Below are 57,671 nucleotides of genomic sequence, written 5' to 3' on the forward strand. Positions count from 1 at the left end.
AAATCAGATTTGGGATCGCTACGAATATTTGCAACTCCAAGCGGGGATTCACTTAGAGTCAGCAGAAAAGCAAGTGTTGTTAAATGTGCTTTCTGGCTCATTTATCGAGCCGTCTTTTATCGAGCATTTGGCGCATGAGATCATAGATTCTGATGATTACATCGAGGGAATAGATGCTGCCAAGACGCTCTACGAAAAAGTTAAAAACGCCACTTATGCTGAATTGTTAGCTACCGTAGAGCGGCTTGGGTTCTGAACAAGTCCTCCAAAACTAGCGCCCTTCGGGGCGCTTTTGCTTTCCGTGAAAGGCTTACGCAATACCGTGTTAAACTGATTAGGCAGTGAAAAAATCCTATTGTCTGCATATCCCCAAATAAAGAGGAAATACAGACAATGAGCCGCGCTGACGCACTAACACCCTCCCAAATAAATCGAGTTCTGAAAACATGCCTATTGATGCAGCATGGACAAGCTAAAGTGGGGGCAATAGCCCTTAGCCATGCTGCAATGCGAGTGAGTGAGATTGCTCGACTTGATGTAAAAACCGTTCTATTCCCCAATGGTTTACTTCGACAAGAAATAAACCTGCCGAGCCTGATCTGTAAAAATACCAAGCCCCGCACGATATGGTTAACCAATCTAACTGCCAGAACAGCTATCCAAGACTGGATTGACTACCGTATACAACACAAGTGGGGGTTAGGTACTTCACCTGATTACCAAGGGCTTAATCCAGACTCAAAGCTGATCTTAACGAACCGTGGATCAAGTTATTCATTGCAGCCGAAACCAAGACGCCTTGATGATGGAACTATCAAAGAATACTGGTGCTGTGACGCTCTAGAGCAAGCTATACGTAATGTTTACAAACGTTGCGGATTACCGCAGTGTTCGTCACATACAGGGCGTAAAAGCCTAGTGACCAACTCTGTATTGTCTGGAGTTAGTTTAGAGACAATGGCGCGAGTTCTAGGCCATTCAGAAGCATCAACAACGTTGGGGTATGTCGTGATTCAGCAACATGTGATTCGCGATATGTGCAGCATCGAATGGATTTGATGGTAAAAATCAAAAAATTAATATATTTTCCCAAAAAGGGAAATTAATTATTGACTATCGTTTATACGTTTCCCATAATGGGAAATATAGACAAGGGGATTGCATGAGAGTTGTTTCAAGAGCCGCCTTGCGGGAGTTTTGGGAGCAGCCCATTTATCAAGATAGTGAGCAACCGCTCAAGTCATGGTACGAGGAAGCTAAAAACGCGAACTGGCAAAATCCGCAAGACATAAAAGCGTTGTACCGCAACGCGAGTTTTGTTGGCAATAACAGGGTGGTATTCAACATCCACGGCAATAAGTACCGTCTTATTGTGGCCGTGAATTACAAGTTTGCAATGGTCTATGTTCGCTTTGTTGGTTCTCATGCTGAGTATGACAAAGTTGATGCAACCACAATTTAGGAGGTTTGCAATGCAAATTAAACCGATCAGAACCGTGGCTGATAATGAAGCCGCCTTAAAGCGCATTGAGCAGCTTTTTGATGCTGAACCTAACACGCCAGAGGGTGACGAGCTGGAAGTGTTGATAACGCTGGTGAGCGCGTTTGAGGACGCTCATTTTCCGATTGAAGCGCCAGATCCAATCGCGGCGATTCAGTTTCGGATGGAGCAGCAAGAGCTTGAGGATGTCGATATGGTGCAGTTTTTTGGGCAACGTAGCAGAGTGTCAGAGGTGTTAAACCGCCAACGCAAGCTAAGCCTTAACATGATCCGTAAGCTGAATGAGGGGCTTAAAATCCCGCTTCCTTGCTTGATCAAAGATTATCAATTAGCCAAATAACAGTAATTAGACAATTGCCACTATTTTTATCTTTGATAGGTATAGGCGCACTTGTTCAGGCATCTGCATTATTTGTATGTAAATAATAACGGAAAATTGTAGGAGTATTTTTAATGGCTGATTTAAAGAAAGGACAAAGAGTAACCCATCCAAGTGTGAATGCCGTATTGATAGTTAATAGTCCTGCTTCAATAGGGGGGATGCGAACCAGCAACGGTGTATATAAAACAGCGACTAGAAAAGGTCACACAAATTGTAAATATCAAGCTAATGGTCGGATGTCTCAAGCTGATTTTCCCACTAATGAGTTAGTGCCAGTTGCAGATGTTTAGATTCGTTCGCTTATTTATGCATGTCCACAACGTTTTAGAACAAGCAGTTTTAAGAGGTATAGAGCAGGATAAATCCATTGAAAGGGTTAGGCATAATTTTCGCGTTTAAATAGCTCTAACTTATTAGTTACTTTAGAGAGCTCTTTGCTCTGAGAACCCATTTGATCAAGATTGGAATTGAGCTAGTAAAGGCTGTCACTCAACGGATCGGAAATTAAGAATGCAAAAATATCACTACCATGTTGTCTTTAGAGCCACAAATGATCAGGGTGTGGTATCAGTTCACTCTACAACTATTAACGCAGCGGAACCAATAGAGTACGCGAGTGACATAAATTTAATTCAAGAATGGGCGGCTAAAAAAGTCAATACAAAAGAAGCCATGCTAATTTCTTGGACAATGCTAAAAGGTTCGGTTCGTCCTGAAAATGATGATCCTTCTTCTAGTGTTGAACATACAGAATTACTCGTTAAAGAGGCTGAGTCATTGATATATGCAATTGACTATACCCTGTTGGTAAAAGGGTGTGGTTCCGAACATCACGACTACAAAACATTAGAGTGTGCAAAGACTGAGTGCTTGCAAGAAGCTCGGCAAAAGTTGATTGCTCAGTTGGGTGAGGAAATTTCTTTGAGGCCTCAGAAGTAACGGTGTGTCATACAAAACGTATTATACGATACATGGTAGACGTTCCAGTAAGCAACGGAAACCCTCCCCCTTAAGACAGCCGCTTAAGGTTTGGCGGTGTCGGAGTGACACGGTAAGTACTTAGGCAAACATACGTTAAAGACGTTTAAATTAAGGAAGATATAATGCAAGTATCTAAAATCGAAGAATTAAGGGTTAATGAAATCGAACAAGTAAATGGCGGTCTTGATGGTGCAGCTTGTGCGGTATTGACTTTTAGTGGCGGTGTGATGGGTGGGACTATCGGGGCTATTGGCGGAGGAATGTTTGGTCCTGCAGGAATGGCTGGCGGTGGAATGTGGGGTGCTGGTTTTGGTTCTTCATTGGCACGTAGTTTTTGTTCATAATAAAAGGATTTTGGAATGGAAGAGTTAAAAGCAAATGAGTTGGAATTAGTGAGTGCGGGAATGAGTTCAGGTACTTGCTCAGCTTTGGTTATAGGAGGTAGTGGTCTCGCAGGGGGGCTTGCTGCTGGGTACTTTTCTGGAGGTACTATGTTTGGTGCCGGAGCTTCAGCAGGTGGACTTTGGGGTGGTGTATTAGCCGCCTACATTTGTTATTAAGCCTAGAATAAATTGATCAACAAACCCTTGAATTATTAACGCAAGGGTTTTTTGGAGTATTTGTGAATAAAACGTATATATATTTTTGTATCGCGCTTCTTTTATCCGCATTAGTAAGTGTAATGTTTGAAAACATGTTAAGCATGAAAATATTATCTATAGTAATCATCTTTCTCATTGCTGGCTGGCTGGCTTTTAGAAGCTATAAAGAGTAATTAGAAAAATATAATCAAAAAATATGACCGCCAACGTTAAATAGAGAAAGCCACTGGGCCTGTTTAACTTTGCTGTGTGAAAATCTGGCGTTGCTATCTCAAGCACAGCACAAATGGGACACTGGTGTAACTGCGACGATGGTACAGGCCAATTATGATTATATTGATAGCTTAACTGGCGTATTGGTTACTCTTTCAAACTACTATTCTCCAGAACAATTCGGTGAGTTATCACCGCAACAATACTTTTCTGAGATCATTTCCTCAAGGTTTCAGTGGCATAGGACTATTGCAGAACCTCATGGCCCAGGAACTGGCGGAACAATAGTTAATGTGACGGTCGGCGGCAGTGTAATGAGTGATATTGAAAAAATGATTGAGGATATGGTTATGGCGTTGGTTGGCTACGATGATTCATTTGATTGGAGAGGCTGGCCAAAGCGATGGCAGGGTCAAAAAGTTTAACAAGCGCATGTTGTTGTACTGGTTTTCCGCTGTGCTTCAAACCAGTCGTAAATGCTAGCGTTAATTAGCTATGGAAGGTTCTATGCAGGATTCGATTAAAGAAATTAAAGACTCGATCAAATACCATCAAAAAAGAGTTAGCCAAATCAATTGGGCTATGTGGTTATTGATTATGCTTGCTGCAATTTTGTTTCTGTTCATCTACTCAATGCTTGATACGCAAGTTAAAAACCTTGCAGACATAATGAAGTACGCTGCTAGCGCTGGAATTAAAACGATGGACTCCGCTCCTACCTCAATGTCGTCTCCTGCCAATAACAGTAACTTAGGGTTTATGGTCATTGCGATGTGTGTCGCGAGGCTTCTTGTTTATTTTGGGCAGTTAAGATTTCACTTGAAAGAAATTTCTTTGCATCAGCAAGAGCTTATATCTCTAACTAAAATTCGTGCTGCACAAAACTCAGAACTGCAAGAGACTGTTAGAGGTACTTTATTGAGAAGTGCTACAGCAACAGAGTCCAGTGAAGATCCAGCTCTTCATATACCGTCTGAAGCTATAGCTAAAATTAGCGAGGCCGTTACAGACAGGTTAAGCCGACTCATTTCGGGTAAGGGTCATTAACAAACACATTTAATAATCCAACACGTTGGGCTTGGATTCCATAGTCTTTTCTTCATATGGCTAGATTCAACGAAATACCACCATATATTTAGAAGGTAAGAATGAAAAAAGTAATATTGGTTGTGGGGTTGTCTTTTAGTCAGTTAACATTTGCTAATGATGTCGAAAACCTGTTTAAAGAATCTATCTCGTATTATCGAAATGCTACTTTTTGCATGTTTTATGATAAATCTAATATGGATGATGATTCGTACATGGCTTCCTATTATTCATTATCCAAATCTGTACAGGAATTAGAAGAAAGCATGTCTTGGTCAAAATGGGGAGCTAAGAAGGTATTGGACTATATCATCATTCAAGAAGTTGTAGAGCAGTCATCCGAAAGTGAGGCTGCTCAATTGAAGAATCGATGCGCAAATATTTCCAAACACGCAATTCATTTGTCAGCAAAGAGCTTGCGAGACGGCATAGAAAAATTAAAAGAATCAGATGAATTGTAGCTCACGTGAGTACAAGGTTAACAAGACGTTTAAGTGGGAACCTCAACGCTTGGTATTTAGGATTTGATTCAGTTTTAGTGTATGTGGCGCAATGGGTTAGGTTGGATGGTTGCGTTATTCCCCACCCTTAAAACGACGTTACCCCATAGAAATTTTTATCCGAAACTGACGAGTTAGAGTTAATGCTTTAACTCGAAAATGTCCCAAAGAAGGTTAGGGCGCTTCACTCGATATCTATAAAAACTCCTGAAAATGACATATTTATGTCCATAGCGGCTCAAAATCGGCAACATCTTAGTATTTTATTGTGACTTTTGGGACAAGCATAAGCGCGTTGCTAGGTGTTTCTGGCTAGTTTGCGAGTCCAATATACCAAAGCATTCACGTAGCGACGATTAAATTGTTTAAGATACAGTCAAGTGGAACTGGTGATGTGTTCGAATGACTCCGATGTTGATAAATCACGTCATCAACATTAAAACAAATTAGTCGGTAAGATTAAGCAGTGGAAATATAGCTACGAACCAATATGATTTGATTGGGGCATTGTTTCATAAAATTCATTTCAACACGTCATCTATACTTCAAAAGTGTTCGCATAGCTGCGTGTGAGATGCGCTTTGTCAAAAAGCAGCAAACACAAAGTTTAATGCGGTCTGGATGAACAGTTTTGCACTATAATGGAGCAAGCTTTTTGGTAGAATAACTTATGGTATTGATATCTATAAACAAAAATCAGAATCACGAAATGACACAAAATTCATTTGGAATGACAAGCCACAAACAGAGCGGCGATGGGAACCATATAGATAGAACATATTTAACATAATATACATTGTGCGCATCTTTGTGTCGAATCACTCTATACCTTTCAAATGATCGATTGGTTTGTTGAACGCACTCTCATGACGTTCAATTTGGCTTGTGTGCAAATATTGCGATGTAGTGTCGATACTTTCGTGGCCAGCGTCGGCTTGTACATGGGATAACGGTCTGCGGTTGATATTGATATCGTGCGTAATGCCAGTGTGGCGAATATTGTGGGCAGTTAGTTTGCGCATCTGCGCCGCATCTTGTGTAAAGCCATCGATTTCTATACGTTCTGCAGCCAAATTAATTATTTTTTGAATTTCGTCGCGAACATGACGAATGCCTAGATTAGCATTGAGGATACCAACATCTCGGCCGCGTCCAGCAGCTTTGTGCCGTACAAACAAAGGATGATTTTCGTTTGGTCCTGGATAATCCGTTAATCCTAAAAACTGACGATATTTGACTAACGCATCGAGCAAAGCTTTTGAAATCGCAACGCTGCGTCTTTTACCACCTTTACTCAACGGAATATGAAAACTCCAGATGCCCGTTTGCTGATTACGTTTAAACTGGTTCATCACCGGCGAATAACCCGCACGTGCAGACACATCTGAAATGCGTAAATAACAGCAATAAATCAATGTAACGAGGAATAAACTTCTTTGATGTAACTCAGGAAATTCTTCTGCAAGTTCAGTAACGGTCGTCATAATATATGACCACTGTAATTCAGTGAATGCGAGACTATTTTCATCTTCATGACTTTGACGCTGATATTGCCTGTTTGCTGCAAATCGACTGTGATTAAGCCAGATTTGAGCAGGATTCCGCTCACAATATTCTTCACTTGTCAGATACGAATAAAACGAAGACAAAATGGCCATTTTTGTTTTTAACGCATTATCGCTTAACACATAAGGCTGGATTTGCCCGAGTTGTTTTTTGCCGACAAATGGTCGCCATTGCGAGTTTGGAACCCGTTCATCATGCAGTTTATCGTACTTAAACTGTGGCACATTAAAATAACCGATCAGTGCTATCGGCGGTGCTTGGCAATAATCAACGTAACGACTCATGTCTTTGCGCGTAACTTGAATGGGAGACATTGAAACCACATCAAAACACCAATGCAGAAACGTAGTGAGTTCGCTGCGATAAGCTTTATAGTTGTTTTCGTTATGCTTTTGCTCAAATAGCCAATCACTGGCATGCTCGATGACTAAGCCCGCATCAACCACCTTTTTCATGCTAATTTGGGTGATATATTGGTTAACAATACTATTGCCAACTTGTATGAATTCAAATGAGTCAAATAACGGGATTACTGGAGGAAGTTGCATATTACATCTGAATTATAAGAGTTTCTTGTATGATAATACTTAAACGCAAATGCCGATAATGTTATTTATCGGCATCAAGATATGTCAGATTTTTAGTGCAACTTGAAAATGAACATTGCTGACAAGTAATACGCTTTTTGCAACAGATCAAGCATAGCTGCCACACTTGCTGTTTCGATTGGCTATCTAAGCACGTGAAGTCAGATGCGCAGATGTGTCCATCATGTATCAGCTGTGCCAATTTATGCGCTGAAATTGATAAGTTAATTCGATTAGTCATGCCCTTTCCCTCCCTATCATTGTTTGATAGTAATAGAATACACAAATGAGAATCGTTATCAACAATGTAATTTAAAGATTGCCACTCACCTCGCTATTTTATGCAAGATTTTGCACCGCTTTGAAATGTGTCTACTACACTGATTATGTGATCATTATTTTTACTTGAATGAGGTATCGGATGCTGATTGATCTTGCAAAGAAAAACCCTCTTTTTTCCGGTAAAAAGTCTACCGAGACAACAGAGTCTGGTATTCCTTGGAAGGTATTAGTGGTTGATGATGAACCTGATGTTCATACCGTCACTAAGCTTGCCCTCTCCCGCTTTAAACTTGATGGCCGTGCCCTCACCTTTATTAATGCTTATAGTGCCGAACAAGCAAAAGAATTACTCAATCAAGAACATGACATCGCCATTGCCTTTATTGATGTTGTCATGGAAAGTGACCATGCAGGGTTAGAACTAGTAAAGTGGATCCGTGAAGAATTACTGAATAAAACCACTCGATTGATCTTACGTACAGGCCAGCCAGGGCAAGCACCTGAAGAAGACGTTATCGTCAATTACGATATTAATGATTACAAAGCAAAAGCTGAACTCGATTCCCGTAAGCTGATGACCAGCGTCTACTCAGCCCTTCGCTCTTATCGCGATATAATGGAAATCGAGCAAGCAAGGCGCACGCAAATAAATCACCGTAAGGGCTTAGAAAGAGTACTAGAAGCCACCTCAGGATTATTTGAACTGCGCACCCTACATAAATTCGCCGATGGGCTACTGACTCAAGTGGCCACTCTACTTAATCTCGATTCAGAAACGCTACTGCTGACTTGTAATGCAATTGATGCGATTAGTGGTCATGTTGAACCTGTCAATATAGAAATCCTTGCTGGTACTGGCCAATTTGCTAATAAATCCCACATTACGCAACTACCTGAACATATTGATCGTCTACTGCGCAGTGCGCTCACCCAACAGCGGTGCCTTTATGAAGATAATTGTTTTATCGGTTACTTTCCCACCAAAGGCGGTTTAATCAATCTACTTTATATGGATGGTATTGATAGAATTGATGATCTTGATAAGAAACTCATTGATATTTTTGCCATCAACGTGGGCATAGCCTTTGAAAATTTGCTGCTCAATCAGGAGGTGGAAGATACACAATCAGAGCTTATTTTACGTTTAGGTGATGTTGTTGAAAGCCGCTCGAAAGAAGCAGCCAATCATGTGAAACGTATGGCGGAGTATTGTTCTCAATTAGCATTACTCGCCGGTTTAAGTGAATACGAAGCCGATTTACTGCGCCGTGCCTCACCAATGCATGACATAGGCAAAATTGCGATCCCCGATGCTGTCCTACTTAAACCCGGCAAATTAGATGACGAAGAATGGAAAGTTATGCGTCAGCACCCTATGATTGGCCATCAAATTCTTGCAAATTCTGAGCGACCAATACTAAAGGCCGCATCAATTATTGCACTGCAACATCATGAAAAATATGATGGTTCTGGTTATCCTGCAAATCTAAAACAAGACGAAATTCACATTTTCTCGCGGATTGTAGCAATCGCAGATGTGTTTGATGCCCTTTCCCATGCCCGCTGCTATAAAACAGCTTGGCCTTTAGAAGAGGTTTTAGCTGAAATGCGTAAAGGGGCGGCAACACACTTTGATCCTCACTTATTACAGCTCTTTATTGAAAATGTAGATATTTTTGTCAAAGTAAAAGAAAACTGGAAGGATCACTAATCTGTATAGTTGATTGTCTTGATGTTTAGAAATCCATATCAGGCACTTTCAAAGATATATCTAACCATTGTCATCTGCGAGAAAATCGAAAACAGCCGTTTTAGTTTCACCATTAACGCTAAAACTCACAAAGCCACGCCAAACCATGTAGCCACTACTACAAGAACCATAGACTAACTGACCGATATAAGTCATTTCGTCAGTTTGCTTCACATTTACAGGAATAACGCCCATAAACATGTCTCTTCCTTCTAAGCGGATTTGCACATTAGAAATTGCCATGGAAGATAACAACTGTAATGTCAATGGCTTTTCGCTTGGTGCACTCCCTGGTGACAAGCGAAAAGTGAGCTCAACATCCCCAACTTTTTTAACACAATCCCCCTTAGAAAATTGGCAAAGTGAAGGATCAAGACTGCTTTTAAGTGTGACTTGCTTTGCATCTTCCTTACAAGCTGTGAGATTGAAGCTAAATAATGCAATAAATAAATAGGGACTCAGACGAGTTAGCACAAAGATTAACCTTATGATGCAATATGTTAACATTCTATGGCGTAGGTTGATCTAGATCAACTTTCCACACCCCTTCTTTGGTATCTTTTTTGATATGGCTCAAGTATCATTGCGAAACCTCATATTTGAGCAAAAATATGCAGGGTAACGCATTGACATCACTCAGCAACCTTAATAGGGAAGCTGAGTTTTATGTCATTTATAACAGGTAAAGCTTGTCTTTACTAAAAGTAAAAGTAATAAGCAGTGGAAGCATTATGATGAACCATTCCCAGCCAACAGGCGCTGATTACAATTACGCCATTGTCCGCCAATTTGCCTTAACCACAGTTTTGTGGGGTATTGTTGGTATGTCAGTCGGCGTATTAATTGCGGCTCAGTTAATCTGGCCTCAGCTGAACTTTGACACTCCTTGGTTAACGTATAGTCGCTTGCGACCATTACACACCAATGCGGTGATCTTCGCGTTCGGTACATCAGCCCTTTTTGCAACATCCTATTATGTCGTACAACGCACCTGTCAAACCCGACTATTTGCACCTAAGTTAGCCGCATTTACGTTTTGGGGATGGCAAGCCATCATTCTGTCAGCAGCTATCTCTTTACCAATGGGTTTCACCCAAGGAAAAGAATACGCTGAATTAGAATGGCCTATCGATATCGCAATTACTATCGTTTGGGTGTCCTACGCTATCGTGTTCTTCGGTACTATTATCAAACGAACAACTTCGCATATTTATGTGGCGAACTGGTTCTTTGGTGCCTTTATTATTACCGTTGCCGTACTACACATAGTTAACTCTATGGCAGTACCAGTCAGTCTGTTCAAGTCATACTCTCTGTATAGCGGCGCTGTCGATGCTATGGTGCAGTGGTGGTATGGTCACAACGCCGTAGGTTTCTTATTAACCGCAGGCTTCTTGGGGATGATGTATTACTTCGTACCTAAGCAAGCAGGTCGTCCTGTGTACTCTTACCGTCTTTCTATTGTCCACTTTTGGGCACTGATCGCACTGTATATCTGGGCTGGTCCTCACCACTTACATTACACAGCGTTACCTGACTGGACTCAGTCTTTAGGTATGGTGATGTCACTTATCCTATTCGCACCTTCTTGGGGCGGTATGATTAACGGTATCATGACCTTGTCTGGTGCCTGGCATAAACTGCGTACTGACCCTGTGTTACGTTTCTTAGTTGTTTCTCTGTCTTTCTACGGTATGTCTACCTTCGAAGGCCCTATGATGGCAATTAAGACCGTTAATGCATTATCACACTATACAGACTGGACTATCGGTCACGTTCACTCCGGCGCGCTAGGCTGGGTTGCAATGGTGTCAATCGGTTCTCTGTATCACTTGATCCCTGTATTGTTCGGTCACGGCCGTATGTACAGTATCAAGTTAATTAACGTCCATTTCTGGTTAGCGACTATTGGTACTGTACTTTACATCGTCTCTATGTGGATTTCAGGTGTAATGCAAGGTCTGATGTGGCGCGCAGTGAATGCTGACGGTACTTTGACTTATAGCTTTGTTGAAAGTCTGGAAGCTTCTTATCCTTTCTACTTCGTACGTTTCCTTGGCGGTTGTTTCTTCCTGACCGGTATGCTGATCATGGCATATAACGTGATCCGTACTGTGAAAGCCTCTAAAGATTCATTGCCAGCATTGGCTGAACCAACAGCGGCTTAAAGGAGCAAACTCGATGAAATTTAATCATGAGATAGTTGAAAAAAACATCGGTTTGTTAGCGATTTTTACCGTTATCGCTATCAGCTTCGGTAGTCTCGTTGAAATCACACCGTTGATTTTTCAAAAAGATACGACTGAGCCAGTTGAAGGTTTAAAGCCATACACTGCCCTGCAAATTGAAGGTCGTGACATTTATGTTCGTGAAGGTTGTTATAACTGTCACAGCCAGATGATCCGTCCTTTACGTGCAGAAACTGAACGTTATGGTCACTACTCTGTCGCGGGCGAATCAGTTTGGGATCATCCATTCCAATGGGGTTCTAAGCGTACGGGTCCTGATCTTGCACGTGTTGGCGGTCGTTATAGCGATAAATGGCATGAAGTTCACTTAATCGATCCTCGTGCTGTAGTTCCTCAATCGAATATGCCAGGGTTCCCATGGTTAGCCGAAAACAAGTTAGACGGCAAACTAACGGGTGACAAGATGACTATCCTACGTAACCTGCATAAAGGTGGTTACAAAGGTAATGATCTTTATACCGATGAAGAAATCGCAGGCGCACAGCAAGCTGTTGCAGGTAAGACAGAAATGGACGCCTTGATTGCATATCTTCAGTCTTTGGGTCACGCACTCAAATAAGGAGGCAATATATGGATTACGGCACATTACAAGGCATTTTGACCATCATTGTGATGCTGACCTTCGTCGGTATATTTGCTTGGGCATATAGCTCGCGTCGTCAAAAATCATTTGATGAAGCAGCTAACCTTGTGTTTTCCGATGAGGAAGTCAACAAGGTATCGAAGGACTCAGGAGAGAATAAGTGATGAGTAGCTTCTGGAGTGTTTGGATTACTGTACTCTCGTTAGTCGTGATCGCGGGTTGTTTTCTATTACTGCGTGTGTGTTCTAAGAACACCACTGACGTAAAAGAAGGCGAATCCATGGGTCACAGTTTCGACGGTATTGAAGAACTCAATAACCCACTGCCAAAATGGTGGAGTTATATGTTCTATATCACTATCGTGTTTGGTTTGATCTATTTGGCCCTATTTCCTGGTTTAGGTAACTATAAAGGCCTATTAGGCTGGACCAGTTCTAACCAGAGTATCGGTACAGAGCGTGGCATTAAAGCCGATTCTGCTGCAGCGATTGAGCTAGCAGCAAAAGAAGGTCTTTATGTTCAGTATGATCAAGAAGTAAAACACGCTGATGAAAAATATGGCCCAATCTTCGCCGCTTACTTGGCAACACCACTAGAAGAATTAGTGAAAAACCAAGAAGCGTTGAAAGTGGGTGGCCGTTTGTTCCTGCAAAACTGTGCTCAGTGCCATGGTTCTGATGCACGTGGTAGCAAAGGCTTCCCTAATCTTACCGATGGTGACTGGTTATATGGTGGTGAATTAGCCACGATTAAGACCACTATCATGGCTGGTCGTCATGGCATGATGCCACCCAAAGGCGGTTTGCCAATCGAAGATAGCGAGATTGCTGGTTTAGCTGAATACGTTGTTAAATTGTCTGGTCGTGAGCATGACGAGAAACTCGCTGCCCAAGGTCAAGGCTCATTCATGAAAGGTTGTTTCGCGTGTCATGGTATGGACGCTAAAGGCAACAAGTTTATGGGTGCTCCTAACTTAACTGACGATGTTTGGTTATATGGCGGTAGCCGTGGCATGATCGAAGAGACCATTAAACATGGTCGCGCAGGTGTGATGCCAGCGTGGAAAGACGTTCTCGGTGAAGAGAAAGTTCACGTCATTACAGCTTATGTTTATAGCTTGTCAAACAAGTAATTAGGTATAAGTAACACTAAGGCCTCGAAGACTTCGAGGCCTTTTTTTTAAAGTGCTAAAACCGGCTTTTAACGGTAAAATGGCGCAAATTTTTTGAATGGGTATCTGACATGAGCGAACAACAAGCCTGGTATAAGCAGTTCTGGCCTTGGTTTTTAATTATTCTTCCTTTATGTGCCGTCGTCGCAAGTTTTACCACGCTAAAAATTGCCCTTACGAACTCGGACTCTTTAGTCGCCGAGGATTACTACAAAGATGGCAAAGCCATTAATATGGACTTAAGTAAAGTGAAGTATGCCAAACAAATAGGCATGAATTTTTCACTCGATCAAGCTAATAATGAGATTTTACTGACGCAGCAAGGGGGACCTACATATCAAGCCGCCTTGAAAGTTGAGTTCTATCATCCAACCATTGCCGACAGAGATATGAAACTCACTGCGACGGCCGATGCCAGCAATGTGTATCGCATTACCATCCCTACTACCCTAACCGGCCCTTGGGAAGTTCGCCTCGAAAGTTACGACGGTAAATGGCGAATTCACCAACGCGTTGAATTAAAAGATCACGCCCAACTTTGGCTGAATTGATTGTGGTTAAATAAGTAGCGCTATGACGTATCCAAGTTGTTTTCACTGCCAAGAGCCCGTTCTGACGGGCCAGCAGTTTGTGACTCGCATTAATGACCGTGATGAACTGATGTGTTGCCCTGGCTGCCAGGCGGTTTCTCAAGCGATTGTCGATGCGGGATTACTCAGTTATTACAAGTTCCGCACTGAGCCTGGCAGTAAACAGAATGCCCTGGTCCCCGAAGCATTAACGCAATTTAGCGCCTATGACTTGCCCGAAGTGCAGCAAGACTTTGTGCATTCTGAGGACAATGTCGAATCCGTGTCACTCTCCATCGATGGTATCACCTGTGCCGCCTGTGCTTGGTTAATTGAACACAAAGTCAAACAACTTGCGGGCGTGAGCCAAGTGCTAGTCAACTCAACCACCCAACGCGCCATGATCAGTTGGGATAAACGCAAGGTAAAACTTAGCGATATTCTCGGACAAATTAGTCGTATCGGCTATCAAGCCGCGCCCTACCAAGTTGACGAACAAGAGCTCAACAATAAACTCAATAGTCGCAAATTTTTACTGCGTTTAGGCTTAGCTGGCTTTGCGACTATGCAAGTTATGATGTTCGCCCTCGCCCTTTATACTGGCTACTTCACCGATTTAGACGTGCAGTATCGGGACTATTTCCGCTGGGTTAGCATGATTTTTGCCACGCCTGTGGTGCTTTATTCGGCGCAACCCTTCTATTTTAGCGCCATTCGTACCCTGCTCAGCGGCAAACTCAATATGGATGTGTCAGTTTCGATTGCCATTGGAGGTGCCTATACCGCAAGCTGTTTTGCCACAGTGAATGGCACAGGCGAAGTGTATTTTGAATCCGTATCCATGTTTACTTTCTTTTTGTTACTTGGGCGTTACTTCGAGCAAAAGGCAAGACAAAAGGCCTCGGTCAGCTCCAGTAATTTACATAAATTGGTGCCGCTCACTGCACACTTAGTCACCGAAAATGGTCAAGAAGAAATTCCGGCCAAAAAGTTACGCCTCAATGATGTGATCCTTGTGAAACCAGGGGAAATGGTTGCGGCCGATGGTGTGGTGATTGAAGGCCACACAAATATCAATGAAGCTATGCTCACAGGTGAGCAAATGCCCATTGAAAAACAGCAAGATCAGCAAGTGTACGCTGGTACTATCAACGTCGACCAACCGATAAAAGTTAAAGTTACCGCATTGGGGCAAGACCAACTCGTGGCTGAAATTATTCGACTGCAGGAACTGGCATCCAATACAAAACCTGCGATAGCCCTATTAGCCGATAAATTATCCCGCTATTTCTCGGGTACGATTCTAACAATCGCGACGATCACCTATTTGGTTTGGCAACAGATTTCCCCAGAGGATGCCTTTTGGGTAACGCTATCGGTTCTGGTCGCGACTTGTCCTTGTGCCTTAGCGCTAGCGACACCGACCGCCGTCACCTGTGCAACCGCCATTTTTACCCGTCTTGGGATCATTACCCGCAAAGCCGGCGTATTTGAAAAACTGCCGCAGATTAAGCATGTGGTCTTTGATAAAACTGGCACCCTCACCTGTGGTACCCTCTCTATCGGGCAAACGCAGTGCATGGCCGATTTAACAAAGACGCAGGCCTTAGCTATTGCCGCAGCGCTGGAAACGGGCTCTCGTCATCCGATTGCGGCTGCATTTGCCCTATTTGCCGATAATACCTTGGTCGCAGAACAAGTTCACCATGAAGTCGGCTTTGGTGTTCGAGGCCGTATCGAGGGGACTGAATATTTAATTGGTAATGCTGTATTTACTGGTGCACGTGTCGATACTCAGGACCCAACCCAAAAGATTTGGTTAGCACGCTCAGCCAATGAGCAGCTTGAAGTGCTTGCAAGTTTTGAGATCCAAGACAATATTCGTCAAGACAGTAAGGCCACGATTGAAATATTAAAGCAACAAGGTTGTCGTATTAGTATCGCCAGCGGCGATAGCTCGGGACATGTGCATCAACTGGCCAAAGAGCTGGGAATTGAAGATGTGCACAGCGGATTAACGCCCGCGGGTAAACTTGCCCTAGTAACGAAATTACAACAGCATACTCGCGTGGCGATGTTTGGCGATGGCATCAATGATGCGCCTGTACTTGCGGGGGCTGATTTGTCGGTCGCCATGGGCAGTGGCAGTGCGATTGCCAAAAACAGTGCCGATTTGATTTTACTGGGCGATCATCTATCCCGTTTCACCCAAGCTGTCGCGGTCGCTAAACTGACCACGCAAATTATTAAACAAAATTTAGCGTGGGCGCTGGGTTACAACGCCCTTATCTTGCCTTTAGCTGTCACTGGTCATGTGGCACCTTATATTGCCGCGATTGGCATGTCGGCGAGTTCTTTGATTGTGGTCGGTAATAGCCTGAGATTATTACGGGTAAAAGTGTGATCATAATAAAACGTTTAACCAGATACTAAGAGGTCATTATGGAAATTATTTATGTGCTTATCCCCATTGCCATGATCTTCGTCGCCATTGCGGTAATGGTATTTTTCTGGGCAGTGAAATCTGAGCAATTTGACGATCTTGACCGTCAAAGTGTTTCTATATTGTTTGATGAAAATACTGATAAACCAGGCCATCTACCCACCCCCGCCATTCAGTCAACAGCAGAACATGATGATATTGCAGCGCAGCAAGCGATTAAAAATCAGCAAAAAGGCATGCCTTTGTGATTGAGTACAATGTCACCGGTGCCTTTCTCGTCGGCTTGATGGGAGCGGCACATTGTTTTGGTATGTGTGGCGGTTTAGTGGGCGCGTTTTCCGCCCAAATCCCTCATCCTAAAATAGGTAACCAGCTGGCCCATCAGCTTAAATATTTACTGAGTTACAATTTAGGCCGTATTTTAAGTTACACCTTAGCGGGCGGCTTAGTAGGCGCATCGTCGGCAGGTCTTGGTCACTTATTTGAACTGGATATTTATCTGATTGTCCTGCGCATGATTGCCGGACTGACGATGATCGCAACAGGACTTTACATCGCTAAAATTTGGGTTGGAATAGTGCAAATTGAGCGTGTAGGTCAATGGCTATGGCAATATTTAAAACCGCTAGCGCAGCGCCTTGTTCCAATCAAGAATCCGAGCCAAGCAGTCATGGCGGGATTCATTTGGGGCTGGCTCCCCTGCGGCCTCGTCTATAGCACCTTAACTTGGTCGGTTGCATCTGGCTCTGCCAGCCAAGGCGCCTTAATTATGTTAGCCTTTGGCTTGGGTACTTTACCCGCCCTATTAAGCGCTGGCGTGGCGGCAAAACGCCTTGCTGCATGGGTACAAAAGAAAACCGTTAGACTATTGAGCGGCTTACTGTTAATTGCCTTTGGTGGTCAAACTTTATATATCGCACTCGCGCAGCTAAACTAGCCCAAGTGAGTGAATTGGTTTAACATGGTTACAGTGGATAAACTTGAGAATCAACATGACAATTGAACAAAATAAGAATCGTCGTCCTGCCGCTAGCGGATGCACAATCCATTGTCACGATTGCAGTATGGGTACCCTTTGTATTCCTTTTACCCTCAATGCAAGTGAGCTAGATCAGCTCGATGATATTATTGAGCGTAAAAAGCCAATCCAGAAAGGCGAGCAAATTTTTAAGTCAGGTGACGCGTTGAAATCCCTGTTTGCGATCCGCTCTGGCACCATCAAAAGTTACACTATTACCGAGCAAGGTGATGAGCAGATAACGGGCTTCCATCTCGCGGGTGATGTGATTGGTTTTGATGGTATTCACGCTCAGTTGCACCAGAGTTTTGCACAGGCCCTCGAAACCTCTATGGTTTGTGAAATCCCCTTTAATATCCTCGATGAACTTTCGGGCACTATGCCTAAGTTACGTCAGCAGATCATGCGTCTAATGAGTAATGAGATCATGAGCGATCAAGAAATGATCCTGCTGCTCAGTAAGAAAAATGCCGAAGAACGTCTAGCAGCGTTTATCAGCAATTTAGCAAATCGTTTCGGCAGCCGTGGCTTCTCACCCAAAGAATTCCGCTTAACCATGACCCGCGGTGACATTGGTAATTATCTCGGTTTAACCGTTGAGACCATCAGCCGCTTACTTGGACGCTTCCAAAAGTCAGGCTTGATTGAGGTTAAGGGTAAGTACATCACTATCCTCGACTCGCAAGAGCTAAATCTGTTAGCGGGTAATTCTCGCATCGCGAGATAGTCAATCGCAAGAGCATTAACCGTGAGAGGTCAAGCCTAAATAATTGTCGCCAATAGCATAACAGTTTAATGGTAAAAGCTGTGCTTGCTAGACATGTCATGCAGATTAAGGCATGATTTTTAAGCGAGTTTTAATCAATTTCAAATGAGTTTGATCTAGAACAATACAGCTCACTGCCAAAGGCTCATGATGATATTGAGCCTATGACTAAAGGAACCAAACATGAAGGATTATCAAAAAATACTGGTTGTGGTTGACCCTACCACTGAGAATCAAGTTGCCCTTGCACGAGCGGTCGCCTTGGCCAGTAAATGCAACGCTCAAGTCACTGTGTTTCTTTCTATCTTCGACTTCTCTTACGAAATGACTTCGATTCTGTCGAATCAAGAACGCGAAGCCATGCGTCAAGGTGTCATAGATCAACGGCTCGCCTGGATCCAAGACTTACTCGCCGCTTATACTCATCTGCAACTCAATATCGATACTCAAGTCATTTGGCATAATCGCCCCTTTGAAAGCATTATTAATCATGCTATTTCAGGGCAATATGATTTGATTGTTAAAGGCACCCATGCCCACGACAAACTCAAGGCGGTGATCTTCACTCCAACTGATTGGCATTTAATGCGTAAAGCCCCTGTGCCAGTGTTGATGGTGAAAGCCCATGACTGGCCAGCCGCGGGCAAAATCCTCTGTGCTGTGAATGTGGCAACCGAAGATACCGATCATCAAATGCTTAACGGTAAAATTATTGAGCATGCAAAAGATTTGGCGAAAAAGTTCTCTGCTGAAGTACATTTAGTTAATGGTTATCCCGGCACGCCAGTTAACTTAGCCATCGAGCTTCCTGACTTTGATGCCCAGTCATACAACGAAACCATTCGCATGCAGCATGAGCAGCGCGTGAGTTATCTTGCGGGCGCTTATGATATTAATCCAAGTCATTGCCATGTAAAAGAAGGTTTACCAGAGGATGTGATCCCTGAGCTGGCTGAAAAACTTGATGCTGAATTGGTGATCCTAGGGACTGTTGGTCGTACCGGATTTTCAGCAGCACTGATAGGCAATACCGCTGAACATGTTATCGATAGCATCAACTGCGATTTATTGGCTATAAAGCCCGACGGTTATAAATCACCGTTAGAAGAAGCCTAAGCAATACGCGGCTCTTTACCCCGCCAAAGATAGCTGGAATAATACGCGCCCTGAAACTGTGTTACTGGGCGCTTTTTTATGCTTGAAGCTATATCTGAAGTTACGGTAAATCCTATGCCGGAAGAATTATCAAAAAAACAAACTACCCGTCTGAATAAATTACAGAAGCGGCTTCGTCGTGAAGTGGGCAGCGCGATTGCCGATTACAATATGATTGAAGATGGCGATAAGATCATGTGCTGCCTCAGTGGCGGTAAAGACAGCTACGCCATGCTCGATATTTTGATGAATCTGCAGCAACGCGCGCCCATTCAGTTTGAAATCATTGCGGTTAATTTAGATCAGAAGCAACCGGGCTTCCCTGAACATGTATTGCCTGCCTATCTCGATAAGCTCAATGTGCCTTATCACATCCTCGAGAAAGATACTTACTCGATAGTGAAAGACAAAATCCCTGAAGGTAAAACCACCTGCTCCTTGTGCTCTCGCCTGCGCCGCGGCACGCTTTATGGCTTTGCTCAGCGTATCGGCGCCACTAAAATCGCCCTAGGCCATCACAGGGATGACATTATCGAGACCTTGTTCTTAAATATGTTCTTTGGCGGTAAGATGAAAGCAATGCCGCCAAAGCTGCTGTCGGATGATGGCGCTAATATCGTCATACGTCCCCTAGCCTATTGTCGCGAGAAAGATCTCGAAGAATATGCCAGTTTAAAAGAATTTCCAATCATTCCATGCAACTTGTGTGGCTCACAGGAAAACTTAAAGCGCGCCGCAATCAAAGACATGCTAAATCAATGGGATAAACAATACCCAGGACGCATTGAAACAATATTCACCGCCATGCAAAACACCGCACCATCACAGGGTGTTGACCGTGAGCAATTCGACTTTGTGTCTCTAACACGTGACCCTGATGCGCCTATGCGTGGTGATGTTGCTGAAGCCAATCTACCTGCATTCGATTTTCTTGATATAGCCAATAGCGGTCGTATCGATTTGGATGCAGCAAAACGCATTGATATTGTTAACACTTACGAAGTCTAACTTAGACTGAATTTAGCGCCTAATCAGTAAGAGAAGTTAACGCAACGAAAGTAAGCAAGATAAATTAGCACAACAAAATGCCCACTTAATGTGGGCATTTTTATGGTTACAGAATAAGTTTATCTTTGAGCCAGCGCTTGTGAATCGCTTATCTCAAGACGCCTATTCAAAAAATACAAAATGATTACTTCACCCAAGGACTCAAGACTAATGGCTGGGCACTGAAGCTTAGCGTGGTGATGCTTTCAAGCTCATTAGCGGCTAATTTATAACTGCCTTTTATCGCTTCTTCTCGACCATTAAGGCGTACATAGACTTCTTGTTCAGGTGAGAATTCAAAGTTTAAGCCAGTAATGGATTCCCTAAAATAACGCATCGGGAAGCCTTGCATAGCACCGAGCAGCGTGTCCATCTCAGTCATGATTTGTTGTAAGCGCGTTTTATCGTACTCGGCTAATGTCTGTTTTGCTCTAACTTGCATTGCAATACCACATCCCTCAGCGCTGCCAGCGAAATTCAGATTAACCAAGGCTCGCTGATCTTTTAAATCATCATCTAAGGGAATGAATAACCGCTGTGCATCAGTATACGTCAGTGGCGTTGAGGTTTTTTCACTGGAAATAGAACCACTTTGGATCAAACAATTCTTTTGCATTGGAACACTAAAAGCCACTTCCACGAGTTGATAACCGCCTTTATTGACTTGTTTTAACCTATCATAAAAGCCTTTATATTCAAGGGATACAGTTTCTGCGGCGGCGCTAGTTGCCAACAAAAACAGGCTACTAAACAACAGTTTTTTATACATCGACATTCACCAAATATTTTTCATTATGACGTAACATATCAAGCAGCTCATCAATATAAGCTTCTTGTCTTTCAGAATAATTCACTAAACCGTAAATCAATTGATCCGCTGTTGGCTCTAGCTCCTGTGAACGTAAATCAGCTCGAATAGAGCGAAATAACGCATAGGCAGTATTAGAATTTAAATTACGCATATAGGATGAAACCGATTCATCGACCGATGAAAACACTTTCACCTCATGACTTTTACCCGAACCACGTGAGGACGGCACTATGCCGCAGCCAGAAGTAAAACACCATTCACCAAAAAAGTTAAAACCTTCTCTGGCAAAACGTGAACTCCCCCAACCCGATTCATTCGCGGCTTGAATTAACACCATAGATTCCGGCACGATATCGACACGTTTAAGTAAGCTTGCTAATGACTTAGCATCTACGTTACGCGCCGCATATTGGTATTTATCAAATAACGCATTGATCTGCGCTAATTCAGTATCAGATAAACTCTTACCATTATCGACTAAGGCAAGCATCTCATTGATAAAGCCACGCTCCATCAAGATAATGGCATTCTGTTGCTGAACAATCGGCCGCAGGAAATCAAAAAAAGCTTTCTTCTTTTCGGTAATGTCGCTGATCGCTGAAAAGTCAGGGACTTGCGTAACAGGATCGACATCGCTGACGAATTGGGGCGCAATAGCGGATGAGTCATTCGAGTGAGGAATGATCCAAACTCGTAATGCAAAAATCGCCACTATGACCATGGCTAATGCCAATGTAAACGAACCGATTCTACCCGTTTTCAATCATTCACCTTAGGTGTAACGCCCTTATTGGGCAAATAAAGGCCGGATTATAAGCTATTTGTCAGATTTCACGAAATTTGCCCATCATCATGTTCACGAACTCAGGTACAATATTACGCCTGAGGCACCATTATCGAGTCGAGCTTGCTATTACGCCGTCGTTTATAGATGCAAGCATTTGACTGAGTATTTATACTAAGGTTCCTTAGCGTTATCACCATTGCACAACGGTTCATGAGTCATCCCGCTTATAGCGACAATGGATGGCTATGACATTAAATTTTCGGGTATTCAGGAAGGAAAAACCCAGATGCAGCATTTGATGTTAAATCAATTTGAACGTGTCGTCGCCATCGGCGGAGGCCATGGTTTAGGCCGAGTATTATCCTCGCTCGATTTTTTAGGCAACCGCCTTACAGGGATTGTCGCCACCACTGATAATGGTGGTTCTACTGGTCGACTGAGAGCCGAGCAAGACTGTATTGCTTGGGGAGATTTACGTAACTGCTTATCCCATTTAGCTAATCGTCCTTCCGTTGGCTCGCAATTGTTCGAATATCGTTTCCAAGGTGCCACTGAACTCAGTGGCCATAATTTAGGTAATTTAATTTTACTGGCTCTTGATCAACTCTGCGTTCGTCCATTAGAAGCGGTTAATCTCATCCGTAACTTACTTAAGATAGAAACCCAACTTATTCCCATGTCAGAGCAGCCCACTCACTTAGTGGCCCTGCAAGCCTGTGGCAGTAAAGTCTTTGGGGAGATCAATGTCGACAGTATGGATGAAGCGCCTATCGCGCTCTGCCTTGAGCCACAGGTCGATGCCACCTTTGAAGCCTGTGAGGCCGTGAGGCACGCAGATTTAGTTATCCTAGGCCCTGGGAGTTTCTTAACCAGTATCATGCCGCCGCTGCTGTTACCTAAGTTCGCGAAAAGCCTCGCCGCTACTAAAGCACAGGTGATCTTTATCGATAACCTTGCCGAAGAGGCCTCACCCGCAGGTCGGTTTAGCATTGAGCAACGTATCGCTTGGTGTCACCAAGTGATTGGCAAACCCATTATTCACAAAGTACTTCGCCACGGTGAACAAACGCGTTTAGGGCCACTGATCAACTATTTTCCGTTGAAGAACCGCCATAATCCCAATCTACATGATCAAGCTAATTTATTAGATGCATTAAGCGCCCTGCTGCGGATCAATGATCTCACTCAACAACCGCTTGCCTGCTAGCTCTGACCTGTTAATCATTCAATCGAAATAATAAAGGACAGCAAATGCTGTCCTTTATATTGTAAAGCTAAAAGGAATGTCCCTTTAGTCTGTCTATAGGGCTGCTATAACCATTACAACACTTGTGCTATGGCTTTACAGATAACAGGCATATTCGTCTTAGTCATGCCTGCAACGCTAATGCGTCCAGAGCCGACAATATAGACACCAAACTCGTCTTTCAAACGTGCCACTTGGGCTTTGTTTAAACCTGAGAAACTGAACATGCCATTTTGGCGAGAAATAAAACTGAAGTCCTGAGTCACGCCTTCAGCCTTTAAGCTATCAACAAACAGAGTACGCATTTCGGCGATACGTTCACGCATCTCTTTGACTTCCTGCACCCACATGGCTTTCAGAGCTGCATCATTTAATATCGTGCTGACGATCAGTGCGCCGTGGGCTGGCGGATTAGAATAGTTGGCACGTATGGTACGTTTCACTTGGCTAAAAGCACGTACGGCAGCATCAGCATCTTCAGCCACCACAGTTACGGCGCCAATACGCTCGTTGTATAGACCAAAGTTTTTAGAGAAAGAGTTAGCGACCAGTAACTCAGACACTTTAGACGCGACTAAACGCAGACCTGCCGCATCTTCTTCAATGCCAGCACCAAAACCTTGATAAGCAAAGTCAAACAGTGGCACGAGTTTCTTATCAGCACACAATTGAGCAACAAGTTCCCATTGCGCCAACGTTAAATCGATACCCGTTGGGTTATGGCAGCAACCGTGTAGCAGCACGACATCACCCGCATTCGCGTTAGATAAATCAGTCATCATGGTATCGAAATCGATGTCATGGGCTTCTGCTTTGTAATAACCGTACTCTTTAACCGTTAGGCCTGCCGTTTCAAAAATATTCTGATGGTTGGCCCATGTTGGATTACTCACCCAAATCGTGTGCGAATCGGTATTACGCAGTAAAAACTCAGCAGCAATACGCAGTGCTCCTGTACCACCTGGAGCTTGCGCTGTGGCAGCACGGCCAGAAGAAATTAATGCACTGCCTTCGCCGAACAACAAGGTTTGTACTACACGGTTATAAGCTTGAACGCCTTCAATGCCTAAGTAGTTTTTGGTCTTCTCTTGCTCAAGTAAAATGGCCTCGGCTTTTTTCACTGAAGCCAGAACGGGAGTCTGTCCTGCCTCATCCTTATAAATGCCAACACCAAGATTAACTTTATCCTGACGCGGATCAGCTTTAAAGGTATCGGTTAAACCAAGAATTGGATCAGCGGGTGCGAGTAATACTTGAGAGAAAATCATGACTACGTATCCTAATATGCGCGTGTAGGGGAAATTTCGGCTTATTTATACCACTGTCTTTAAGGGGGTAATAGCGACTTAAGTCCCTTCTTAGGGAAATTATTACACTATTGTCGATTCAACAATAAAAAGTACATTTTATTACGCAATTATTAGCCAAATAGTGACATTACTTAAATAAAGCGATTTACAACATCTAGATCACAAAATCACTCAGTTTTGTATTGTAGAAAAGAAACAGGTCAGAAGTCGCAATACTGAATGAGTAAAATAGTGGGCTTGGGCCTAACCAATCTATAGCTGTAGTGATACTAGATTAAGAATCATGAAATGTGGGTGTAGAAGTTATAAAGCAAAAAAGCCCTGACATCAGTCAGGGCTTTTCTGTTTTTTGGTACCCGAGGCCAGACTTGAACTGGCACGCTGTTACCAGCGAGGGATTTTAAATCCCTTGTGTCTACCGATTCCACCACTCGGGCAAACTCTTTATATTAACGACGGGAATCGTGTCATTAATACTTTAATCTATGGAGGCGCGACCCGGAGTCGAACCGAGATCGACGGATTTGCAATCCGCAGCATAGCCATTCTGCCATCGCGCCCAAACTGCCAAATTTATTAAAATTTGGAGCGACATATCGGGTTCGAACCGATGACCTATACCTTGGCAAGGTATCGCTCTACCAACTGAGCTAATGTCGCCTATCATTGCGCTTAATCATTTGAACTCATGCTCAGCATGCTTTCCCCTGACTGCGGAAAAGCATTCTACCGATTTAGACCTCAGAGTCAATCAACAATTTTTAAAAAATGATCTAAGCCGTATCGTTTGCCCAATAAACCGCCACACCTCAGTAAAGTTGATGTTTCATTCATCAATTTAGGCTTTTTACCGATACTGATGCTACCGCTAATTAAACGCGGCAGATAAACAGGGGATGATGGTGAATTATGGAGTCGAGTCAAGAAGTATAGAAAAACAAAAGCGCCCTATTGGGCGCTTTATTCAAAGGTTAGGCAAAGTCATTAATCACTCGAGCAAAACCTACATGGGCAATTTACGCAGGTAGAGATAGCGTCGTTAAACCTAACATAGTTTGCATTACGCCAACCACTTGGCAACTGTAACCAAATTCGTTGTCATACCATACATAAAGAATGGCACGCTTGCCTTCTGCAATAGTCGCTTGTGAATCAACCACACCCGCGTAGCGAGAACCCACTAAATCGCTCGATACAATCTCAGTAGAGTCTGTGTAGTCAATTTGATTTTGCAGTGGTGATTGTAGCGCCGTATCTTTCAGATACTCGTTAAGCTCATCTTTACTGGTCTCAGCATTCAGGTTCATGCTGATGATCGCCATAGAGACGTTAGGCGTCGGCACACGAATCGCGTTACCAGTTAACTTACCAGCTAATGCAGGTAAAGCTTTAGCAACCGCTTTTGCTGCACCCGTTTCAGTGATCACCATATTTAATGGTGCACTACGGCCACGACGGTCAGCGGTATGATAGTTATCAATCAGGTTTTGATCGTTGGTATAAGAATGAATCGTTTCAACGTGACCATTCTCGATACCATATTTATCATTCACAGCTTTCAGTACTGGCGTAATAGCATTGGTGGTACAACTCGCCGCTGAAACGATAATGTCTTCTGGGGTAATATCGCCTTCGTTCACACCGTAAACGATATTCTTAATCGCGCCTTTTGCAGGAGCCGTCAGTAATACTTTGCTGGCACCTGGGCTCTTAAGGTGTAAACCAAGACCCGCTTCATCTTTCCAAATACCTGTATTATCAACAACCAATGCATCATTGATGTCGTATTTAGTGTAATCCACTTCGTCGGGTGAATTAGCATAGATCACTTGGATATAAGTGCCGTTGGCTATGATGGCGTTGTTCTCTTCGTCAACTTCAACAGAGCCATTGAAAGGACCATGAACTGAGTCACGACGCAGTAAACTCGCGCGTTTTTCTAAATCGCCTTTCTTACCGCCACGTAAAACGATAGCGCGTAACCTTAACTTATTGCTGCGACCTGTGCGTTCAATCAGCAAGCGTGCCAATAAGCGACCGATACGGCCAAAACCATAAAGCACGACGTCACGCGGCGCGACATCATCGGCATGGTCGATAGCATCGGCCAATTCTTTTGCCATATAGCTTTCAATTTCGCTGACATCAGTATGGTCTCGCCAGTAATTGACAGCGAGTTTACCAATATCCACTTTACATTGTTTAACTGCGAGTTTGCTCAAAGCTTGAACGAAGGGGAAACTCTCGCGTAAACGTAATTTTTCACCGACATGACGACGAACTAAACGGTGCGCTTTAATGATTTCAATCGTAGAAGCATTGAGTAACGGCTTGCCGTAGACCACGACTTCAACGCCTTGGTTACGGTACAACTTGCCTAACAAAGGCTGCATCGCCTCTGCCATTTCAAAACGTTCTTGCCAACTTTGTAGGTGTTTATCAGCGCTCATTTACAGATCCTTTATCTCACTTTTCAATAAAATGTACTGAAAGGTTTGAGTAACATGACGAAAAGACCAATAATCTAATGCGGGTTTTAGGGAAAACCCTGTTTTGGTCGGCGCCATTGTAATGAAAGTCGCGCTTTGTTGCCAGTAAGATATTTTCTGTAAATCTGTAATTTTATTAGAAAAATTATCGTTTGGAGAGTGTTTTGAGACAAAATCTAGTAATAATTACATCATTTACCTTAGGGATGAGCTTTTTCGGTCTTTTCGGTTGTGATAATGACCGAAATATCTCAGCAATTTGTAAAAATAATCCTGAAATTTGTGCCGATTTGCATAAGGATAGCTGGTGTTTGACTGAAAAGACCAAACTTATCCAAAACCGCTACAAGTTAAAAGACAACGAAAACCTCACAGGTAAGCAGCTCTACTCACAATTAACCTACCTTGAGGATTACAGCCGTTGCATTGAACTCGCCTCTGGCGTTCAGCATATCATCCACACCAATCGCACAGCAGATAGAGCCAGAGCCTTTAGACTAAGCACTCAAAATTTAAGTTTACTACAAGATCAAACCCGTGAACGGCAAGACCCTTTTATGTCCTATTACCAATGGACTCGCTTTGGCGATACCGCAGCGTTAAATAGATTATTAGAACAGGAAAACGCCGGCGTAGTGACTGACCCCTTTCTACTTGCCCAAGTCGCAACCTATTACAGCAATCGAAATGCCATCAAAGCGCAACAACTCTATCTTAAAGTCTTTGCGGAGATCCATTACGATGATTTCGACGTTAACTGGTTACTTGGGCTCGCATCTGCCTATCGCCAGCAACAAGTTTTAGATAAATCCTATATGCTGACGAAAGCAAATTTACTACTTACGCAGCAGAAGTATTCTGAAGAAAAAATGCTAGCCTTGCTCGGTGGCAATAAGACGTTGGCAACTGAACTCGATTTAAAAGCCCAAGCCCTTATCGATGCGCTAAAAAAGGGCACTTATTCTATGAATCCAATAAGACAATGGCTTGATCCTCAGGCGATTGCCCAAGCGCCAACTGAAACCGAAGCTGTGCCGTCTGCGCCTGTCGAAAAGTAAACTAAGCAACTGATGGCAAAATGTTTGCCATCTTGTAATTTTTTACCCAATTAACGCGTAAAAAATGGCGATTTCGCGACCGATGTAAAAAAAATACCTAATTTGTTAATCAAGACAGCGGTAAAATGCCGATTTAACTTGACGATAGCTGTCAGTTTGGTAATTTTACTACCAGTTGAATTTTATAATCACCAGAGGGATATGAGATGACTATCCGTGTAGCAATAAATGGCTATGGCCGTATCGGTAGAAACGTATTACGCGCCTTGTACGAAAGCGAAAAAGCTTATCCAATCAAGATTGTCGCTATTAATGATTTAGGCGACGCTTCAATCAACGCCCACCTGACAAAATACGATTCTGTTCACGGTCGTTTCAATGCCAAGGTTGACCATGATGCCGAAGCTATTTATGTGAATGGCGATAAGATCCTCACTTTCCAAGAACGTGATCCTGCAAAACTGCCATGGGCTGAGTTGCAAGTTGACGTGGTTTTCGAATGTACCGGTATCTTCACTTCTAAAGAAACCGTTCAACCACATTTAACCGCTGGCGCGAAGAAAGTGATTATTTCTGCTCCAGGTAAAAATGTGGATGCCACAGTTGTTTACGGTGTGAACAACAACGTGCTGACCTCAGACATGACAGTGATTTCAAATGCTTCTTGTACAACAAACTGTTTAGCCCCTTTTGCTAAGCCGTTAAATGACGAGATTGGTATCGAATCAGGCCTGATGACCACCATTCACGCTTATACCAACGATCAACGTTTATCTGACGTGTACCATACAGATTTACGTCGTGCCCGTGCTGCGGCACTGTCAATGATCCCAACTAAAACTGGCGCAGCTGCTGCTGTAGGTTTGGTTGTACCTGAATTACAAGGTAAGTTCGACGGTTTAGCGGTTCGTGTACCTACAGTTAACGTATCACTCGTGGATTTATCTTTCATCGCTGCCCGTGACACTACAGTTGAAGAAGTGAATGCCATTATTGAACGTGCTGCCAGCGTTGCGCCATTGAGCGAAGTGTTAGCGGTAAACAAAGAGCCATTGGTGTCTATCGACTTTAACCACAATGCGTTTTCTTCGAACTTTGACGCCACTCAAACCCGTGTAAACGGTCGTTTAGTGAAAGTGATGTCTTGGTATGATAACGAGTGGGGATTCAGTAACCGTATGTTAGATAACGCGGTTGCACTGATGAACGCAAAGTAATCTAGTCACTAGATTCCGCGTTACTCAATTAAGCCTCGCATTTGCGGGGCTTTTTATTGTCTTAAATTTGATGAAACAACAGACATAAAAAATCCCCACGCTATGGTAGGGATTTTTATTAGGCTGAAGAAAAGCTAAATAATGGGCTTAGGCATTACCCTTCACTTTCATATTCAGTGTCTTGGCAAAATCAAGCATGCGCGTCAGCGGGATCAGCGCTTTAACTCTTAAGTCTTCATCCACAAAAATCTCATGGGTGGTTTTATCGCTGTCGGCGAGTGACGCTTCAATGGCCTGCAAACCGTTCATCGCCATCCAAGGACAGTGGGCACAGCTCTTACAGGTTGCGCCATTTCCGCCCGTTGGCGCTTCAATTAAAATTTTACCTAGCGCCGCCTGCTGCATTTTATAAAAAATGCCGCGATCGGTTGCCACGATAAAACGCTCATTTGTCATGGTCTGTGCTGCTTTAATCAGTTGACTGGTCGAGCCAACTGCATCGGCCATCGCCACCACACTGGCTGGCGACTCAGGATGCACAAGAATAGCCGCATCTGGGTAAACGCTTTTCATATCGCGCAACGCGTTCGATTTAAATTCGTCGTGAACAATACAATCGCCCTGCCACATCAACATGTCGGCGCCCGTCTGCTTGGCAATATAGCTGCCTAAATGACGATCAGGTCCCCAAATGATCTTTTTGCCTTCGCTGTCTAAGTGCTCAACGATTTCAAGGGCAATGCTTGAGGTCACCACCCAATCGGCGCGCGCTTTAACCGCAGCCGAAGTATTGGCGTAAACCACCACAGTATGATCTGGGTGCGCGTCGCAGAAAGCGCTGAACTTATCGATTGGGCAACCTAAGTCCAATGAACAAGTGGCTTCTAAGGTCGGCATTAAAATGGTTTTTTCTGGGCTTAAAATCTTGGCGGTTTCGCCCATAAACTTGACCCCAGCAACGATTAAGGTTTTTGCTGGGTGATCGCGGCCAAAGCGCGCCATTTCTAAGGAGTCTGAAACGCAGCCGCCAGTCTCTTCGGCAAGGGCTTGGATTTCAGGATCGGTATAATAGTGGGCAACCAGAACGGCATCTTTTTCAATGAGCAGTTGTTTGATACGCGCCTTGTAATCGGCTTTTTGCGCATCGGACAAAGGCACTGGTTTAGGCGGAAACGGGTAATCAATGGTTTCTATTGTTGGAGCAAATGGGCTGGGGGCTAACTGACTCATAACACATCCATCAGGATAACTACGTTCGGGAATTATACGTAATCGGGATCAAAAGATTAACCCATTTGTGCAAAGCAAATAAAAAAGGACGCTTTTAGCGTCCTTTTAGTGTCAGTTATTCGTGCCAGTGGCTTAGCGCATCGCTAATAACATCTCTTGAGGCTGCTCAAGATACTGTTTCCACAGATTACAGAAGCGAGCAATCGTACCTCCATCGATCACTCTATGGTCACCTGACCAGCTCACTTGCATGATTTGGCGAGCTTCGACTTCCCCTTTCGCGTTAAAGCGCGGTAGGGTTTGCAACTTACCTAAGGCCACAATCGCCACCTCAGGTTTGTTGATAATAGGCGTCGCCACTGTGCCACCTAAGGCGCCAATGTTAGAGATGGAAATCGTGCCGTCTTTCAGATCCGCTGGCGCCACGCGGCCGCTGCGGGCAGCTTGGGTCAGGCGGGTGATTTCTGCCGCCACTTCTAAAATGCTCTTATCCTGCACATCTTTGATGTTGGGCACCAAGAGACCGACTTTAGAATCCACCGCCATGCCGATATTGTGACGCGCCTTGTAAGTCAGTTCAGTGCAATCCGCATTCACTTGACTGTTCATCACAGGGAACTGACTTAACGCGAGCGACATCGACTTCATGAAGAAAGGCATCATGGTCAGCTTCACTTCATCTGACGAATACTTCACTTTCATGCTTTCACGCAGTGCAACTAAGTCTGTTAAATCAAACTCTTCACAATAGGTAAAGTGCGGAATGCTCGACACAGATTCCACCATCATGCGTGCCATCACAGCTTTTACGCCGCGGATAGGCTCAACCGTGTCAGCGCGTTGCGTTACTGTAGATGTTGAGACTTGGGTTTGAGATGCTTGAGTCGCTTGAACTGACGCCTCTTTTACCTGAGCCACACTTGGAGCAGAAACATTGCTCGCGCCTTGTTGGAAGCGAGTGATGTCTTCCTTATACACACGGCCGTGCTTTCCTGTGCCAGGTACTCGGCTCAAATCGATATCTAAGGAACGCGCCATACGGCGAACTGCGGGGCTGGCTAAGGCTTTACCTTGGCGAGCAGGCTCTGCACTCACAGCCTGCGCTGCAGGTGCCGCATTGGCCACAGTATCTGTATTTGTTGTTGCCGCAGGTGCAAAAGCCGCCTGTTCAACTTCAATGGCAAATAAAGGCGCATGTACTTTAGCTAGCTGACCTTTGCGATAATGCAGTTTGGCAATTTTACCCGCTTTAATGGCAGGAATTTGCACCAGCGCTTTATCTGTCATCACGTCGGCAATCGGTTGATCTTCCTCAACCCAATCACCTTCACTCACCAACCATTCGACTAGCTCACATTCAACTATGCCTTCGCCGATATCTGGTAGCAAGAATTCTTCAATGCTGACAGACGAACTGGATGACGTGGTCGCGTTCGTGACTGCCACTGGCTCAGCAGCTTTTGCGATTGTCGCAGCTGCAGCCGCAACAGATTCTTCGCCCGCGATTTCAACGGCATCTTCAATTTGTACGGCATAAAGCGGCGCATGCACTTTCGCAATATCGCCCTTCGCGTAATACAACTTAGTGACCACGCCCGCAAAAGGCGCAGGGATTTGCACTAAGGCTTTGTCTGTCATGACATCGGCAATCGGCTGATCTTCAACGACAGTGTCGCCTTCTTTGACAAGCCATTCAACCAACTCACACTCCACAACACCTTCGCCAATATCCGGCAAAATAAAATCTTTAATCATACCGGACTCCTAGAAGGTCACTGATGCTTTGATGGCTTCAAACGTTTTGAATGCATCTGGCATGTATTCTTTTTCATGAATGAGTGGGTACGGGGTATCTAAACCACAAACGCGACTGATGGGCGACTCTAGATACAAGAAGCATTCTTGCTGAATCGTCGCCGCTATCTCACCAGCAAAGCCACCGGTTAATGGCGCTTCATGGTTGACCAGTAAACGTCCGGTCTTTTTGACTGAATCGGCAACAGTATCGATATCCCAGGGTGACAAGGTGCGTAAATCGATAACTTCACAGGAGATCCCTTCTTTAGCAGCCATGTCGGCGGCTTTTTCAAGGATTTCCATTTGCGCGCCCCACGCCACTAAGGTGATGTCTTTACCTTCGCGAACCACTTCAGCCTTGCCCAGTTCAATTTCATAATCGCCCGCTGGCACTTCGCCAACCGATGCACGATATAAACGCTTAGGCTCAAAGAAGATCACCGGATTTTTGTCACGGATTGACGCCAACAGCAGTCCTTTGGCTTGCTCAGGGTTGCGTGGCACCACCACTTTTAACCCCGGCGTCTGGGTAAAATAGGCTTCAGGTGATTGCGAGTGATAATGGCCGCCCGCTATGCCGCCTCCATAGGGCGTACGGAACACTAATCCACCGACATCGAACTCATTACCGCTACGGTAACGGAACTTAGCAGACTCGTTGACGATTTGATCAAACGCCGGAAAGATATAATCGGCGAATTGAATTTCAGCCACGGCGGTCATGCCATTTGAGGCTAAACCATTGGCAAAACCGGCAATACCTTGCTCTGTCAGCGGCGTATTAAAGCAGCGAGCGCGACCGAATTTTTCTTGAAGACCGGAGGTGGCGCGAAATACCCCGCCAAAGTGGCCCACATCTTCACCAAAAACCACCATGCGTTCATCGGCTTGCATGGCAATCGACAAGGCCTCATTGACGGCCTGTAACATATTCATTTCAGCCACGGCTTATAGTCTCCCTGCACTTTTTGGATAGGCTTGCGGATATTTCTTGATATGTTCTTTAAGCTCGGCGAGTTGCTTTTTCAGCACTGGCGTCGGCTTGTCGTACACATCTTCAATAATTTCATCCAGCATAGGCACAGGAATTTTTTCAGCCACTTTTACCGCAGCCAATACTTCTTCACGATATTTTTCATGCAGTTTCACATCATCCGCTTCAGCCAACCAACCTTTGTTGATAAGCCATAATTTGAAGCGTTTAACCGGATCGTGTTGCTGCCACTTGGCTTCTTCATCTTTCGAGCGATAACCTGAGGGATCGTCTGAAGAAGAGTGTGCGCCGAGACGGTAAGTCATGGCTTCAATCAGCACAGGCGCATTATGCTCAATCGCATAGGCACGGGCTTGCTGGGTTGCCGCTAACACGGCCAACATGTCATTGCCGTCTACACGAATGGTGTGCATGCCATAACCCACACCGCGGCTGGCAATACCGTTTCCAGCAAACTGCTCTTCAGTGGGGGTAGAAATCGCGTAGCCATTGTTACGACAGAAGAAAATCACTGGGCATTTCAGTACCGCGGCCATGTTTAGGCCAGCATGAAAATCCCCTTCCGATGCAGCGCCTTCGCCAAAATAACAAACCGCGACTTTGCGCTTACCTTGCATTTTTAAGCTGTAGCCCACACCAGTCGCCTGCGGGATTTGCGTGGCTAACGGTGACGAAATCGTTTGATAATGCAATGCCGCACTGCCGTAATGGATTGGCATTTGGCGACCTTTACCAAGATCTTTCTCGTTACTGAACATCTGATTCATAAACTGTTCAGTGGTAAAGCCGCGATAACGCAGCGCCGCATGCTCACGATATTGTGCGAGGATCACATCTTCTTGATCGAGTGCGGCCACACTGCCGACAATCGCCGCTTCTTCACCCGTACAGGTCATGTAGAAGCTGATGCGCCCTTGACGCTGGGCGCCAAGCATACGTTCATCAAGTACCCGAGTGAATACACAGGTATCGTAAATTTTAGTGGCTAAGGTTTCATCTATCACAGGCAAAACCGCGGTTTCATAAGTGGTTCCGTCGGCTTGTAGAATTCGAAGGATAGGAATGTGTAGCGATGCCTTATCCAAGAAGCCGACACGGTGCACTGTATCAGTGTTGAGTGTTGCTTTGCTCATATTGTGCTCTTGTTATCTCATTACGCATCAAAGCGTTTTGATGCGTCTGTTTATACGAATATGCCCGACGAACATTACGTTAACGTAAACTACCTATCAACCATTGGCATAGCTCAAACCACAAGTTATCCCTGCCACGCATGTATATATTGCTTTACAAGCCTAACGCACGTCCGCATTCACCGCAGGGATCAGGCAAATCACAGTGCGATTGCCAATAGGCACTTTGGCATTAGGGAACACGACAGACTCAAACTCATGTTCCACTTTAATTTCTTGCCCACCTTCCCGCGCTAAAACAAAGCCCTTCGGGAAAGATCTGAAGTTTTCGACATCAGTTGCGAAGGTAAATTCAAAATCATCGAAATGTTTATTGATGACGCGGCACACTTGGTACAAGTTAACCTTATCGGCATCAAATGCATCCAGCTCCAACGGCTTAGCGGTGATCAAGCGCATGAACATTTCATGGGTGGCGATAAAACGCGTCATGTCGTTCTGCCCCATGGGATACACTTTGCCAAGCTCAATAGTAAAGGCATCAGCGCCGTAACGTTCAGAGGAAAAATAGCTGAAGGTCGTGGTCGGTTCGTGGTGGAAAAGTACTGTATCGACGCCGCTTGCGGCTAAAAACATAATTTGCTCGCCGCTAAATGCGCGCCCTGGACGATAGGGATAGATAGCGAACTTTTCATGCTTCGAGGCGCGCATCGCCGTGTGCAAATCATAATGGATGCGCTGACGTCCATCGGCAACCGCAGTATAAAAACGATCGACATAGGCTTCGAGTTTTTTCGCGCGTACTCGCTCAGGGTTCACTAACCCTGGTGGATTGGAATGCTCACCACTAAATAGACGATTCATGTTTTCGTCAATAATCCGCGTGCCGTTATTAATCGCTAATGGGTTACCAATGAGAAATAAAGTGCGCTGCTTTGCGATGATCTTTTGCTGTAGAAGTTGTTTAATTAAGCTATTGCAGAGTTCAATGGGCGCGGTCTCGTTACCGTGAACACCGCAGGAAAGCACAATATCTTTTCCTTCATTCTGTATTGGTTCGAAAACAATAACACCGGTATCCCACACTTCCACTTGAGTATGATCGCCTAAGTTAAATGAAAATTCGCCATCGAACTGTTCAGGATGGGCTAAGGTGAGCGCTAAAAAATCCTTTGAATCTAACAGAGCTTGTAACACAGAATTCTCCTTATAATGATGTGTAACAGTATTGGCGCAGTAGCATAAGTACAGGCAGTAATAACCACTTAAGCATTTATCTCACCGCGGTTAGTCTCACTCGCACCTAAAAAACGGCTTCAATACTAACACATGTTTTTAGTGCTGTTCTCAGACATTTATTGCCGTAGGACCCAGTTTTAAGCGGAATGACATTCAACTAAGCTGATTGTTAAATTCTTAGGACATTCCCTAAGAATTTCCCATGATAAATATTCCAGCTTGAGGCTTGCTTTTGCACTCAAGTTTTATCACAATCCTTAGCCATCTAGACTTCTATTGGATTTAATTATGGCGTTAGCAACCTTTGGTGCCGGCTGTTTCTGGGGCGTAGAGTATTTTTTTAGACAAGTGAACGGCGTATCGAATGCCACCTGCGGCTATATGGGCGGCAATAATGCGGCGACAACCTATGAAGAAGTCAAAAAAGGCAAAACGGGCCATGCCGAAGTGGTGCAAGTGGAATTCGATCCCGCCCTTGTTAGTTATGAAGACTTGCTCGATGTATTTTGGAAAAACCACAATCCAACGAGTCTGAACATGCAAGGCGGAGATATTGGCACTCAATATCGCAGCACCATTTTCTTCCACGACCGTGAGCAAAAAGCGGCCGCAGAAGCCTCAAAGTTAGCTTTTGCCCGCTCGGGCCGTTGGGGATTACGCCATATCGTCACTGAAATAGTGCCACTTCAACAGTTCCATGTGGCTGAGGAATATCATCAAAATTACATCGATAAGAATAACTTACCGAGTTGTCATATCGAGTACTAAATACGGTCAAATCAGCATGAGATCAACTACTCACAGCTGAATTAGACACAAACAAAAACGCACTCAAATCTGAGTGCGTTTGTTTTTGATACTTTATAAACCTACTGCTGCATTAAGCGTTTAGCGCCTTATCAATTAATGCCTGCGCATCTTTGATGATTTCAGCTAAATGCTGCTCACTGATAAAACTTTCGCCGTAGATTTTAAATAACGCTTCAGTGCCCGATGGACGTGCCGCAAACCACCCATTAGCTGTGGTAACTTTGATGCCGCCAATTGCCGCATTATTGCCTGGCGCATGGGTTAACACGTTTTCGATTGTCTCACCTGCAAGCACAGTGGCATTTAAGGTATCGGCATTGAGCAAAGCAAACTTGGCTTTGTTTTCAAGGCTGATTGGGCTATCGATACGCTTATAGAAACTTTGGCCAAATTGTTTTACTAACTCTTGGTGACGCTGACCTGGGGTTTTACCTGTCACCGCAAGAATTTCTGCCGCAAGTAACCCTAGAATAAAACCGTCTTTATCCGTACACCAAGTAGAGCCATCACGGCGTAAAAATGCCGCGCCAGCACTCTCTTCACCGCCAAAGGCGATTGTGGCTTCGGCTAAACCGTCGACAAACCACTTAAAGCCCACTGGCACTTCGAGTAACGTTTTGCCGTGGAAAGCACAGATTTTATCGATAAGCGCACTCGATACTAAGGTTTTACCTATGGCTAAGGTATCGCTCCAATCTGGTCTGTGTGTCAGTAAATAATCAATAGCGACCGCAAGATAATGATTCGGATCCATCAAACCCGTACCAGGGCAAACTATGCCGTGACGGTCATAATCGGGATCATTACCAAGGCATAAATCAAAGGATTCTTTATGGGCGAGTAACCCGGCCATCGCGTAGGGAGATGAGCAATCCATGCGGATTTTGCCGTCTTTATCCAGCGGCATAAAGCTAAAGCTTGGATCAACCTTATCATTGACTAAGGTGATATCGAGCCCATAACGCGCGGCAATCGGTGCCCAATAGAAAATCCCTGAACCACCGAGCGGGTCAACGCCGATACGCAGCTTAGCGTTGGCAATCGCCTGCATGTCGATAACATTTTCTAAATCAGCCACATAGGGCGTGATCAAATCAATGGCGTTGACATAGCCTGATGCCAGCGCTTTGGCATACGCTAATTTTTGCACGCCAGCTAACGCTTGGCGCAAGTAATCATTGGCCCGCGATTCAATCCAAGCCGTGATATTACCTTCGGCCGGTCCACCATGGGGTGGATTGTACTTGATGCCACCGTCCTGAGGAGGATTATGGGAAGGCGTAATGATCAAACCATCGGACAATGCCGCACCCGTAATATTGGCTTCGCGATTGGCGCAAATCACCCCATGGGAAACCACTGGCGTTGGCGTAAATCCGTCGTTCTGTTGGATTTTCACTGTGACTTTATTTGCCGCCAGCACTTCAATGGCCGACAAATAGGCCGCATAGGATAACGCATGGGTGTCAATCCCAAGGATCAGCGGCCCATCGATATTTGCCGATTGACGGTAGTCCACCACAGCTTGGGTAATCGCCCAAATGTGTTGTTGGTTAAAACTGCCATTGAAGGCGCAGCCTCTGTGCCCAGAAGTGCCAAAGGTGACGCGTTGTTGTACGTCATCTATATTTGGCGTGATGCTGTAATAATGGCTCATCAGTTTTGGAATATTGACCAGATCCGTCTGATTAGCGATTTGTCCTGCCCTTTGATGTATTGCCACCTATGGCTCTCCTGCACTCAATTACAATTAGAAAAAGTAGAAAAATGTCGTACTAACTTGGCTCACCCGCGGATTAAACGCGCTCGGCGATGCCCGCAGCTACTGTCGCATCACAACCAAATTGCACTAAAACTTCCGATAAAATAGTGCGTTTCTTGGCGGTATTGTTGTTACTCGTTACCCAGAAACCACTTGCACCAATTTCTTTTGGGTTAGCCGAAGCACTCGCTTCGAGCAGTTGCTCCTTAGAGCGAGCAAAATACAAACGATCGCGCCCTTGGATCTGCAGAATTTGTGAGAATTGCTCTGGGGCTAATTGATACAAACTTTCGAGCAAAAACAGAAAACGCCCTACTGCGCCTTTTTGCTGCGATAACTGATGTTCATCGACTAAGCGACTAAAATCATTCACTGCTGGCACTGTTTGCGCCGCGATGGGCTGAATAGGTTCAGCTTCAAGGCTCGGTTGGCTAATCGCCAAAGGCTGGGGTTGTTCGACCGCATCGACGGACAGGCCGAGTAATCGACGAAGAATGTCAGAGGCGCTCTCACCAATTCGTTCTGTTTTGCTGGCAATATGACGATAGAGCTCTTCATCTACTTCGATATATTTCATAACCTTAATTATCCTTTGTTATTCGACAGGCTTAACCGAAAAAGTGTACCACAGCGATCGGGGCAGATCATTGCGATCTGTTACCAGTGTATCTATCTCTATCAATCTGATAAAGCGCCATTATTCTAAAAGTGCGGGAAATAGCACAGCAAACTAGCAGTTAATCGACAATTGCCGAAAAAGCACACAAGTTACTGGCCGCCCCCACTATAGAAATGGCAACTGACTTGTCAAGCCAACGGCATTAAAGGCACAATTCGCGTCACGCTAAGCTAAAAATCTCCAACAGGAATCACCATGAACTTTGTTTCCACAGGCCAAGGACCCGCAGTGCTCTTGATCCACGGCTTGTTCGGTAATCTAGATAACCTCAAAGGTCTAGGGCAAGTATTAGAAAATCAGTATCAAGTTATTCGTGTCGATGTGCCCAATCATGGTTTAAGTGAGCATTGGGATCAAATGGACTACCTTCGCCTCGCCACTGCAATGATCAGCTTGCTAGACGAACTGGCTATTGAACGCGCCCATATTGTGGGTCACTCCATGGGCGGTAAAATCGCCATGGCGACGGCGTTAGCCTTTCCAGAGTGCATTATCAGCATGGTGGCAGCCGATATCGCCCCCGTCGCCTATGAGCCAAGACACGACACAGTGTTTGCGGCATTAGAAAGCCTGCCCTTAGAAGGCCATACCGACAGACGCTTTGCCCTAAACCACTTAATTGACAATGGTATTGACGAAGCAACGGCACAATTTTTACTCAAAAATCTACAACGCACGGATACTGGCTTTCGTTGGAAAATGAACTTAAGTGGCCTAAAGGCTTGTTATCCTAATATTATTGGCTGGCAAAATCAGACACTAAATCCAGTACAAAGCTATGCTGGACCAAGTCTGTTTATTCGCGGCGGCGACTCAAATTATGTCACTAGCGAGCACAGAAGCGCTATCATGGCGCAATTCCCCGCGGCACAGGCAAAAACACTTGAAGGATGTGGTCATTGGTTGCATGCGCAAAAACCCGTCATTTTTAACCGGATCGTGTCTGAATTTATTGACAAACATTCAATGTAAATCAGCAGCAAACTCGACCGAAAGCATATGGCAGCCGCCATCTTGTTGTGATATATTCGCGCCTCTTTTGGCCTTAGAACACTCTCAAGGACTAAGAAAGTATGTTATCTCAGTACATGGAACAAATTGAAACCATCGGCCTGAACCTGTTTTTTGCCTCGATATTTTTCTTTATCGGCATGGCCATCCACGATGTGCTTAAACAAGGTAACGTGCCAAAATTTGGTCGATTTATTGTTTGGTTAGTGTTATTTCTCGGCTGCGCCGGGTTTATTGTAAAAGGTATTATCCAGATCACTTGGGAAGGCTCAGGGATCGGTTAACAATAAGAACATGGCAAAAGAAGCAACTGACAGAACCACCATTGACCTTTTTGCCAATGAAAAGCGCCGGGGCCGCCCAAGAAGTAATCCTTTGTCCCGTAGCCAACAGCTTAAGGTCAACAAACGCAATCAAATCCAGCGCGATAAAGCCAACGGATTAAAGCGAATAGAGTTAAAGGTGTCACAAGATTTGTATGACGCCTTGAATGAGCAGGCATTGGCCAGTAACATCAGCCGTAGCCAGTTAATCGAATTAATTCTTCAGCAACAAGTTGAGTGCTGAACGAGTACCAGCAAGATTAACCTAATAAGTGAACTAGACATTAAAGGATAGACAATGGCAACTGTAGGTCTTTTTTTCGGTAGCGACACAGGTAACACCGAAGCTGTAGCCAAGATGATCCAGAAAAAACTGGGTAAAAAAATGGTTGAGGTGAAAGATATCGCCAAAAGTACCAAAGAACAGATTGCAGAGTATGACTTGCTGCTGTTCGGCATCCCGACCTGGTATTACGGTGAAGCGCAATGTGACTGGGATGATTTCTTCCCTGAATTAGAGCAAATTGATTTTACTGACAAACTTGTCGCTATTTTTGGTTGTGGTGATCAAGAAGACTACGCTGAGTATTTCCTTGATGCCATGGGCATGGTTGGCGATATCGTTCAGGCCCGTGGTGGTATCATCATCGGCCATTGGCCAACTGCAAGCTACAATTTTGAAGCCTCTAAAGGTCAAGTCGATGACGACCACTTTATTGGTTTAGGTATCGATGAAGATCGCCAACCAGAGCTGACTGAAGAACGTGTTGATGCTTGGGTTAAGCAAATTTACGAAGAAATGTGTTTAGCTGAATTAGAAGATTAATTCTGTTAACCATTTGATTAAAGCGGCTTAACGCCGCTTTTTTTATGCATATATTTCTGACTTGTTGCGACTATCTACTTGTTGTAACTAAGAATAACGACATACCACACTCATGACCAACACACCCCGCTCCAATCACTGGGATATTTTTTGCACCGTCGTTGATAACTACGGCGATATTGGCGTCACTTGGCGTTTAGCCAAACAAATGGCTAATGAGTACCACATTCCCGTTAATTTGTGGGTCGATGACCTCGCAAGCTTCTCGCATATCTTACCGACACTCGATCCACTAAAAGCCACTCAAACCTTCAATGGTGTGAATATTATTCATTGGAAAGAGCCTTTGCCTATAAAGTTTGTTGCAGGAGCTGTGCTCATCGAAGCCTTTGCCTGTGAATTACCCGAACAGGTAAAAGCGCAGCTGGTTTATTTACATCAGAACGCCCCAAAATCTGTACCTGTCTGGCTGAATTTAGAGTATTTAAGTGCTGAGGATTGGGTTGAAGGCTGCCATGGTTTGCCATCGTTACAAGCCAATGGTTTGAAGAAGTATTTCTACTTTCCCGGTTTTAGCGCCAAAACGGGTGGACTCATTTGCGAGCAAAATTTGTTTGCAGAGCGTGATGCTTGGCAAGCTGATACTGCCAATAAATTGCAGCTTTTTACTGATCTAGGTCTTAAGGACATTCAGGCACAAGACACTGTTATTAGCGTTTTTAGCTATGAGACCGAGGCGCTACCCGCATTATGTGAGTTATGGCAGCAATCGGTAGAAAAAATCCATGCGCTGATCCCCAAGGGGCGTAGCTTAAACAGTCTGACACATTTACTGCCCTGTGAAATTGCCGCTCTAGTGCCGGGTCAACAGATAAATCATGGCAATTTAACCCTGCACATTTTACCTATGACAGACCAACAGGGGTTTGATCGCCTGCTCTGGAGCTGTGATTTTAATATCGTGCGCGGTGAAGATTCCTTTTTACGTGCCCAATGGGCCGCAAAACCCTTCATTTGGCACATTTATCCCCAAGAAGATGATTATCACCTCGTAAAATTAGAAGCTTTTCTCAAACTTTACTGCGATAATCTGCCACCTAAAATTGCTTGTTATTGGTCTGAATTGAATCTCGCGTTCAACCAAGCACAGCAATCAGCCGTGAGCCTTCACTGGCAAAACCTTAATCCTGTTAATTTGCCCTTGTTGCATCACCATGCTAAACAATGGCCAATTAATGCATTAAATGCTGCAGATCTCGCTACTCGACTAGTTCAGTTCGTTAAAAACAGCTAAGATACTGCGCGAAAACAGAAAAATCTAAATATAGGAAATAGTGTAATGAAAACTGCTCATGAAATCCGTCCTGGTAACGTGATCATGTTAGATGGCAGCCCATGGGTTGTGCAGAAAACTGAAACAACTCGTTCTGGCCGTAACGCTGCTATCGTTAAGTTAAAGTTGAAAAACTTACTGCTTAACTCTGGTACTGAAACGACTTTCAAAGGTGAAGATAAGTTAGAAGACATCATCCTAGATCGTCTTGACTGCACATATTCTTACTTTGCAGATCCTATGTTTGTATTCATGGATGCAGAATACAACCAATACGACGTAGAAGCTGAAAACCTAGGTGATGCAGCGGCTTATATCGTTGACGGTATGGAAGAAACTTGCCAAGTGACTTTCTATGATGGCAAAGCTATCTCTGTTGAAATGCCAACCACTATCGTCCGTGAAGTGATCTACACTGAGCCTTCAGCTCGTGGCGATACTTCAGGTAAAGTGATGAAGCCAGCGACTATCACTGGCGGTGGCACAGTAAGTGTTGCAGACTTCGTGAAAGTAGGCGACAAAATTGAAATCGACACTCGTACTGGTGAATTCAAGAAGCGCGTTTAATCGCCCTTCTCGTTTCCAGACGAAGAAAAGCCAGTGCTTGCACTGGCTTTTTTGTTGCTGTTTTTTAGTCACTCATTTTTAAGACTCTTGAGTCATTTAAGGGGTTAAAACTTTTATAAGTAATAATTCCCTTATTCATAAAAGCGTTAGCATTGCGGCCCTAAGAAACGTCGCTCCCAAGCCCCTATCTCACTCAAATAACTTTGGAATTCAATTTCCTTCACCGATACAAAGCCAGTGACAAAATCGTCCCCGAGTAAGCGTCGTGCCGAATCACTTTGGCGCATTTGCGTTAACGCAGCTAAAAATGTCTGCGCGAGGTCATGGCTGCTATCGTAGGCGCTCCCTGTTTCTGGTGCACTTGGCGATAATTTTTCTTCCATTCCGGCAAGGCCCGCAGCCAAAGATGCGGCAATCATCAAATACGGATTGGCATCGGCGCCCGCAATACGATTCTCTACCCGTCTCGCCACCGGAGCACTCAATGGCACACGTAAGCCAGTGGTGCGATTATCAACACCCCAACTTAAATTAATCGGCGCTTGACTGCCGGAAATGTAACGTCTAAATGAATTGATATTGGGTGCGAATAACAACATTAAATCAGGTAGATACTTTTGTAATCCGCCGATGTAGTGGTGAAAACGGTCAGTGTCACTACCATCAGCATGGCTGAAAATATTATGACCTTTATCATCGACGACACTTTGATGTAAATGCATAGAACTGCCGGGTTGACCCGCTATGGGTTTCGCCATAAATATCGCATTCAAGCCATGTTTTATGGCGATTTCTTTCGCCGCGTATTTGAACATAAAGGCTTGATCCGCTAAGGCCAGCGGATCGCCATGCACTAGGTTAATTTCATATTGCGATAGCCCCATCTCGTGGATCCAAGTATCACCTTTAATCCCAATCACATCGATGGCGGCATTAAACTCATCCCAAAATGGCGCGAGTTCATTGAGCATATTCATGCTAAACGCAGATTGACCATTTTCAGCTCGGCCACTTTTTGAAATGGGTGCCTGATACGGCACACTCGGATCGGTATTGGCTTCAGTCAGATAAAACTCAATCTCAGGGGCCACCACGGGCGTTAACCCAAGGGCTTGGTAACGGGCCAACACATTTTTTAACATAGAGCGCGGCGCAAATGGACATAAATTGCCATCCAGTAATACGCAGTCATGGATGGCAAATGCGCGCGGCACTGTGCTCCATGGGATCATCTTGAGAGTGCTGTAATCGGGGACGAGTAAAAGATCAGGATCAGCATCAGGGAAAACAGGATCGTAGGAATACTCACCGGTAATCGCTTGCATCGAAATCGCTTGGGCAATACGTAATTCAGCACCCTGAGCAAAACTTCGGGCTGGCATAAGCTTTCCCCTTGGATAGCCTGAAATATCAGGGAATAAACATTCGACATCACGTATTGTGCCGTGCTCGAAAAACGCAGTAAGAAGAGTTGAGTCCATTTGATTCGTTTGCCACTAATGTTGAAAATAATGCCCTGAAGGATGCAAAGTATAATCAGGCTTTGATTTGAAAAGCTACATGGCGACGATGAAATATGTAAAATATAAATGACAATTCCGTAAAATATAATTTGACATCAGTTGAAAATATTCATTTAACAGTGTAATCGTGTTTATCCTAGTTCAAGCCTCATCACTCTTTACTCACCCTTTACTCACTCTAGCCGCCTAACCCCATTACGGCAGACATAAAAAAACCAGCCGTAGCTGGTTTCTTATATTAATCGTGACAGAAGTTATGCAATCACAATAAAGCCGATAAATGCTATTACTGCTGCGATAAGTGCATAAGGTAACTGAGTCACAGCATGACTCACTAAGTTACAACCTGAGCCTTGGGCGGCCAATACGGTTGAATCTGAGTAGAAGCACGCTTGGCTACCAAATGATGATGCAGACAATAAGGCCCCAATGACTAATGGGATGTCCGCCCCAACCGCTTGCGCTAATGGCATCACGATAGGAATCGTCACGGCAAATATACCCCAGCTCGAACCTGTGGCAAATGCGAGTATAGCCATAGATAAGAACACTACCGCAGGCAGCAATTTAGGTGTCATAAATGGGCTTAATGATTCAATGACATACTGCGGCAGTAATAACTGATCGCACACATCCTTAAACACAAACGCCGCAATCACAGTGCTAATGGCCGGTAGCATGCTTTTAAAGCCATCGATCATTTGGTCCATCATCTCTGAAAATGGCATCAAACGCTGCACTGCATAATAAGGAATCGTGATAACTAAGGTCGCCAGCAAGCCTTTCCACACGTCGATATCAAAGTACACGGTAAAGGCAACTAACAAACCAATAGGCACTAAAAAGTTATGCAGTTTGCCCTGATTATCGGCGTGCTTAAATTCCTCTTCTATGGCTTTAACCGCATATTCATCCGAAGTTTGCACTTGGTCGAAATCCACTTGCGCTTCAGCGGGTTCACCTTGGGCAGCGCGCAGCTGCGCAGTCTTCATTGGACCAATGGCGGGCACAATACCTAATGCGACAAGTAGCACCATAGCCACAGCTAACCAAGCATAAAGCATGTAAGGAATGGCTTGCATATAAACTGCAATGCCTTGACCTTCGGCTGCCACACCGTTATCCACCAGTAATCCACCAAAAAATACCGCCCAAGTCGATAATGGCACTAACACGCACACGGGCGCGGCGGTGGAGTCCACGACATAGGCGAGCATTTCACGGGACACTTTAAATTTATCCGTTACACGCTTCATGGTTTCACCCACGGTCAACGCATTGAGATAGTCATCGATAAAAATCACGATCCCAAGGATAAATGTCATTAATAAGGAAGATTTAGGTCCTTTCGCCAATTTAAGTGCATTGCGGCCAAACGCTAATGCGCCGCCAGTTCGAACTAAAAGTGCGATAAGTGCGCCAAAACCACCACACACCAGAATCAACCAACCTATGGTTTCATCGGCCATAACCTTCAATGACACACTAGCAAAATTGTTTAAGACTTGACTGGGATCGAGTAACAGGAAACCGGTTACCGCACCTATGATCAAAGATAAAATAGGACGGCGTAACCAAATAGCTAACACCAATACCACCAAAGGTGGAATGAGACTTAACGCTGTCGGTTCAGACATGCACTTAGGTCCTCTAAATAAATCGCCTAAAAGGCAAATGGTTTTAGAATAACGTCTGAAATCAACACGATTCAGAACGTCAACACAGCTGCTTCATGATGACTAACCCTGAAGATAAAACCCGCGAATTGCTTGCTATCTAAGGTGCCTTGCCAAAAACATCGCGCAGAAAATAAAGCGCATCGAATATTGAGTCAACTATAAATTTAACTTGATAGAAAATAAATTTATTTCCCGCGAGACAATTTTACATAACCGTATAATCTAGAAGACTTTTAACGCGATTGTAACTTAAACATTTATGATCTTCTTAGCTTAATAAGCATTCAATAAATATGCCTAACTATCACAAGATAAAATGCCGCTTACATAAGTTTACCTTATCAAAAATCTGTGATTAAAAATCAACCATTAAGTATCAGCTAAAATACATTTTCTTCTGTCACGATTAATATGGCTAATATAGAGAAATCAAATATGAGTCAGCTAATGAAAACGCATTTTCATCTTTCGAAATGAAAAAACATAAACAAGATTCCCCTACCAACTCAATAGATAAATAATCTTAAAATCATGCCAATATCGGAATATAAAACTTGTGCAGATTTCTTTAATCGACTGTTAAAGCATATTTAACTGAGGGATATTTATAAAAAAAGCGCAATTCTGTGCTTATCCCCCCTTTCATCTGCAATGAAATTTCGTTATGGTGCGCTAACTTAAGCCAAAACTTTATGCATGTTCCGAGGTGTAAATGCGCCCTATCATCAAATCCAACAAGCTGGATACCGTTTGCTATGACATCCGCGGCCCAGTGCACAAGGAAGCCAGACGTTTAGAAGACGAGGGGCATCGAATCCTCAAACTCAACATTGGTAATCCGGCCCCCTTCGGTTTCGAAGCGCCTGAAGAAATTGTGCGCGATGTGATCCTCAATTTACCCAGTGCCCAAGGCTACTGTGAGTCAAAAGGATTATTCTCTGCCCGTAAGGCCATAGTGCAGCATTATCAAGCCCAAGGGATTTTTGGTGTCGATATCGAAGATATCTATATAGGTAACGGCGTTTCAGAACTCATTATGATGGCGATGCAAGGCCTGTTAAATACCGATGATGAGATCTTAATCCCCTCACCAGACTATCCCCTGTGGACAGCTGCGGCGAATCTCGCGGGCGGCAAGGCTGTGCATTATCGCTGCGATGAAGAAGCGGACTGGTTCCCCGATCTCAACGACATTAAAAGTAAAATTTCATCACGTACTCGCGGCATAGTGCTGATTAACCCGAACAACCCAACCGGAGCGGTATACAGCAGAGAATTACTGCTGCAAGTGGTTGAACTGTGTCGTCAACATGATCTCATCCTTTTTGCCGATGAAATTTACGATAAAATTTTATACGACGAAGCCAAACATATTCCTGCTGCGGGTCTATCAGATGATATTTTAACTGTTACTTTTAACGGTTTATCAAAGGCTTATCGTGCAGCAGGATTTCGTGTTGGTTGGATGATGTTATCTGGCAATCTTAAGGCTGCTAAAAGTTACATCGAAGGCTTAGAAATGCTGTCCTCGATGCGCCTCTGTGCAAACGTGCCCAATCAACATGCGATTCAAACCGCGCTCGGCGGTTATCAGAGTATTAACGAGCTTATTTTGCCTAATGGCCGCCTCACAGTCCAAAGGGATGCCTGTTACGAATTACTTAACCAAATTCCAGGTGTGAGCGTTAAAAAACCCAAGGGCGCACTCTATGCCTTCCCGAAACTGGATATGAAGAAATTCAACCTAAGGGATGATGAGCGTTTAGTGCTGGATTTGCTCAGAGAAAAGAAAATCCTGTTAGTCCATGGCAGCGCCTTTAACTGGCCTGAGCCCGACCATTTACGAGTGGTTTTCTTGCCCTATAAAGAAGATCTGAAGAAAGCATTTACCGAGTTTGGTGCCTTCCTCGAAAACTATCGACAATAGAATATCCCTTTAACGGTTTGAGACATAAAGCGATCCTAGTGGTCGCTTTATTTTTAGCTATTTATTTAAATCCTCTACGCTCATGCTCACGTGTCATCCAAGGCTGTGATAATCTAAGACTTCATTAGCGTCAATACTGCCTATTCACTCGTTTCATGTCTTCCAATGCAGCTTGTCGCCTTTCTATTCACTCATTAGCAGGAAAACTATGAGTCACTTATTTGCCCATTTAGCTCGCATGAAACTGATCCAACGCTGGCCTTTGATGTACAACGTTCGCACTGAAAATGTTCAGGAACACTCGCTACAAGTCGCCATGGTCGCCCATGCACTGGTAATCATCAGCAATAAAAAGTTCGGCACGACGCTTGATCCCCATCAAGCCACGAGTCTGGCGATTTTTCACGATGCCAGTGAAATTCTGACGGGTGATTTACCGACGCCGGTGAAATACTTCAATAAAGAAATCGAAGCCGAGTATAAAAAGATTGAGGCGATTGCCGAGCAGCGCATGCTGGATATGGTGCCTGAGGAATTTAAAGAAGATTATCGTAGCCTCTTTATAAGCGATTACGCCGATCCTATTTACAAGAGCATAGTGAAATCCGCCGATACCCTGTGCGCTTACCTTAAATGTCTTGAAGAAAACCGCGCGGGCAACAGTGAATTCAATACCGCCCGTAAACGCCTCGAAGACATGCTGGCGACAAATCCTGATCCCGCAGTACAGTATTTTATGAACTGCTTTGTACCCAGTTTCACCTTGAATTTAGACGAAATTAACAAGATGCTTTGATTTTCCACTCTCGCTAGGAATGCATATGACTTCAAGTGTTTGGCAAGAACGCCGTCATGGTGAAGATAAACAACGGCGTAACGATCACCGCAGCCCTTACCAAAGAGACAGGGCGCGTATTCTCCACTCGGCCGCCTTTCGCCGCCTTCAGGCCAAGACCCAAGTGCTCGGCGTTGGCATGAATGACTTCTATCGCACCCGATTAACCCACTCACTCGAAGTCTCGCAAATTGGCACTGGCATAGCCGCGCAGCTCAGACGCAAATATCCACAACATAAACAACTACTTTGCTCTATGAGCTTATTAGAGTCCCTGTGCTTGGCCCACGATATTGGTCATCCTCCCTTCGGCCACGGTGGTGAAGTCGCATTGAATTACATGATGCGCGACCACGGCGGTTTTGAAGGTAACGGCCAAACCTTTCGAATTCTCTCGAAGCTTGAGCCCTATACATTAGATTTTGGGATGAACTTGTGTCGGCGTACCATGCTCGGGATTTTGAAATACCCTGCGCCGCACTCGAAGCTGTTTGTCGCGGGCGAGCATAGTGAAATCACCAACCACAGACAGTTAAAACCGTCACAATGGCCGCCGGTTAAGGGCATTTTCGACGATGATAACGACATCTTCGCTTGGGTGCTTGAGCCTTTATCTGAGGCAGATAGCCGTCGTTTTACATCGACTCAGCAAGGTTCACACCCCGCCCTGCACCACTATCCGCATCTGCGAACCCAGTTTAAATCCTTCGATTGCTCAATTATGGAACTAGCTGATGACATCGCCTATGCGGTGCACGATCTCGAAGATGCGATTGTGATGGGCATAGTCACAGCGTCCCAGTGGCATCAAGATGTGGCGCCGACACTGACGAACAGCAGTGATGCGTGGATACGACAAGAGCTTGCCGATATTGGTAATAAGCTGTTTTCCCATGAGCATCACTTGCGTAAAGATGCCATAGGCACACTCGTTAATGGCTTTGTCACCGCTATTGTTATCTCAGAAGATGACGTGTTCGAAGAGCCATTATTGCGCTTTAATGCAACATTAGAGCCCGAATTTGCCATTGCGCTCAATGTGCTCAAGCAACTGGTTTATAAATACGTGATCCGTAAACCTGAGATCCAAATGCTCGAATATAAGGGCCAGCAGATTGTGATGGGATTATTCGAAGCCTTCGCTTCCGATCCCGAGCGTTTACTGCCACTGAACACCCAAGAGCGCTGGCGCGAAAGTGAGCAACAAGGCTTAAACAGTCACAGAGTGTTGGCGGACTATATTTCAGGGATGACAGATGAGTTTGCGGGGCGACTGTATCAACAGCTATTTAGCCCCAAAGCCGGCTCGAATGTGGAACTGAGCAAGGAAATGTAGGCAAGCAGGCATTGCACGGCCGACTTGCTATAAATCCAGACCGTTTGTAAATGTGCGAGTTACTGTAAAAACCCGACTTTCTGCAGAGTCAGCGATCACAGCCGTTCTTTATCAAAATGCGAAAGATAAAAGACAAAAAACCACCTTGCGGTGGTTTTTTATTTTGTCACTATTTCAAGCTCGATTTATAAAGCGCCGATGGCATCTTTACAAAGTTGAATGATACGATCCCAATCGCCGTGTTCCATTGCATCCGTTGGCGCAATCCAACTACCACCAATACAATCGACGTTTTTCAGCGCTAAATAATCTTTATAGCTACTTGGCGTAATGCCACCTGTTGGGCAGAAGCGAATATCCGCTAGCGGACCCGAGAAGGCTTTAAGAGCATCAACACCACCCGAAGCTTCAGCTGGGAAGAATTTAAAGTGGGTGTAACCGAGCGCCATCCCCGTCATCACTTCTGAAATGCTCGCAACCCCTGGAATTAAAGGGATTGGACCATGCATACCCGCTTTGAGCAGTTCAACCGTCGCGCCTGGGGTAATAATAAACTGCGCACCCGCGGCAATCGCAAGATCAAGCTGAGCTTCGTTTAAGATAGTCCCTGCGCCGACTAAGGCCTCAGGCACTTCTTTGGCGATTTTAGTGATAGCTTCGAGTGCACAAGGCGTACGCAAAGTCACTTCTAATACGCTAATGCCGCCGGCAACCAGTGCTCGCGCTAATGGCACCGCATGTTCAATCTTGTTAATCACCATAACAGGAACAATAGGGCTGCGTTTAAAAATATCTTGTGGCTGTAGTGACCAGTTATTCTCAAGCATTGCGTTATTCTTCCTTTGTATTAATAAAGTTCATCGATGGCATTAGTACAACGCGCACCAGTTTCTGGACTACTTAGATTTGAACGTAGCGCACTAAATAACTCGCGGCCCATGCCATAACGTGAGCGATGTAAATCCACTATTCCCGCGGCTCTGGTGGCAAGTTCAGCTTCAGATACAAGCAGGCTCAGTTCGCCTGTTAACGCATCGACACGGATCAAGTCGCCATCTTGGACTTTGGCAATTAAACCGCCATCTAAGGCTTCTGGCGTCAAGTGAATGGCCGCAGGGACTTTACCCGACGCGCCAGACATACGACCGTCGGTCAGCAGCGCGACTTTAAAGCCTTTGTCCTGAAGCGTTCCCAATAGTGGGGTTAACTTGTGCAGTTCTGGCATACCGTTGGCTTTCGGGCCTTGACCTTTAACCACGACAACACAATCTCTATCCAAAGCACCGGCTTGGAACAAGGCATCGAGTTTGTTTTGATCGTCAATCACCACAGCGGGCGCTTCAACGACACGATGTTGTTCTTGTACTGCTGACACTTTGATCACAGCGCGGCCTAAGTTACCTTTGAGTAACTTTAAGCCACCGTTGCTTTGGAAAGGTGATGCGACTGACGTTAACACTTCAGTATCTAAGCTAGTCGTTGGACCATCGACCCAGCGCAATTCACCGTCGAGCAACCTTGGCTCTTGGGTATAACGGCGTAAACCAAAGCCCGCAACGGTATTCACATCTTCATGCAATAAACCCGCATCGAGCAATTCTTTGATTAAGTACGCCATGCCACCGGCTGCATGGAAATGATTAATATCGGCATGACCGTTTGGATACACGCGCGCCACTAATGGTACGGCATCAGATAATTCAGAAAAATCATCCCAGTTCACAATAATACCGGCAGCACGAGCCGCGGCGACAATATGCATCGTCAAGTTAGTAGAACCACCAGTAGCCAAAAGTGCCACAATGCCGTTAACCACAGACTTTTCGCTAACCACTTCACCGATTGGGGTATATTGAGTCCCCATTTCAGTTAAACGGCACACTTGCTTAGCCGCCATCTTATTTAACGCTTCGCGCAGTGGATCATCAGGATTCACAAAAGATGATCCCGGTAACTGCAGACCCATCACTTCAAGCATCAACTGATTCGAGTTTGCCGTGCCGTAGAAAGTACAGGTTCCTGCACTGTGGTAAGACTGAGCTTCAGCTTCTAATAGCTGTGCACGGTCTACTTTACCTTGGGCAAATTGTTGACGGATACGGGCTTTTTCTTTGTTCGGGATACCTGATTTCATCGGCCCTGCCGGCACGAATAACATAGGTAAGTGACCAAAACTTAAGGCGCCGATAAGTAAACCTGGAACAATTTTATCGCAAATGCCGAGCAGTAAAGCGCCATCGAACATGTTGTGAGACAAACCCACAGCCGTTGCCATCGCAATCACTTCACGACTCAGTAAGCTCAATTCCATACCGGGTTGACCTTGAGTCACACCATCACACATGGCCGGAACACCGCCTGCCACTTGTGCAACACTGCCGACTTCCTGACAGGCTTTTTTCAGCAATTCAGGATAGCTTTCATAGGGTTGGTGCGCAGATAACATATCGTTAAATGCCGTCACTATGCCGATGTTCGCCTTATTCAATTGACGCAATGCATTTTTGTCGTCTGGATTACAGGCGGCAAAACCATGGGCTAAGTTGCCACAGCTCAATGAGCTACGGTGTACACCATGGTTACGGGCATCATTCAATGCGGCGAGATAACCTTCACGTGACGCTTTGCTACGGGCAATAATTCTGTCGGTAACAGCTTGAACTACTGAGTGTATTTCTACTGAGTGCATAGTGACTCCTTAAGCGCTCCAGAACACATCAACGGGCGTTTTACGCTGCGCTAATACGGCTCTGATAGGCATAGCATGGACATCATCACTTTCTAACGCTTGACGATATACGGATAATTTCTGTTCCCCGACCAAGTGCAGATAAATTTGTCTGCTGTTCAGAATCGCACTCTTAGAGAGCGTAATTCTACCATGGGGCGCTGTGGTGGGGTTCGTCGCCACACACAAGGCTTGGGTTGTGAGCGCATTTTCAAGCTCAGCACTGCATGGAAACCAAGAGCAGGTATGACCATCGTTACCCATGCCTAACACCACCACATCAAAGGGACGTGGGAAGTTAGACAAGGACTCGGCGGCCATATCAGCACCCGCTTCTGCGGTCGAAAACATGTTTTTTAAACCGCGGAATTTGGCATTCGCCGCACGGTTTTGTAATAAATGTTCACGCACGAGACGCTCATTAGAAGCATCGGCGTCGGCTTCAACCCAGCGCTCATCGGCAAGCGTGATATAAACATCACTCCAATCGATGGATTTCATGCTCAATAGTTGAAATAACTTAAGCGGCGTCGAACCACCGGAAACCACTAAGCTCGCTTTTCCGCGGGCATCGACGGCTTCCTGCAACTGGCTCGCAATCTTGCTGGCCAATTGCTGTTCTAACGCACTTGGCGTATCGAAAGATTTGAATACGGTTTCTTTAATCATCAAAGTCTCCTACTCGTCCCACGAACGGCCATCTTTGGTAATCAAAGCAACTGACGCAACTGGACCCCAAGTACCCGCAGGATAAGGTTTTGGTTTTTCGTTGCTTTGTTCCCACGATTGGATAATGCCATCCACCCAAGTCCATGCCTGCTCGACTTCGTCACGGCGCACGAACAGCGCTTGATTACCGAGCATAGCTTCGAGTAATAGACGCTCATAGGCATCGGCGATACGTTCATTTTTGAAGGTATCAGAAAAGCTCAAATCGAGTTTAGTGGTTTGTAGACGTTGTTTCTGCTCCAAACCTGGCACTTTGTTCATCATCTGGATTTCAACCCCTTCATGGGGCTGCAGACGGATCGTCAGCTTGTTCGGTGGCAGATTACGGTAGCTTGAGCGATATAAGTTATGCGGTGGGTTTTTGAAATACACCACAATTTCAGAGCTCTTAAACGGCATACGTTTACCGCTACGTAAATAGAAAGGCACGCCCGCCCAACGCCAGTTGTCGATATCCACACGAATAGCCACGAAGGTTTCTGTGTGTGATTGAAGGTTGGCGCCTTCTTCTTCTAAATAACCCGGTACTGGACTGCCCTTTAAGAAGCCTGCGCTGTACTGACCGCGTACGGTATTTTCATACACATTGTCAGAATTAATCGGACGCAGTGATTTAAGTACTTTAACTTTTTCATCACGGATGCTGTCAGCGTCTAAGTTAACGGGTGGGTCCATAGCAACGAGCGTTAACACTTGCAGCAAATGGTTTTGGATCATGTCGCGCATCTGACCCGCTTTGTCAAAGTAACCCCAACGGCCTTCGATACCCACTTCTTCTGCGACTGTGATCTGGACGTGGTCAATCGTACGGTTGTCCCACTTAGAAGCAAATAAAGAGTTCGCAAAACGCAGGGCAATCAAGTTCTGTACGGTTTCTTTACCTAAGTAATGGTCGATACGGTAAACCTGACGTTCTTTGAAGTAAGCGGAAACTTGGTCATTGATAACGCGAGAAGAGTCTAAATCTGAGCCGATGGGCTTTTCGAGCACCACGCGTGAATCTGGGTGGATAAGATCTTGTTCATGCAAACAACGGCAAATGTCGCCGAATATTGCAGGTGGCGTAGCAAAGTAACTGACCATAACGCGCTCTTCTGGTTTGAGCAGATCATGGAAGGCACTGTAGCCCGCTGAATCGGTAAAGTTAGTGCCTATATAGTGGCAGCGGGACAGAAAACGTTGGAGAGTCTCTTCGCACAAAGGCTCTTTCACGAAGGTGTTTAATGCAAGCGTGACTAATTCGATAAACTCATCTTGAGTAAACTCGTCTTTCGCGACACCGATCACTTTCGTATCTTTATCGAGAAGTTCAGCTTTATCTAGCTGGTATAAAGAAGGTAACAACTTGCGTCGTGCCAAATCGCCTTTAGTACCAAAGAGTACGAAGTCACAAGCTTTGGCGCCTGATGTTGTTTTGCCCATTGCGTTACGATCTCCTTTGTATGTCGTGTCCCTTCATGTCGATGAAGAAATCCACACTTTTGTTGTAATATAACAACAGAATTTGTTAAATGCATCTATTTTTATAAATATTAACATTCTTGCTAACTAGTCACTTGCTGCATAAATCTGATATGCTTTTTGTGCTTAAATTACTGAAGGTAGTAAAGTCTTATTTCAAAATTGTACTGAAAAGTTACTACATAGAGTCTATTAGTGGGCTGCCAGTCTTGATCTGCTCCCACGAAATAAAAATAAATAAAATTACATTCTCAATTTAGCGGACATACGCGTATGAATACCCTAGAAAAGGTTCAAAAAAGCCTCACCCATTTTAGTAAATCAGAACGCAAAGTTGCAGAGGTGATCTTAGCATCACCACAGACAGCTATACATTCTAGCATCGCCACACTGGCTAAGATGGCAGATGTCAGTGAACCTACTGTGAATCGTTTCTGCCGCCGCTTAGATACTAAAGGTTTCCCTGATTTTAAGTTACATCTAGCACAAAGTCTTGCGAACGGTACACCTTATGTGAGCCGCCACGTTGAAGAAGATGATTCGACTGAGTCTTACACGACAAAAATATTCGAATCTTCAATGGCTTCGCTCGATACCGCACGTCAAAGCCTAGACATTTCAGCCATTAATAAAGCCGTTGATATTCTCACTCAAGCTAAGACTATTTCCTTTTTTGGCCTAGGCGCATCCGCTTCAGTTGCCCATGACGCGCAAAATAAATTCTTCCGCTTTAATGTCCCTGTCATCTGTTTTGACGATGTTCTAATGCAACGCATGAGCTGTATTAACAGTAATGAGGGCGATGTGGTGGTATTGATTTCGCACACTGGCCGCACTAAGTCATTGATTGAAATAGCGCGTTTAGCGAGAGAAAATGGTGCAGCTGTGATTGGTATTACCGCCCGCAACTCGCCTTTGTCAATGGAATGTACACTGCCCGTGACAATGGAAGTGCCAGAAGATACAGACATGTATTTACCTATGGCCTCGCGTTTAGCCCAATTAGTCACTATAGATGTATTGGCAACGGGTTTTACCTTACGTAGAGGCCCACGTTTCCGCGATAATTTGAAACGAGTGAAAGAAGTGTTAAAAGAGTCTCGCATCAATAAAGATCCGATACTGTAACTCACTTCCTTTTCTAAAAATGGTTAGTGTTGATCCTTAACCTAGCCATTTATCGTGCAAATATCAGCGATACCTCACAATTTTCATACATAACTTTAGATCAATTTGATTGTAACTTTACTACAAAATTTGGAATTGCATGGTAATATAGTCCCAAGATTTTTTTTAACTTTAACGGAGTATCCTTATGTTCCGCAGAACCAAAATCGTCACCACTCTAGGTCCCGCTACCGATCGTGATGATAATCTACGCCGCATCATCGCGGCAGGTGCAAACGTTGTACGTCTTAATTTCTCCCACGGTTCCCCCGAAGATCATCTAAAACGAGCAACTCAAGCGCGCGAAATCGCTAAAGAGTTAGGCGTTCATGTGGCCATTCTCGGTGACTTACAAGGCCCTAAAATCCGCGTTTCTACTTTCAAAGACAATAAGAAAGTACAACTCGTATTAGGTCAAGCCTATGTACTTGATGCCGAGTTAGCCAAAGGTGAAGGCGACGAGACCCAAGTGGGTATCGATTACAAGCAATTGCCAGACGATGTGACTGTTGGTGATATCCTGATGTTAGATGATGGCCGTGTTCAATTACGCGTTGAGCGTGTTGAAGGCCGTAAAGTGCATACCACAGTGACTGTGGCAGGCCCTTTATCTAACAACAAAGGTATTAACAAACAAGGCGGCGGACTTTCTGCTGCTGCGCTGACCGAAAAAGACAAGGCTGACATTCTCACTGCAGCAATGATCCAAGTGGATTATTTAGCCGTGTCTTTCCCGCGCAGTGGTGCTGACTTGGACTATGCACGCGATCTTGCCCGTCAAGCAGGTTGTAATGCGTTGATCGTTGCTAAAGTTGAACGTGCTGAAGCGGTTGCGACCGATGCCGCTATGGATGATGTTATCTTAGCGTCTGACGTTGTTATGGTTGCCCGTGGTGACTTAGGTGTTGAAATTGGTGATGCTGCACTCGTTGCAGTACAAAAGAAGTTAATCGCCCGTTCACGCCAACTGAATAAAGTCGTCATCACTGCCACCCAGATGATGGAATCGATGATTTCAAGCCCAATGCCAACCCGCGCCGAAGTAATGGACGTGGCGAACGCTGTGCTTGATGGTACCGATGCTGTGATGTTATCTGCTGAAACTGCTGCCGGTGACTTCCCAGAAGAAACCGTTAAGGCAATGGCAAATGTGTGTGTTGGCGCTGAATCTCACCCAAGTGTGATTGTGTCTAAACATAGATTAGATGTGCGT

Annotated in this window: 58 protein-coding genes and 3 tRNA genes (1 of these 61 running past the window's edge); 38 read left to right on the plus strand and 23 right to left on the minus strand. The window is 44.7% G+C overall.

Annotated features, from left to right (window positions below):
• From L5M37_RS14950 to L5M37_RS15000, 11 genes are all read left to right on the plus strand, one after another.
• A partial coding sequence (locus L5M37_RS14950) for a hypothetical protein (protein WP_263201011.1) occupies positions 1-256 on the plus strand: 256 nt, incomplete at its 5' end.
• A gap of 137 nt (positions 257-393) precedes the next feature.
• Positions 394-1,059 (plus strand): site-specific integrase, encoded by a 666-nt coding sequence (locus tag L5M37_RS14955; RefSeq protein WP_259516235.1) that lies wholly within the window; start codon positions 394-396, stop codon positions 1,057-1,059.
• 103 nt (positions 1,060-1,162) lie between these two features.
• Positions 1,163-1,462, plus strand: a complete 300-nt coding sequence (locus tag L5M37_RS14960) for a type II toxin-antitoxin system HigB family toxin (protein WP_259508099.1) — start codon at positions 1,163-1,165, stop codon at positions 1,460-1,462.
• A 10-nt stretch (positions 1,463-1,472) separates the two neighbouring features.
• Entirely contained in the window at positions 1,473-1,841 is a 369-nt protein-coding gene (locus L5M37_RS14965) for a type II toxin-antitoxin system HigA family antitoxin (protein ID WP_259581259.1), read from the plus strand.
• Between the two features lie 113 nt (positions 1,842-1,954).
• Complete coding sequence (locus tag L5M37_RS14970; RefSeq protein ID WP_259581260.1) at positions 1,955-2,173, plus strand: hypothetical protein; 219 nt, start codon at positions 1,955-1,957, stop codon at positions 2,171-2,173.
• A gap of 220 nt (positions 2,174-2,393) precedes the next feature.
• Positions 2,394-2,822 (plus strand): hypothetical protein, encoded by a 429-nt coding sequence (locus L5M37_RS14975; protein ID WP_259581263.1) that lies wholly within the window; start codon positions 2,394-2,396, stop codon positions 2,820-2,822.
• Positions 2,823-2,986: 164 nt separating this feature from the next.
• Entirely contained in the window at positions 2,987-3,208 is a 222-nt protein-coding gene (locus L5M37_RS14980; RefSeq protein WP_259581265.1) for a bacteriocin-like peptide, read from the plus strand.
• Positions 3,209-3,223: 15 nt separating this feature from the next.
• Positions 3,224-3,424, plus strand: coding sequence for a bacteriocin-like peptide (locus tag L5M37_RS14985; protein WP_259581268.1), 201 nt, complete (start codon positions 3,224-3,226; stop codon positions 3,422-3,424).
• Between the two features lie 284 nt (positions 3,425-3,708).
• Complete coding sequence (locus tag L5M37_RS14990; protein WP_263201012.1) at positions 3,709-4,104, plus strand: hypothetical protein; 396 nt, start codon at positions 3,709-3,711, stop codon at positions 4,102-4,104.
• 82 nt (positions 4,105-4,186) lie between these two features.
• Entirely contained in the window at positions 4,187-4,726 is a 540-nt protein-coding gene (locus L5M37_RS14995) for a hypothetical protein (RefSeq protein WP_259581274.1), read from the plus strand.
• 101 nt (positions 4,727-4,827) lie between these two features.
• Complete coding sequence (locus tag L5M37_RS15000) at positions 4,828-5,226, plus strand: hypothetical protein (RefSeq protein WP_259581275.1); 399 nt, start codon at positions 4,828-4,830, stop codon at positions 5,224-5,226.
• Positions 5,227-6,083: 857 nt separating this feature from the next.
• Here L5M37_RS15000 and L5M37_RS15005 read toward each other — a convergent pair.
• Together L5M37_RS15005 and L5M37_RS15010 are read right to left on the minus strand one after the other, a co-directional pair.
• A complete protein-coding gene (locus L5M37_RS15005) occupies positions 6,084-7,379 on the minus strand; it encodes a tyrosine-type recombinase/integrase (protein WP_263201013.1) in 1,296 nt (431 codons plus the stop codon).
• A 61-nt stretch (positions 7,380-7,440) separates the two neighbouring features.
• Positions 7,441-7,659, minus strand: a complete 219-nt coding sequence (locus tag L5M37_RS15010; RefSeq protein WP_081729032.1) for a hypothetical protein — start codon at positions 7,657-7,659, stop codon at positions 7,441-7,443.
• A 180-nt stretch (positions 7,660-7,839) separates the two neighbouring features.
• Here L5M37_RS15010 and L5M37_RS15015 point away from each other — a divergent pair, with 180 nt between their 5' ends.
• The gene (locus L5M37_RS15015; RefSeq protein ID WP_113940482.1) at positions 7,840-9,411 is read left to right on the plus strand and encodes a DUF3369 domain-containing protein; all 1,572 of its coding nucleotides are present in this window, start codon (positions 7,840-7,842) and stop codon (positions 9,409-9,411) included.
• Positions 9,412-9,471: 60 nt separating this feature from the next.
• On the opposite strand, the gene L5M37_RS15020 is transcribed toward L5M37_RS15015, so the two are convergent.
• A complete protein-coding gene (locus tag L5M37_RS15020) occupies positions 9,472-9,957 on the minus strand; it encodes a hypothetical protein (protein WP_251068866.1) in 486 nt (161 codons plus the stop codon).
• A 224-nt stretch (positions 9,958-10,181) separates the two neighbouring features.
• Here L5M37_RS15020 and ccoN point away from each other — a divergent pair, with 224 nt between their 5' ends.
• From ccoN to ttcA, 11 genes are all read left to right on the plus strand, one after another.
• Complete coding sequence (ccoN, locus tag L5M37_RS15025; protein WP_028759964.1) at positions 10,182-11,618, plus strand: cytochrome-c oxidase, cbb3-type subunit I; 1,437 nt, start codon at positions 10,182-10,184, stop codon at positions 11,616-11,618.
• 13 nt (positions 11,619-11,631) lie between these two features.
• Positions 11,632-12,258, plus strand: a complete 627-nt coding sequence (ccoO, locus tag L5M37_RS15030) for a cytochrome-c oxidase, cbb3-type subunit II (RefSeq protein WP_028759965.1) — start codon at positions 11,632-11,634, stop codon at positions 12,256-12,258.
• Positions 12,259-12,269: 11 nt separating this feature from the next.
• Positions 12,270-12,446 carry a CcoQ/FixQ family Cbb3-type cytochrome c oxidase assembly chaperone gene (locus L5M37_RS15035; protein WP_028759966.1) on the plus strand — a complete coding sequence of 59 codons (177 nt, stop codon included), beginning with the start codon at positions 12,270-12,272 and terminating at the stop codon, positions 12,444-12,446.
• A complete protein-coding gene (gene ccoP / locus L5M37_RS15040; RefSeq protein WP_263201014.1) occupies positions 12,446-13,414 on the plus strand; it encodes a cytochrome-c oxidase, cbb3-type subunit III in 969 nt (322 codons plus the stop codon). Before L5M37_RS15035 ends, ccoP begins: the two co-directional genes overlap by 1 nt.
• Before the next feature lie 110 nt (positions 13,415-13,524).
• Positions 13,525-14,004: a FixH family protein gene (locus L5M37_RS15045; RefSeq protein ID WP_263201015.1), complete on the plus strand. Its 480-nt coding sequence runs from the start codon at positions 13,525-13,527 to the stop codon at positions 14,002-14,004.
• A gap of 22 nt (positions 14,005-14,026) precedes the next feature.
• Positions 14,027-16,426, plus strand: coding sequence for a heavy metal translocating P-type ATPase (locus L5M37_RS15050; protein ID WP_212601535.1), 2,400 nt, complete (start codon positions 14,027-14,029; stop codon positions 16,424-16,426).
• 38 nt (positions 16,427-16,464) lie between these two features.
• Entirely contained in the window at positions 16,465-16,713 is a 249-nt protein-coding gene (gene ccoS / locus L5M37_RS15055; RefSeq protein WP_173244909.1) for a cbb3-type cytochrome oxidase assembly protein CcoS, read from the plus strand.
• Entirely contained in the window at positions 16,710-17,402 is a 693-nt protein-coding gene (locus L5M37_RS15060; protein ID WP_219252325.1) for a sulfite exporter TauE/SafE family protein, read from the plus strand. The genes ccoS and L5M37_RS15060 overlap by 4 nt, the downstream gene beginning before the upstream one ends.
• Before the next feature lie 55 nt (positions 17,403-17,457).
• Positions 17,458-18,210 (plus strand): electron transport transcriptional regulator EtrA, encoded by a 753-nt coding sequence (gene etrA, locus L5M37_RS15065; RefSeq protein WP_006081599.1) that lies wholly within the window; start codon positions 17,458-17,460, stop codon positions 18,208-18,210.
• A 222-nt stretch (positions 18,211-18,432) separates the two neighbouring features.
• Positions 18,433-19,365, plus strand: a complete 933-nt coding sequence (gene uspE, locus L5M37_RS15070) for a universal stress protein UspE (protein WP_105252478.1) — start codon at positions 18,433-18,435, stop codon at positions 19,363-19,365.
• 78 nt (positions 19,366-19,443) lie between these two features.
• Positions 19,444-20,412: a tRNA 2-thiocytidine(32) synthetase TtcA gene (gene ttcA, locus L5M37_RS15075; RefSeq protein WP_263175490.1), complete on the plus strand. Its 969-nt coding sequence runs from the start codon at positions 19,444-19,446 to the stop codon at positions 20,410-20,412.
• A 184-nt stretch (positions 20,413-20,596) separates the two neighbouring features.
• Here the strand turns inward: ttcA and L5M37_RS15080 are convergent, their stop codons facing one another.
• Positions 20,597-21,220, minus strand: coding sequence for a DUF2987 domain-containing protein (locus L5M37_RS15080; RefSeq protein ID WP_263149188.1), 624 nt, complete (start codon positions 21,218-21,220; stop codon positions 20,597-20,599).
• Positions 21,213-22,025, minus strand: coding sequence for a glucosaminidase domain-containing protein (locus L5M37_RS15085; protein WP_028759975.1), 813 nt, complete (start codon positions 22,023-22,025; stop codon positions 21,213-21,215). Before L5M37_RS15085 ends, L5M37_RS15080 begins: the two co-directional genes overlap by 8 nt.
• Positions 22,026-22,335: 310 nt before the next feature.
• On the opposite strand from L5M37_RS15085, the gene L5M37_RS15090 reads away from it, so the two are divergent.
• Positions 22,336-23,256, plus strand: a complete 921-nt coding sequence (locus L5M37_RS15090; RefSeq protein WP_263143457.1) for a YvcK family protein — start codon at positions 22,336-22,338, stop codon at positions 23,254-23,256.
• A gap of 113 nt (positions 23,257-23,369) precedes the next feature.
• Here L5M37_RS15090 and L5M37_RS15095 read toward each other — a convergent pair whose 3' ends face one another.
• The 5 genes from L5M37_RS15095 to L5M37_RS15115 all read right to left on the minus strand — a co-directional run bounded on the left by L5M37_RS15095 (position 23,370) and on the right by L5M37_RS15115 (position 27,055).
• On the minus strand, positions 23,370-24,563 hold the full coding sequence (locus L5M37_RS15095; protein WP_028759977.1) for an amino acid aminotransferase: 1,194 nt from the start codon (positions 24,561-24,563) through the stop codon (positions 23,370-23,372).
• Positions 24,564-24,955: 392 nt separating this feature from the next.
• Positions 24,956-25,042: transfer RNA gene (locus L5M37_RS15100), tRNA-Leu, on the minus strand.
• A 49-nt stretch (positions 25,043-25,091) separates the two neighbouring features.
• A tRNA-Cys gene (locus L5M37_RS15105) sits at positions 25,092-25,165 on the minus strand.
• A 24-nt stretch (positions 25,166-25,189) separates the two neighbouring features.
• Positions 25,190-25,265, minus strand: a tRNA-Gly gene (locus tag L5M37_RS15110).
• Between the two features lie 356 nt (positions 25,266-25,621).
• A complete protein-coding gene (locus tag L5M37_RS15115) occupies positions 25,622-27,055 on the minus strand; it encodes a glyceraldehyde-3-phosphate dehydrogenase (RefSeq protein WP_263201016.1) in 1,434 nt (477 codons plus the stop codon).
• 203 nt (positions 27,056-27,258) lie between these two features.
• Between L5M37_RS15115 and L5M37_RS15120 the strand changes: the two genes are divergently transcribed.
• Both L5M37_RS15120 and gap read left to right on the plus strand, forming a co-directional pair.
• Positions 27,259-28,152, plus strand: coding sequence for a DUF2989 domain-containing protein (locus L5M37_RS15120; protein ID WP_263201017.1), 894 nt, complete (start codon positions 27,259-27,261; stop codon positions 28,150-28,152).
• 206 nt (positions 28,153-28,358) lie between these two features.
• The gene (gap, locus tag L5M37_RS15125; RefSeq protein ID WP_006081590.1) at positions 28,359-29,369 is read left to right on the plus strand and encodes a type I glyceraldehyde-3-phosphate dehydrogenase; all 1,011 of its coding nucleotides are present in this window, start codon (positions 28,359-28,361) and stop codon (positions 29,367-29,369) included.
• A gap of 147 nt (positions 29,370-29,516) precedes the next feature.
• Here the strand turns inward: gap and nadA are convergent, their stop codons facing one another.
• From nadA to astE, 5 genes are all read right to left on the minus strand, one after another.
• Positions 29,517-30,599 carry a quinolinate synthase NadA gene (gene nadA / locus L5M37_RS15130; protein ID WP_263201018.1) on the minus strand — a complete coding sequence of 361 codons (1,083 nt, stop codon included), beginning with the start codon at positions 30,597-30,599 and terminating at the stop codon, positions 29,517-29,519.
• Positions 30,600-30,731: 132 nt separating this feature from the next.
• Positions 30,732-32,354, minus strand: a complete 1,623-nt coding sequence (locus tag L5M37_RS15135) for a dihydrolipoyllysine-residue acetyltransferase (RefSeq protein ID WP_263201019.1) — start codon at positions 32,352-32,354, stop codon at positions 30,732-30,734.
• 9 nt (positions 32,355-32,363) lie between these two features.
• A complete protein-coding gene (locus tag L5M37_RS15140) occupies positions 32,364-33,341 on the minus strand; it encodes an alpha-ketoacid dehydrogenase subunit beta (RefSeq protein ID WP_028759982.1) in 978 nt (325 codons plus the stop codon).
• Positions 33,342-33,344: 3 nt separating this feature from the next.
• On the minus strand, positions 33,345-34,523 hold the full coding sequence (locus L5M37_RS15145) for a thiamine pyrophosphate-dependent dehydrogenase E1 component subunit alpha (protein ID WP_113939702.1): 1,179 nt from the start codon (positions 34,521-34,523) through the stop codon (positions 33,345-33,347).
• Between the two features lie 162 nt (positions 34,524-34,685).
• Positions 34,686-35,720, minus strand: a complete 1,035-nt coding sequence (gene astE / locus L5M37_RS15150; RefSeq protein WP_028759984.1) for a succinylglutamate desuccinylase — start codon at positions 35,718-35,720, stop codon at positions 34,686-34,688.
• Between the two features lie 330 nt (positions 35,721-36,050).
• Between astE and msrA the strand changes: the two genes are divergently transcribed.
• A complete protein-coding gene (gene msrA / locus L5M37_RS15155; protein ID WP_028759985.1) occupies positions 36,051-36,530 on the plus strand; it encodes a peptide-methionine (S)-S-oxide reductase MsrA in 480 nt (159 codons plus the stop codon).
• A 112-nt stretch (positions 36,531-36,642) separates the two neighbouring features.
• Here msrA and pgm read toward each other — a convergent pair whose 3' ends face one another.
• Together pgm and seqA are read right to left on the minus strand one after the other, a co-directional pair.
• Positions 36,643-38,295, minus strand: coding sequence for a phosphoglucomutase (alpha-D-glucose-1,6-bisphosphate-dependent) (gene pgm, locus L5M37_RS15160; protein ID WP_263201020.1), 1,653 nt, complete (start codon positions 38,293-38,295; stop codon positions 36,643-36,645).
• Between the two features lie 73 nt (positions 38,296-38,368).
• Complete coding sequence (seqA, locus tag L5M37_RS15165; protein WP_198573466.1) at positions 38,369-38,911, minus strand: replication initiation negative regulator SeqA; 543 nt, start codon at positions 38,909-38,911, stop codon at positions 38,369-38,371.
• A 297-nt stretch (positions 38,912-39,208) separates the two neighbouring features.
• On the opposite strand from seqA, the gene L5M37_RS15170 reads away from it, so the two are divergent.
• The 6 genes from L5M37_RS15170 (at position 39,209) to efp (ending at position 43,073) form a co-directional block, all read left to right on the plus strand.
• Positions 39,209-39,985, plus strand: coding sequence for an alpha/beta fold hydrolase (locus L5M37_RS15170; protein ID WP_263201021.1), 777 nt, complete (start codon positions 39,209-39,211; stop codon positions 39,983-39,985).
• 101 nt (positions 39,986-40,086) lie between these two features.
• A complete protein-coding gene (locus L5M37_RS15175; RefSeq protein WP_006081578.1) occupies positions 40,087-40,308 on the plus strand; it encodes a DUF2788 domain-containing protein in 222 nt (73 codons plus the stop codon).
• Between the two features lie 10 nt (positions 40,309-40,318).
• Positions 40,319-40,591 (plus strand): LexA regulated protein, encoded by a 273-nt coding sequence (gene ybfE, locus L5M37_RS15180; protein ID WP_006081577.1) that lies wholly within the window; start codon positions 40,319-40,321, stop codon positions 40,589-40,591.
• A 54-nt stretch (positions 40,592-40,645) separates the two neighbouring features.
• Positions 40,646-41,173 (plus strand): flavodoxin FldA, encoded by a 528-nt coding sequence (gene fldA / locus L5M37_RS15185; protein WP_006081576.1) that lies wholly within the window; start codon positions 40,646-40,648, stop codon positions 41,171-41,173.
• A gap of 112 nt (positions 41,174-41,285) precedes the next feature.
• Entirely contained in the window at positions 41,286-42,467 is a 1,182-nt protein-coding gene (gene earP, locus L5M37_RS15190) for an elongation factor P maturation arginine rhamnosyltransferase EarP (protein WP_263201022.1), read from the plus strand.
• Between the two features lie 45 nt (positions 42,468-42,512).
• Positions 42,513-43,073 carry an elongation factor P gene (gene efp / locus L5M37_RS15195; RefSeq protein ID WP_105252465.1) on the plus strand — a complete coding sequence of 187 codons (561 nt, stop codon included), beginning with the start codon at positions 42,513-42,515 and terminating at the stop codon, positions 43,071-43,073.
• A gap of 146 nt (positions 43,074-43,219) precedes the next feature.
• Here the strand turns inward: efp and L5M37_RS15200 are convergent, their stop codons facing one another.
• On the minus strand, positions 43,220-44,554 hold the full coding sequence (locus L5M37_RS15200) for a glutamine synthetase family protein (RefSeq protein WP_317630098.1): 1,335 nt from the start codon (positions 44,552-44,554) through the stop codon (positions 43,220-43,222).
• A 296-nt stretch (positions 44,555-44,850) separates the two neighbouring features.
• Entirely contained in the window at positions 44,851-46,233 is a 1,383-nt protein-coding gene (locus tag L5M37_RS15205) for a Na+/H+ antiporter NhaC family protein (RefSeq protein ID WP_113939692.1), read from the minus strand.
• A 754-nt stretch (positions 46,234-46,987) separates the two neighbouring features.
• Here L5M37_RS15205 and L5M37_RS15210 point away from each other — a divergent pair.
• From L5M37_RS15210 to L5M37_RS15220, 3 genes are all read left to right on the plus strand, one after another.
• Complete coding sequence (locus tag L5M37_RS15210) at positions 46,988-48,202, plus strand: pyridoxal phosphate-dependent aminotransferase (protein ID WP_131524175.1); 1,215 nt, start codon at positions 46,988-46,990, stop codon at positions 48,200-48,202.
• 208 nt (positions 48,203-48,410) lie between these two features.
• On the plus strand, positions 48,411-48,998 hold the full coding sequence (gene yfbR, locus L5M37_RS15215) for a 5'-deoxynucleotidase (protein WP_263201024.1): 588 nt from the start codon (positions 48,411-48,413) through the stop codon (positions 48,996-48,998).
• A gap of 25 nt (positions 48,999-49,023) precedes the next feature.
• Entirely contained in the window at positions 49,024-50,373 is a 1,350-nt protein-coding gene (locus L5M37_RS15220; protein ID WP_263201026.1) for an anti-phage deoxyguanosine triphosphatase, read from the plus strand.
• Between the two features lie 185 nt (positions 50,374-50,558).
• Here the strand turns inward: L5M37_RS15220 and L5M37_RS15225 are convergent, their stop codons facing one another.
• The 4 genes from L5M37_RS15225 to zwf are packed head-to-tail and all read right to left on the minus strand — an operon-like array spanning position 50,559 to position 55,252.
• On the minus strand, positions 50,559-51,200 hold the full coding sequence (locus L5M37_RS15225) for a bifunctional 4-hydroxy-2-oxoglutarate aldolase/2-dehydro-3-deoxy-phosphogluconate aldolase (protein ID WP_263201028.1): 642 nt from the start codon (positions 51,198-51,200) through the stop codon (positions 50,559-50,561).
• Between the two features lie 20 nt (positions 51,201-51,220).
• The gene (gene edd, locus L5M37_RS15230) at positions 51,221-53,047 is read right to left on the minus strand and encodes a phosphogluconate dehydratase (RefSeq protein WP_263201137.1); all 1,827 of its coding nucleotides are present in this window, start codon (positions 53,045-53,047) and stop codon (positions 51,221-51,223) included.
• 24 nt (positions 53,048-53,071) lie between these two features.
• Positions 53,072-53,770 (minus strand): 6-phosphogluconolactonase, encoded by a 699-nt coding sequence (gene pgl, locus L5M37_RS15235; protein WP_106650438.1) that lies wholly within the window; start codon positions 53,768-53,770, stop codon positions 53,072-53,074.
• A 9-nt stretch (positions 53,771-53,779) separates the two neighbouring features.
• Entirely contained in the window at positions 53,780-55,252 is a 1,473-nt protein-coding gene (gene zwf / locus L5M37_RS15240; RefSeq protein WP_028759998.1) for a glucose-6-phosphate dehydrogenase, read from the minus strand.
• A gap of 312 nt (positions 55,253-55,564) precedes the next feature.
• Between zwf and L5M37_RS15245 the strand changes: the two genes are divergently transcribed.
• Complete coding sequence (locus tag L5M37_RS15245) at positions 55,565-56,419, plus strand: MurR/RpiR family transcriptional regulator (RefSeq protein WP_006081563.1); 855 nt, start codon at positions 55,565-55,567, stop codon at positions 56,417-56,419.
• A gap of 187 nt (positions 56,420-56,606) precedes the next feature.
• A protein-coding gene (pyk, locus tag L5M37_RS15250; RefSeq protein WP_105252459.1) for a pyruvate kinase crosses the window boundary here: on the plus strand, positions 56,607-57,671 show its 5' portion. The gene runs 375 nt beyond the window's last position; only the first 1,065 of its 1,440 coding nucleotides appear in the window; it begins with the start codon at positions 56,607-56,609; its stop codon lies off the right edge, out of view.

Source organism: Shewanella sp. SM69 (assembly GCF_025653985.1).
Classification (GTDB): domain Bacteria; phylum Pseudomonadota; class Gammaproteobacteria; order Enterobacterales; family Shewanellaceae; genus Shewanella; species Shewanella oncorhynchi.

Coding starts and splice junctions, on each gene's coding strand:
- L5M37_RS15045 (WP_263201015.1), top strand. CDS start 13,525: ATGAGCGAACAACAAGCCTGGTATAAGCAGTTCTGGCCTTGGTTTTTA.
- L5M37_RS15080 (WP_263149188.1), bottom strand. CDS start 21,220: ATGTATAAAAAACTGTTGTTTAGTAGCCTGTTTTTGTTGGCAACTAGC.
- L5M37_RS15020 (WP_251068866.1), bottom strand. CDS start 9,957: ATGTTAACATATTGCATCATAAGGTTAATCTTTGTGCTAACTCGTCTG.
- ccoP (WP_263201014.1), top strand. CDS start 12,446: ATGAGTAGCTTCTGGAGTGTTTGGATTACTGTACTCTCGTTAGTCGTG.
- L5M37_RS15170 (WP_263201021.1), top strand. CDS start 39,209: ATGAACTTTGTTTCCACAGGCCAAGGACCCGCAGTGCTCTTGATCCAC.
- ybfE (WP_006081577.1), top strand. CDS start 40,319: ATGGCAAAAGAAGCAACTGACAGAACCACCATTGACCTTTTTGCCAAT.
- L5M37_RS15145 (WP_113939702.1), bottom strand. CDS start 34,523: ATGAGCAAAGCAACACTCAACACTGATACAGTGCACCGTGTCGGCTTC.
- L5M37_RS14960 (WP_259508099.1), top strand. CDS start 1,163: ATGAGAGTTGTTTCAAGAGCCGCCTTGCGGGAGTTTTGGGAGCAGCCC.
- L5M37_RS15015 (WP_113940482.1), top strand. CDS start 7,840: ATGCTGATTGATCTTGCAAAGAAAAACCCTCTTTTTTCCGGTAAAAAG.
- L5M37_RS15175 (WP_006081578.1), top strand. CDS start 40,087: ATGTTATCTCAGTACATGGAACAAATTGAAACCATCGGCCTGAACCTG.
- L5M37_RS15010 (WP_081729032.1), bottom strand. CDS start 7,659: ATGACTAATCGAATTAACTTATCAATTTCAGCGCATAAATTGGCACAG.
- L5M37_RS14995 (WP_259581274.1), top strand. CDS start 4,187: ATGCAGGATTCGATTAAAGAAATTAAAGACTCGATCAAATACCATCAA.
- earP (WP_263201022.1), top strand. CDS start 41,286: ATGACCAACACACCCCGCTCCAATCACTGGGATATTTTTTGCACCGTC.
- L5M37_RS14985 (WP_259581268.1), top strand. CDS start 3,224: ATGGAAGAGTTAAAAGCAAATGAGTTGGAATTAGTGAGTGCGGGAATG.
- L5M37_RS15090 (WP_263143457.1), top strand. CDS start 22,336: ATGCAGCATTTGATGTTAAATCAATTTGAACGTGTCGTCGCCATCGGC.
- L5M37_RS14980 (WP_259581265.1), top strand. CDS start 2,987: ATGCAAGTATCTAAAATCGAAGAATTAAGGGTTAATGAAATCGAACAA.
- L5M37_RS15005 (WP_263201013.1), bottom strand. CDS start 7,379: ATGCAACTTCCTCCAGTAATCCCGTTATTTGACTCATTTGAATTCATA.
- ccoS (WP_173244909.1), top strand. CDS start 16,465: ATGGAAATTATTTATGTGCTTATCCCCATTGCCATGATCTTCGTCGCC.
- L5M37_RS15035 (WP_028759966.1), top strand. CDS start 12,270: ATGGATTACGGCACATTACAAGGCATTTTGACCATCATTGTGATGCTG.
- fldA (WP_006081576.1), top strand. CDS start 40,646: ATGGCAACTGTAGGTCTTTTTTTCGGTAGCGACACAGGTAACACCGAA.
- L5M37_RS14970 (WP_259581260.1), top strand. CDS start 1,955: ATGGCTGATTTAAAGAAAGGACAAAGAGTAACCCATCCAAGTGTGAAT.
- zwf (WP_028759998.1), bottom strand. CDS start 55,252: ATGGGCAAAACAACATCAGGCGCCAAAGCTTGTGACTTCGTACTCTTT.
- seqA (WP_198573466.1), bottom strand. CDS start 38,911: ATGAAATATATCGAAGTAGATGAAGAGCTCTATCGTCATATTGCCAGC.
- L5M37_RS15220 (WP_263201026.1), top strand. CDS start 49,024: ATGACTTCAAGTGTTTGGCAAGAACGCCGTCATGGTGAAGATAAACAA.
- uspE (WP_105252478.1), top strand. CDS start 18,433: ATGAAGGATTATCAAAAAATACTGGTTGTGGTTGACCCTACCACTGAG.
- ccoN (WP_028759964.1), top strand. CDS start 10,182: ATGATGAACCATTCCCAGCCAACAGGCGCTGATTACAATTACGCCATT.
- L5M37_RS15095 (WP_028759977.1), bottom strand. CDS start 24,563: ATGATTTTCTCTCAAGTATTACTCGCACCCGCTGATCCAATTCTTGGT.
- ttcA (WP_263175490.1), top strand. CDS start 19,444: ATGCTTGAAGCTATATCTGAAGTTACGGTAAATCCTATGCCGGAAGAA.
- L5M37_RS15225 (WP_263201028.1), bottom strand. CDS start 51,200: ATGCTTGAGAATAACTGGTCACTACAGCCACAAGATATTTTTAAACGC.
- ccoO (WP_028759965.1), top strand. CDS start 11,632: ATGAAATTTAATCATGAGATAGTTGAAAAAAACATCGGTTTGTTAGCG.
- gap (WP_006081590.1), top strand. CDS start 28,359: ATGACTATCCGTGTAGCAATAAATGGCTATGGCCGTATCGGTAGAAAC.
- L5M37_RS15050 (WP_212601535.1), top strand. CDS start 14,027: ATGACGTATCCAAGTTGTTTTCACTGCCAAGAGCCCGTTCTGACGGGC.
- L5M37_RS15200 (WP_317630098.1), bottom strand. CDS start 44,554: ATGGACTCAACTCTTCTTACTGCGTTTTTCGAGCACGGCACAATACGT.
- nadA (WP_263201018.1), bottom strand. CDS start 30,599: ATGAGTCAGTTAGCCCCCAGCCCATTTGCTCCAACAATAGAAACCATT.
- yfbR (WP_263201024.1), top strand. CDS start 48,411: ATGAGTCACTTATTTGCCCATTTAGCTCGCATGAAACTGATCCAACGC.
- L5M37_RS15135 (WP_263201019.1), bottom strand. CDS start 32,354: ATGATTAAAGATTTTATTTTGCCGGATATTGGCGAAGGTGTTGTGGAG.
- L5M37_RS15000 (WP_259581275.1), top strand. CDS start 4,828: ATGAAAAAAGTAATATTGGTTGTGGGGTTGTCTTTTAGTCAGTTAACA.
- L5M37_RS15245 (WP_006081563.1), top strand. CDS start 55,565: ATGAATACCCTAGAAAAGGTTCAAAAAAGCCTCACCCATTTTAGTAAA.
- efp (WP_105252465.1), top strand. CDS start 42,513: ATGAAAACTGCTCATGAAATCCGTCCTGGTAACGTGATCATGTTAGAT.
- etrA (WP_006081599.1), top strand. CDS start 17,458: ATGACAATTGAACAAAATAAGAATCGTCGTCCTGCCGCTAGCGGATGC.
- L5M37_RS15210 (WP_131524175.1), top strand. CDS start 46,988: ATGCGCCCTATCATCAAATCCAACAAGCTGGATACCGTTTGCTATGAC.
- L5M37_RS15115 (WP_263201016.1), bottom strand. CDS start 27,055: ATGAGCGCTGATAAACACCTACAAAGTTGGCAAGAACGTTTTGAAATG.
- pgl (WP_106650438.1), bottom strand. CDS start 53,770: ATGATTAAAGAAACCGTATTCAAATCTTTCGATACGCCAAGTGCGTTA.
- L5M37_RS14975 (WP_259581263.1), top strand. CDS start 2,394: ATGCAAAAATATCACTACCATGTTGTCTTTAGAGCCACAAATGATCAG.
- msrA (WP_028759985.1), top strand. CDS start 36,051: ATGGCGTTAGCAACCTTTGGTGCCGGCTGTTTCTGGGGCGTAGAGTAT.
- L5M37_RS15205 (WP_113939692.1), bottom strand. CDS start 46,233: ATGTCTGAACCGACAGCGTTAAGTCTCATTCCACCTTTGGTGGTATTG.
- L5M37_RS14955 (WP_259516235.1), top strand. CDS start 394: ATGAGCCGCGCTGACGCACTAACACCCTCCCAAATAAATCGAGTTCTG.
- L5M37_RS14965 (WP_259581259.1), top strand. CDS start 1,473: ATGCAAATTAAACCGATCAGAACCGTGGCTGATAATGAAGCCGCCTTA.